The following is a 57,671-nucleotide window of genomic DNA, read 5'->3' as shown; positions in this document are numbered from 1 at the left end:
TCGCCCAGACCGGGACCGGCAAGACCGCCGCGTTCGCTCTCCCGATCCTGTCCAGGATCGACGCGCGCAGCGCCGCCACCCAGGCGCTGGTGCTCGCCCCGACCCGGGAACTGGTCCTGCAGGTCGCCGAGGCGTTCGGCCGGTATGCCCACCACATCACCGGCCTGCAGGTACTGCCCGTCTACGGAGGGCAGGCCTACGCTCCCCAGCTGGCCGGGATCCGCCGCGGCGCGCAGGTCGTCGTCGGTACTCCCGGGCGGGTCATCGATCACCTGGAACGCGGGACGCTCGACCTGGGCGGGCTGCGCACGCTGGTCCTCGACGAGGCCGACGAGATGCTCCGGATGGGCTTCCAGGAGGAGGTCGACCGGATCCTCGCCGACACCCCCGACACCAAGCAGGTCGCGCTGTTCTCCGCGACGATGCCCGCGCCGATCCGCCGCATTTCCCGGCAGTACCTGCGCGACCCGGCCGAGATCACCGTCAGGGCGCGGACCGTCACCGCCGCGAACACCCGGCAGCGGTTCCTGACCGTCGCCGGGCCGCGCAAGATGGACGCGCTCACGCGGGTCCTCGAAGTCGAGCCGTTCGAAGCAATGATCATTTTCGTGCGGACGAAGTCGGCGACCGAGGACGTCGCCGAGCGGCTGCGCAGCCGCGGGTTCGCCACGGAGGCGATCAACGGCGACCTCGGCCAGCCGCAGCGCGAGAAGCTCATCGCCCAGCTCCGCGACGGCACTCTCGACCTGCTCGTCGCCACGGACGTCGCCGCCCGCGGCCTCGACGTCGAACGGATCACCCACGTCGTCAACTACGACATCCCCACCGACCCGGAGTCGTACGTCCACCGCATCGGCCGTACCGGCCGCGCCGGGCGCAGCGGTGAGGCGCTGCTGCTCGTCACCCCCAGGGAAAAGGGCCTGCTCGCCGCGATCGAGAAGGCGACCCGCCAGCCGCTCGCCGAGATGGAGCTGCCCACCGCGGCGGAGGTGAACGCCCGTCGGGTCGCGAAGTTCCACGACGCGATCACCGCCGCGCTCGACGCGCCAGCCCACGCCGTTTTCAGGGACCTGGTCCTTGGCTACACCCACGAGCACGACGTTCCGCTCGCCGACCTCGCCGCGGCGCTGGCCGTGATGACCCGCCAGGAACCGGGGGAGTTCCTCCTCCCGCCGGACACCGCGCCGCCTGCCCGTGACAGGCCTGCCCGTGACAGGCCCGCCCGCGGCGCGGGCGGACCACGGCCGGTCCGGGCCACCTACCGGATCGGGGTCGGGCATCGCCAGCGGGTCACCCCGGGCCAGATCGTCGGGGCGCTCGCCAACGAGGGCGGCCTGGACCGGTCGGACTTCGGCCGGATCGACATCCGGGCCGACTACAGCCTCGTCGAACTTCCCACCGACCTGACCAAGGACACCAAGCAGGCGTTGACCCGCACCCGCATCGCCGGCCAGCCCCTCAACCTGCGCCCCGAACGGCCGAGCCGGGAATCCGGCGCGCGGCCCGGCGCCAGCCGCCGAGGAAAACCCGCCCCCTCCGCCCGCAGGACGCGCAGCCCAGCCTGACCTGGGCGTTTGTGAGGGCTAACTGGGCGTCGGCGGAGCAGGCCGACCCCGACGGCGAGCCACAGGAACGCGAACAGCCAGGGCGGCACGGCCCGGGTCGCGACATCCAACGCCAGGAACAGCGCGCCCAGCACGGCTACGACCAGGCCGGTGCGGCGCAGCAGTCCACTGGTGCGGCGCAGCAGTCCACTGGTACGCAGCGCGAGACCGGTCCCACCACTCTCTGTCACGGGCATCGCTCCCGGCCCGCGGCAGTAGGGAGTGTCCGCTCCGCTGAGCGGATCTGGGTGAGCGGGGCGGACCCGGTCATGTGCCGCACCGTAGCCGCGGCGGCTGCCGCTGTTGAGACCTGGAACCACCATCACCTCTGTCGAGCGGGCCGCCGTGCTGCGGTTCAACCCCCACCACCACAGCCGCCGCCACCACCGCCCTATCAGCCAGGCCGCCAGGCCGCTGCTTACACTGAGCTGGGCGGCCGATCACCAAGGCTGCCGGATTCGCGGAGTTTTCGCGGGAGTGAGCGAGTGCGGGGAGGCGTCGATGGCCGCGCGTCGCGTGCCGCCGGAGATGTTCCGCTTCGCGACCGAGCAGAACGCTGATCTGTACACCGCGATCCTGCACGTGTTCGGCGACGCCAACGAGCGACTGGAGACCGCCCTCGGGCTCGACGACATCGACGGGCGGCTGGCCTCCGTCGGGTTCTTCCGCGACCTCGACCCGGACGAGCTCGGCCGGGCGCTGGCGCAGCTGGGTAAGTGGCAGCTGCTCGACGTCATCCAGAACCACAGCGCGGACTACTCCACCGCCGCCGAGTACGAGCGCGGCAACCTGCATTACTCGCTGACCCGGCGCGGGGAGGCCGCGTTCGCCGGTGTCCAGCACGCTCTGGCGGTGCTCGCGTCGGCGGGAGCTCTGCAGACCGCCGTTCTGGACGCCATCACGGACCGGCTCGACGCCCTGTACGGCCTGCTGCTCGAGCCGACGTCCGCGGATCGCCGGGTTTTCACCACGCTCAGCGAGCTGGAGAGCCACCTGGAGGCACTGCGGTCGAACACCAAGCAGTTCAACGGCGAGCTGCAGCGGCTGCTGCGCGCGGAGAACGCCGACCTCGACACCTTCCATGAGGTGAAACGGGCGACGGTGACCTACCTGCAGGAGTTCGTGACCGACCTCGACCACCGGTCGCGGGCCATCCGGGACGCGATCCGGCGGGTCGAGTCGCTGGGCGTCGCCACCTTGCGGCGGCGGGCGCTGCTCGGCGCCGAGCTGTCGCCGATGGGCGCGCAGGACCCGGCGCCGGCCTGGCTGGAGCATCGCCGGCTGCGCTGGGAAGGGCTGCGGCTGTGGTTCGACCCGGGTGACGGCGCCCGGCCGCGGGCGGACGAGCTGCACACGGTGGCACGGCGCGCGATCGTCGCCCTGCTCGCGACCCTGGAACGCATCGGAGAGTCGCGGCGGCGTTCGTCGAGCGCGGCGCGTGACTTCCAGGTGCTCGCCCGCGTGTTCGCGGCCGCCCCCGCCGAGGACGACCTGCACCGGCTATGGGGCGCCGCCTTCGGGCTGACCCCGGCCCGCCACGCCCACCTGCGCCACACCGACCCGGAACTGATCCCCGCCGGGACGAGCTGGGCGGCGGCGCCGTCCGTCGAGGTGTCCACACTGCTGCGGCGCGGCGGCCGGGCCGAGCGTTTCAGCCGGACGGGCCGGGTCCGCGACGTCGCCGCGGTCCGCCGCGAGCGGGAGGAACGGGCTCGGCGCGAACGGGCCGAGCTGGAAGCCGTGTGGGCGCGGCTGCGTACTGACGGCCCGGTCCGGCTGTCGGCGTTGGGCACGCTGGATCATGAGGCGCTCGCCCGCCTGCTGGACCTGCTGGGCCAGGCGCTCGACGGGCCGGTCGACAGCTCGGGGGCGCGGCGCGCGACGACCTCCGACGGACAGGTGGAGATCGTGGCCCGGCCGACCGGCGACGGCCGGCTGGCGGTGATCCGCACGCCCCGCGGTGTCCTCACCGCGCCTGATCACACTGTCGACATCACGCTCCTCGGCCGGCCGGTGGCCCCCGGCATCCAGCCCTCGATCGTGAGTGTGCCCGCGCCGCCCATGCCGCCCGGGCCGCCGGCACGGAGCGCGCCGGCCGGATCTCCGATCCGGACTCCGGTCGCGCCCGGATCCAGCGCCGGCCGATGAGCTCGTCGGCGAACCAGCACGTCCGGGACGAGCGGGAGGACGTCGCGCGCGGAATCCGGCTGCTGCTCGGCGGTCCGCTGCTGACGTCCACCGGCAGCCCGGAGGGGTTCGATGTCGTGCGGCGCCGGCGCGGGCCGATCCGCGACTGGTTCGACTACTACTGCGGCTGGCAGGTCCTGGTCGAACCGCGGGCCGGCTACGCGCGGCTCGTGAAGATCCGTTCGGAGCCGGATCCGTCCCGCCCGGCACGGCGGGCCCGGTCGACGCGGGCGCCGTTCGACCGTCGCCGGTACGTGCTCTTCTGCGTCGTCGCCGCGGAGCTGATGGGCGGGCCTGTCACGACGATCGGGCTGCTGGCCGACCGGGTCTCCGCGGCCTGCGCGGCGGACGCGGCGCTGCCGCCGTTCGACCCGGCGGTCCGGGCGGAGCGGATGGCGTACGTCGACGCCCTGAAGCACCTGGAACAGCTCGGCATGGTGAGCGCGGTGGACGGTGTCACCGACGCCTACGTGCAGTCCGAGGACGCGAAGGTGCTGTACCGGGTCGACACCGCCCGCCTGGTGGGCCTGCTGGCCGCACCGACCGCGCCGTCACGGGTGACCCCGGCCGGGCCGGAGGCCACCGCCCCGACCCTGACGGAGACGGAGACGGAGACGGAGGCGGAAGCGGAGACGGAGGCGGGCAAGGAGACGGAGGACGGCATCGATGTCGACCGGTTCATCGCCGGGATGCTCGTCGAGCCGCGTTACGGGGACGCGGCGTCCGCGGCGCCGACGGTCTCCGACGCCCGCCGGAACCTGTGGCTGCGTCACTCCGTGATCCGGCGCCTGGTCGACGACCCGGTCGTGTACCGCGCGGAGCTCACGGAGGCGCAGCTGGCGTACCTCGCCACCACGACCGGCCGGGCGCAGGTCCGGCGGGCCGCCGAGCTGGCCGGGTTCGAGCTGGAGGAACGAGCCGAGGGCTACCTGCTCGTCGACCCGGACGGCCTCGCGACCGACAGCCGGTTCCCCGACGACACAAGTACCGCCAAGATAGCCGCGCTGACACTGCTCGACGCGCTGCGTGCCGCGCCGGCCGGTCTCACCGCCGAACAGCTCACGGTCGCGGCGGGACGACTGCTCGACCGGCTGCCGTCCTGGGGCAGGACGTATCGCTCGGACGACGGTGCCCGGCGGCTCGCCGGGGACGCGCTCGCCGAACTGCGCATGTTCGGCCTCGCCGCGGTGGACGCGAGCCACCCCGTGGGGTCGGCCCTGGTACGGGCGCTGCCCGCGGCGGAGCGCTACCGCGTCCATCACGAGGACCGTTCGCGGCTGGAGAACCTGCCGCCCCGCCCGGCGGGCGACGGGTCGGGCGAGGAGGACGAAGCGTGGAAGTGATCCACCCACCCCTCCGCCCGGTCCAGCTCACGCCGGCCGACCGAGCCGCACGCTGGCGGCCGCACCGCGCCGGGATCGTCAACGTCTGGCGGTACTACGACGAGATTTTCGGCTTCCACCGTGGCCGGCTGCTGCTGCGCGGACGCAACGGGACGGGCAAGTCCAAGGCGCTCGAACTGCTGCTGCCCTACCTGCTGGACGCCAACCTGCAGGCCCGGAGGCTGTCGACGTTCGGCGGTTCGGAACGCACCATGCACTGGAACCTGATGGGAGACGGCGCCAGCGGCCGGACCCGCGTCGGCTACGTCTGGATCGAGTTCCGCTTCGGCACCGGCACCGACACCGACACCCACGCCGACATGGACGTCGACGCGGGCGCGGGCGCGGACGCCGGGAAGGACCTGCGCGCCGCCGCGTCCGTCGGCGTGGGCGAGGCGTCCGACGGCGACGGTGGACGCTGGTTCACCTGCGGTGCACGGCTCCAGGCGTCCCAGCACACCACCACGGTGTCGGCGGACTACTTCACGACCAGCCGGCGGATCGGCCAGCCCGGTGGGCTGAGCGTGGTCGACGAGGCAAACGCCCCACTGACCCGCAAGCGGCTGGCGGCCGACCTCGGGGACACCGGCCAGGTGTACGACAGCGCGGCGGACTACCGGGCGGTCGTCCGCGCCGCGCTGTTCGGTGGACTGAACGAGCAGCGCTACAGCGCTCTGATCACCGCCATGCTGCAGCTGCGCACCCCCAAGTTGTCGGAGCGGCTCGACCCGTCCCTGCTGTCGACGCTGCTCTCCCGGGCGCTGCCGCCGCTGGGCACCGCCGAGATCGCCGAGCTCGCCGAGGGGTTCGAACGCCTGGACCGCCAGCGGGAGAACATCCGCCGCCTCGACGAGGAGGTGGAGGCCGCCCGGCTGCTCGCCGACCGCCAGCGGGCCTACGCGGGCCGGGTGCTGCGGGCGGCCGCCGGTGGGCTCATCTCCGCCACCAGCACTTTGGACGACATCACCCGTACGGCTCGGGAGAGCCAGGCGGAGTACGAACGCGTCGTGGCGGAACGTGACGCGCTCGACGAGCGCGTCACCGCCGCCGAAAGCGAGCGGGAGCGGCTCGAGGCGCGTATCGAGGGCCTGATACTCAGCGAGGCCTACCGGGCCGGCGGCCAGCTCGACGAGCTGCGCCGGGACGCCCGGGACGCGGCCGGGCGCGCCGAGGACGCCCGCCGGCAGGCCCGGCAGGCGCGGACCCGAGCGGATACCGATCAGGAGACCGCCGGGAGGAGCCAGGCGGCCGCCGCGCGGGCCGCGACCGAGAGCGCGGCGGCGCGCGACCACGCCCGCGGTGCCGCCGACCGGGCCGGCCTGGCCATCACCTACGACTCCATCGCCGCCATCGTGGCCGATCAGGCGGTCGGGGTGGCGCGGCCCGGGCCGGTCGGCGCCGGGGCGGGGCAGGCCGGCGCCGGGGTGGGGCAGGCCGGCATGGAGCGGGCTCGCATGGAGCGGGCTCGCGTGGAGCGGGCCGGCGCGGCGCGGCCGCGGGTCCTGGTCCGTGCGGCGGTCGACGCCCGGGTCCGGCAGCTTCGCGCCGTGCGCCGCGCGCTGGGCGACCGCGAGTCGGCGGTCACCGCGCGGACCGGTGCCGAGCGGCGCCTCGAACACGCCCGCGAGGCACTGGCCGCCGCCACGGCGGACCGCGACACCGCGGCCGCGGTGTACGCCGACGAGGTGACGGCGCTCGGCGAGGCACTGGCCCGGTGGGCCGCCGGCTGTGCCGAGCTGCGCTTCGACGACCTGGCCGCGCTGCTCGCCGCGGTGGAGAGCGAACCCGACGTGCTGCGGCTCGTCGAAGCGACCGCGGGCCCGCTGCTGGAGGCGATCGCGGCCCGGACCGCTGAGCTGACCCGGGACCAGGCCGAGCGGGCCACCGAACACGCCGGGCACACCGCCGAACGGGACGATCTCGCGACCGCCACCGAGCTGCCGCCGGCCGCCCCGCCCACCCGCACCGCCGACCGCACCGGACGTCCCGGCGCCCCGTTGTGGCGGCTGGTGTCCTTCCGGGACGGCGTCGACCCTGCCACGCAGGCAGGCGTCGAGGCGGCGCTGGAGGCTTCCGGTCTGCTCGACGCCTGGGTGTTCCCGACGGGCCGGCTGGTCGTCGCCGGGCATGACACCGATCTCGATGCCGATCTTCTCCCGTCGGCCCCGGGAGGTGGCCTGAGCACGGTACTCGAACCCGAGCCGGACGCCGCCGTGCCCGCCGACCGGGTACGGCGCCTGATCGCCACAATCGCCTTCGCCGCCGCAACGCCCGAGGCGGCCGCGCCCGCGGGAAGCGCGCCCGCGGGAAGCGCGCCCGCGGTGGCCGCCCCCGGCCCCGCCGGCGCGTCCGGTGTTTCCGGCGGGCATCCGATCGCGGTCGGTGCCGACGGCACCTGGCGGCTGGCCGCGCTGCGCGGCAGCTGGTCGAAGACCGAACCCGCCCACATTGGCGCGCTCGCCCGCGACCGGGCCCGGCGCCGCCGCCTCGCCGAGCTGACCGCACTGATCAGCACGCTGGACGACATCCTCGCCGACCTGGACCGGGAGCGCGGCGAGCTGCGCGCACGGCGGGAACGGATCGCGGCCGACCGTCGGGCCCAGCCCGCGCATCAGGCCGTCCACGACGCCCGTGCCGCCCTCGACACCGCGGAGGCGAACCTCGGCGCGCGTGCCGACCTGGTCAGCCGGTCCGTCGAAGGGCTGCGGGAGGCGGCTGCGGCCGTCAGCGTCGCGACCCGGGCCCTGACCGCCGTGGGCGCCGAGCACGGGCTGCCGACCGAACGGGCCGCCCTCGACACCGTCGAGGAGGCCGTCGACATCTTCCGCCGGCTCGCCGACGACTGGTTCGACCGTCACCAGCATGCCGTCGCGACCGGCGCGGCCGCGGTCGCCGCCGCCGAGGTGGCGGCCACCTCCCAGGAGGCCGCGCAGACGCTCGTGGAGTCGTCCGCGGACCGGGACGGTGAGGCCGAGCGGGTCGCCGCCAAGCTCGCCGGCGTCGAGGCGGCGATCGGTCCCGGGTACCGCCAGGTCCTCGACGAGATCACCGGCCTGCGTAACCGGATGGGGGAGCTGGCGACGGCACGGATGACGATGCGTGGGTCGCTGCGCACACTCGACGCCCGCGTCGGCGAGCTCAACACCCAGCGTGTCGTCGACCAGGAGCGGCGGCGCGACGCCGTCGAAAGCCGAGACGCCCAGGCCGGTGGATTCCGGCGGCTCGGCATCAGCACCCTGGCCGCCGACGCGCGGCTGGACCTGCGGCTGTCCCCGGCCGACGGGGTGCGCGCGACCCTCGACCAGGCGCGTTCCGCCGCGGCCACGCTCGGGTCCGTCCCGCACACCGTGCGCAACATCAAGGATGCCGAGACCCGGCTGACCGACGCCTTGCACCAGTGCCGGCAGATCCTCGCCGACCGGGCCGAGCTCGTCGTCGACCCCGACGAGGACATCCAGATCCTCACCGCGGCGGTCGACGGCATCCGGGTCGGCGTCGCCCATCTGCACGACGGCATCCGCGACGAACGCGACCGTGCCCGCACCGAGATCACCGAGGGTGAGCGCGACCTGTTCGACCGCACCCTGACCGGCAACACCCGCCGGCACCTCGCTGACCGGATCCGCCAGGCGAACGCGCTCGTCGCCGACATGAACAGCCGTCTGGAGAAGGTGCGCACCGCGTCGAAGATCGCCGTTCAGATCCTGTGGCGGGTCGACCCGGCGCTGCCCGTCGCGACCCGCCAGGCCCGTGACCTGCTCCTGCGTGACCCGACCCAGCTCGGCGCCGCCGACCGCGACGCCCTGCACACCTTCCTGCGCGGGCGTCTCGACGATGCCCGCGACAAGGATGACACCACGGGATGGGAGGAGCTGCTGCTGCAGGTCTTCGACTACACGGCGTGGCACCAGTTCATCGTCCGCATCGACCGGGGGACCGAGCAGGGCTGGCAGCCGCTGACCAAGAAGCTGCACGGCGCGCTGTCCGGCGGGGAGAAGGCCATCGCGCTGCATCTGCCGCTGTTCGCGGCCCTCGCCGCGCACTACCAGTCCGCACCGACCGCACCCCGCCTGATCCTTCTCGACGAGGTCTTCGTCGGTGTCGACAGCACGAACCGCGGCCAGGTCTTCGAGCTACTCGCCTCCCTCGACCTCGACTTGATGATCACTTCGGATCACGAGTGGTGCACGTACCGCGAGCTCGACGGGATCGCGATCCACACGCTCATCACCGGGGACGGCACTGACGACGCGGTCACCACCGCCCGCTTCACCTGGAATGGTCAGCGGCTCACCGACGCCGACGGCCGGGCCCTGTGACGTCGGCACAGTCGCCGGCACAGTCGTCGGGACGGCCGTCGGGACGGCCGTCGGGACGTGCCGCGATCATCGACGCCCTCGGTGGCCCGGCGCTCGCACCGCTGTGGGGCGCAGTGCACGACCGCCTTTCGACCGGACGTCCGGTCACCTCGGTGCGGGTCGGGCCCCTCGGCGAGGACCAGCAGTCCGCGCTCGCCGACCTGTTCGGCCTGGACCGGCTGCCCGGCCCGCGCACCACCATCCGTCTGGACCGCCTCGACGCCCTGCTGACCGCCACCTTCGGCGTCGACACCCGTGCCGTCGCCGAGGCACTGCTGGGCCCGATCGGTGACCGGGCCGGCTCCCGCGCCGCCGCCGCGCACGCCCGGAGCGAGCTGTGGGACTGGCTGACCGCGCACCCCGTCGTCGTCGCCGAGCCGGCGCTGCGCCCCTGGGCCGCCGACGCGCGGCGGGCCGGGCTCGTCGACGGTTCGGTGGACAACACCCGCGCCCTGCTCGGCGCCGCGCTCCGCGTCCTCGCGGCCTGCCCGGCGGACGGACGTCCGCTGCCTGCCCTCGCCGACGCGCTGCTCGGCCGCACCCACGCGCTCGACGACGGGACACGGCTGTCAACCCTGGTCCTGCGCGGTCTCGCCGCCCGGTACGGCGTGCCCGCGCCGACCGGCGCGGGGGAACGCCGCATGCTGTGGGAACGCGCCGGGGTCGCCTGCGACGCACTTTCCGCCCAGGCGCTCGTCGCGGGTCTGCGCCCCACCGGCGACGACGCGCTGAGCCGCGCGCTGCGGCTGTGGGCTGACGTGGGCCAGGCCAGCATCGTCACCCTGGCCCAGCTCCGGGCCTGCCCCGGCCTGCGGATGGCGAGAGCGGGAACGGCCCGAGCGGGCGGGGAGGCCGGGGAGGCCGGGGCCGGCCGGGAGGCCGAGGCCGGCCGGGGCCGCGGGGCCAACGGTGACGCCGGCACCGGCACCGGCACCGGCACCGGCACCGGTGCGGGCGAGGAGCGTGGGGGTGCGGTGACGGTGGGGGTCGTGGAGAACCCGTCGGTCATCGCGATGGCGATCGGGCGCTTCGGCGCGCGCTGCCCACCGCTGGTGTGTACCTCGGGCTGGCCGTCCAGCGCCGCCGTTCTGCTCCTGCACCAGCTCGCGCAGGCAGGTCTGCGCCTGCGCTACCACGGCGACTTCGACGGCGACGGGCTGCGCATCGCCGCCCACGTCATGGCCCGCTCCGGCGCCGTGCCGTGGCGCATGAGCACCGCCGACTACGTCGCCGCGCTCCCGGGTGCGGCGACGCCCGGGTCCGGCACCGAGGACGGACGGACAGCGCGGCCCGGGCAGGTCAGTGAAGCGCCCTGGGACGCCGATCTGGCCCAGGCCGTCCGCGCGCACAACATCGCGATCTACGAGGAGCGCCTCGTGCCGATCCTGCTGGCTGATCTGGCTGAACCGGCGGAAAAGGCGGAAAAGGCGGGCTTGGCCGGACGGCCCGGCTGACTCGGCGGCGTCTACGGCCGCAGGCCGATCAGCCGCCGGGTCAGCCGCTCGTAGGCCGGCCAGGGGAGCAGGGCGTGCAGCGCGAGCTTGATCCAGGCGTCGGTGCCGACCGGATGGCGCAGGCGCCGGCGCGGCCGGGCGGCCAGGGTCGCGACCAGTTCCGCGACCTCGTCGGGATCGCGCAGGTGGTGGGCGATGTACTCGCCGTAGAAGGCGCGCAGCCGGACGAAGTCGTCCGCGTAGGGCGACTCGACCGGGACGGGGGCGTCCAGCAGCGGCGTGTCGTAGATCGCCGTCCGGTAGGAGCCCGGTTCGACCAGCGCCACGTCGATGCCCGAGTGCCGCAGTTCCAGCCGCAGGGTCTCGGCGTACCCCTCGAGGGCGAACTTCGAGGCGCAGTAGACGCCGAGCATGGGAGTCGGCACCCGCCCGCCCACGCTGGAGACCATCACCACCCGGCCCCGGCCCCGGGCCCGCATCGCGGGCAGGACGGCGTTGGTCATCGCGACCTGGCCGAACAGGTTGGTCTCGAACACCGATCGCCACTGCGCCAGCGGTGCCTCCTCGACGAAGTTCGGCGGCGCCGTTCCCGCGTTGTTGACCAGTACGTCGATACGGCCGGTCGCGGCCAGGACGGCGGCGACGGTCTCGTCGATCGTCCGCTGGTCGGTGACGTCCACCCGGAGCACCGTGACGTGCTCGTCGGCGACCTTGTCGAGTGCCCCGCGGCGGTCCAGGTCGCGCAGGGTGGCGACGACGTGGAACCCCCGCCGGACCAGCGCCGGGACGCTGCGCAGGCCGATGCCGCTCGAACACCCGGTGACCAGGGCGACTGGCCGAGGTGCTGGCCGGGCGACCGACGGGGCGAGCGGCCGGGCGACCGACGCGGACGGTGACGCGGGATCTGGTGACTGGGAATCCATGGTGCCCCTCGCTCGGCCCGGCCCGGCCCGCGGCGGGCTGGGCGGTGTCAGAAGCCGTGGATCGTCCGGAGCTCGGCCAGCGTGTCGACGAAACCGTCGAGCTGCTCGTCGGACAGCCGGTCGTTCACGAGCAGGCGGATCACCGCCTCGTTTTTCCGGACCGCCGGATAGACGAAAATCGGCACCAGGTAGCCGCGCTCGAAAAAGTCCCGCCGCACCCGCACGGCGGTCTCGTTGGAACCGACGGCGATCGAGGTGACGAAGGTTGGCGTGGAATTAATGGAGCAACCGATCGCGATCAGACGTTCCCGCAGCCGGTCAATCCGGTCGAGATAGCGCTCCATCACCGACGGGTCGCGCCGCATCCGCTCGAGCACGTGCGTGACGGCCTGCGCGGTTGGTGGCTGGATGTTCGTCGTGAAAATCGACGTGCCTGACAGGAAACGGAACGCGTCGATGGCGTCCGCCGGCCCGACGATGGCGCCGCCGGACAGACCGACGGCCTTTCCGAACGACACCATCCGGAAGGTGGCGCGGCGCAGCGCCTCGTATTCCGCCGCGAACCGGTGGCCACCGTTGCCGTACGCCATGAACCCGTTGGCGTCGTCGACGAAACTGACCGCCCCGAACTCCTCGCAGGCATCAAGGATCTCACCCACCGGGGCGATCGAGCCGTCGGACGAGTAGACCGTCTCGAAACCGACCACGACCCGCCGGTCGCCCAGCTCGGCCAGCAGCGTCCGCAGCTCCGCGACGTCGTTGTGCCGGAAGGCGAACAGGTTGCGCCCGTACTTGAACCCGTCGGCGGCCTTCCACATGCTCCAGTGGCTGTCCCAGTCGAGCACCAGGACCATGTCGGCGTTGTCCACCCCGGGTTCGCCGGCGAACGAGAACCGGGCCTTCATCGCGTGGACGAAACCGAGGTTCGCCAGCAGGCCGGTGGCGAAGGTGAGTGCCTTATCCTGGCCGGTGATCTCGGCCACGAGCTTCTCGAGTTCCAGATGCGGCCGGGAGAGGCCCTGGACCAGCCGCGAACCGCCGACGACCAGGCCGTACTCGGCCGCCGCGGCGGCGAAGACCCCGCGGACCTCCGGGTCGTGCTGCCAGCCCAGGATGCCGATGCCGGAGAAGTTGACCATAGGGCGGCCGCCGACGCTGATGACCGCGTCGTTGACCCCGTCCAGCTCAGGGGTGTCGATGAACTCGCCGGTCCGTCGGGTCCGCGCGGTCCATTCGGAGAATCCCCACCGGGCCAGGGCCGCGTCCGCCGTCCGGGTGGGCGTCGTCGTGGTCATCATGTCCTCCGTTCGGTGCGGTGGGCGGTCAGACCACACCGGCGAGGCGGGCGTCGGCCTGCTCGGCGGTGACGCCGAACTCGGCCAGGTCATAACGGTGGGACCGCAGCCGGTCGTCCTCGGCGAGGACCTCGGCCATGGCGGCGCGGGCGGGCTCGGGCACCGGGCGGCCGAGCCGGTCGTAGATCCCGGCGATGACCCCGTGGGGGTCGGCGGTGAACTCGTCGAACTCCACGTCGTGGAAATGGGCCTGGTCGTGGCGGGCCCGGTCCGCCGCGAAGCGGGTCAGGGCGCGGTCGGCCAGCTCCAGCAGGGCCGGGCCGATCGCGTCGCCGTGGAAGCTGGTGGACTTGCCCGCCGCGAGCCGGCTCACCATGCTGCAGGCCGAGCCGAGCACGGTGCTGGCCGGCCGGCGGTGGGTGTGCACGATCAACGCGTCCGGATAGGTGGCCAGCAGAGCGTCCAGGCACAGCATGTGGCCGGAGTACTTGAGCACCCAGGTCCGGTCGGGTGTGGGCAGTCCGATCAGCTGCAGGTTGCGGCGGTGGCGCTCGTAGGCGGCGGTCCAGTCCTGCCCGGCCAGCCAGCTCGAGTAGGTCGGCACGTGCCCGGTGAACTCGAAGAAGGCCGACAGCATCGACTGGCGGGTGAGCAGCCAGCATTCCTCGACCTTCGCCGCGTCCCGGTTGTGGATACCGAGATAGCCCGGGTTCCGATCCAGAAATGCCTGGATCGCCCCCTGGGCGAGCTGGAAGATCGGATCGTCGGTCCAGCTCGGGCGTGGCGGACGGGGACGCGGAGCCGCGCCCAGCCACAGTTCCAGGCCCTGGTGGGCCGGATCGGCGGTCAGCAGCCGGTGCAGCGTGGTCGTGCCGGTGCGGGGCATTCCGACGATGAACAGCGGCCGTTCGATCGGAACCTCGGCGTACTCGGGATAGCGCCGCCAGCCGGCCTCGCTGAACAGACGGGCCACCAGAATGTCGCGCAACTCGTCGCGGGCCGTCGCGACGCCGAGCGGCGTAAGGTCGGCCTCGTCCTGGTAGGCGGCCAGGATGATCTCAAGCCCCTCGTGATAGTCGGGTGGGCCGAAATCGGTGAGGCCGGTCAGGGCCGTGGCGGCGGCGTGAATATCGTCAACTGTTCCGATCTTGTTCACTGCGGACGCTCCCGTGATTCGCCGGTCGCCGTTTCTCGAGAAGCGGGATACCTTCCAGCGCATGTTCGCAGGCGCTGAAAACCCCTGGCAAGCAATGCGTCGAACCGATTCGTATCCGCAATCGGCCCATCGCCTCGTGCTCCAGCGCGGCCGGACGGCTCGCGTCTCGTACCACCGGGGGGAGGCTCCGGGTTCCGGCTCCGGCTCATTTATTTCCGAACCCGAAGAGGAAGGCCGACGCGACCACCACGCCGACGACGGTCACGATGCGGGCCGAAGTGCCCGGAACCGCCAGGTGTACGGAACACCAGTTCGATTCGGGAGATGATATTACGGTCGGCGTGGTCGCTGGGATCGGAGCGGGGCACGTCGTCGGACACTCCCGACGGATCTGGTGCCTGGTCGACGACGCGAATCGGACGGACGGTACCGCCGGGGCCAGCTCGAGGTCGGCCGGCGCCGGCGGGTCGGCGTACCGACCCTCCGAAACCCACCTGACCGGTAACGCGAACCTTCATCCTGTCAACGGACGCGCTATGGCACATCTGGCGCGGGGTGTTCTGCGATAGTGGAGTGCTGGGCTTTCGTGGGCCTTCCGGCCGCGGCGCACTGCACTGTGCCTGGGGGGGCGGCTTCTTGACCGGCAAGCACGACCTGCTCATGGCTGCATTGCCGGGATATGAGATCCGCGGAGAGATCGGCCATGGAGCTTTCGGTGTGGTTTTATCAGGCCAGGACAGGCTGCGCCGGGAAGTAGCCATCAAAATTGTGCACGGGTTGGATGGCGCTGCCGACAATGCCGAAACGGAGGCGCTCACTCTCGCCAGGCTTGACCATCCGCATGTCGTGCGGGTGTATGACTACATCCCGCGGGACGGCCTCGCGCTGATCGTCATGGAGCTGCTCGACGGTGGCACGCTGCGCGCGCGGGCCGTGCGTGGGCTGTCCACGGAGCAGGTGTGTGCGATCGGCCTGGCCACCGCGGCGGCGCTCGGCTATGCCCACGAGCGGGGCGTGCTGCATCGGGATGTGAAGCCGGCGAACGTGCTGTTCACGAGAAGCGGGCGGCTGAAGGTCGCCGACTTCGGGATCGCGCGGGAATACACGGGCTCCGCCCTGCAGACCGCGACGGCGGTCGGCACCCCGCGGTACATGGCACCGGAACAGTTCCTGGCCGGGCGGCTGGGCCCGTTCACCGATCTGTACGCGCTTGGCGTGATTCTCTACGAACTGCTCGCCGGCCGGCCGCCGTTCCGGGCGGCGCCGACGGACGCGCAGTCGTTCGAGGGGCTCCGCCGCAGCCATCTCGGCGCGCCGCCGCCGCCCCTGCGCGGGTCACCCGCACCGCTCGGTGCCGTCGTGCTGCGGGCGCTGGAGAAGCGCCCCGACGACCGGTACCGGACAGCGCGGGACTTCTCCGCCGCGCTGGCCCGCGCCAGCTACGAGTCGCTCGGCCCGGGCTGGCTGGAGCGCGCGGGCCTGGTCCTGGACCTCGATGACGACATCCGCGCTCTCGCGGCGGGCGAGGACATCACGCTCCGGATCCCGGCCCGCGACTCCGCCGCGGGTCGGGACGTCAGTGTGGTCGGGCGGATGCCGGAGGACCCGGAGCGTACAGCTCTGGCGAACCGCGTCGAGCCGCCCGCGCCGCCACAGCCGCCACAGCCGTCCGCGCCGCCACGGCCGCCGACAGCACCACGGCCGCCGTCGCCGCCGGTACCGCGAGCGCTCGCGCGGCCGGGCGGTGCGGTCCGGGCTCCGTCCGTGCTGCAGCAGGTTGTCGGCGATGAACCGCGGGTCGTGATCCGCACCGGATCCGACGCCGAGTACCGCAGGTTCGGGTACCGGACGGCGGTCGTCGCGGTGGTGCTCCTGGGCGCGCTCTGCCTGCTGGTGGCCATGGTGCTGGCTCTGACCTGACAGCGGCTTCGACCTGATGACGGCTCTGGCTGGATGACGGCTCTGGCCTGGTGATGGTGTGCGGCGGCGGGACAACGTCCGCCGCGTTCGATTCGGGGGGAAAAACCAATGACGGAATCTCTGCTGGACGCGAGCGAGGCGGCCTGGTTCGCCGAACGCGGCGCGGCGCTCGTCCGCAACGTGGAGACGCTGATCCGGGGCAAGACCGAGATCGTGCGGCTCGTCGCCGTGTGCATGGCGGCCGAGGGCCACGTGCTGATCGACGACGTCCCCGGGACGGGCAAGACGTCGCTCGCGAAGGCGGTGGCGAACTCGGTCGCCGGCACGATGCGACGCATCCAGTTCACGCCGGACCTGCTGCCCACCGACGTCACCGGCGTGCAGGTGTGGAACGCCGGGACGAGCGCGTTCGAGTTCCAGCCGGGCCCGGTGTTTGGCAACGTCATCCTGGCCGACGAGGTGAACCGTGCCTCGCCGAAGACGCAGTCGGCACTGCTGGAGGTGATGGAGGAACAGCAGGTCACGGTGGATGGCGAGCCGGTCCCGGTGCCGCGCCCGTTCGTCGTCGTGGCCACCCAGAACCCGGTCGAGCACGGCGGGACGTACGACCTTCCCGAGGCGCAGATCGACCGGTTCATGATGCGGCTGACGATCGGCTACCCCGACCACGCCGCCGAGGTGGAGGTGCTGGCGAACCGCCGTGGCGGCCAGTCCGCCGCGACCGTGCCATCCGTGCTGACCCTCGCCGACCTCGAGCGAATGATCGGGATCGCCCGCCGGGTGCATCTGTCCACCCAGCTGCTGGGGTACATTGTGACCCTCGCCGCCGCGACCCGGCACCGACCTGAGGTGCGTCTCGGGGTGAGCACCCGGGGCGCGCTGGCGCTCGCCGCAGCCGCGCAGGCGTACGCGGCCGCCGACGGCCGCACCTACGCGACCCCGGACGACATCAGGGAGCTGGCGCCGTACGTGCTGGCGCACCGGGTGCTGCTGCGCCCCGAGGCCGAGATGTCGGGCCTGCGCGCGGCCGATCTGCTGGGCGAGGCGATCGCCTCGATCCCGGTCCCGAACCAGCGGCTGGCCAGCCGGTGATCACGAGATCCGGCGCCACGATGATCGTGGCCGCGGGGGTGCTCGTCGTCTCCGGGATCCTGCTCGACTACCCGGAGCTGGTCGTTCTCGGTCTGGGCGCGGCGGCGGTCGTGGTCGCGGCCGCCGGCTGGATGCTCGCCCGGCCCGACGTCACCATCGAGCGGGAGATCCGTCCGGACCGGGTTGCCGAGGGCGAGGTGGCCCGTGGCGTCCTGGTGGTGACCAACACGGCGCGGCGGCGATCGCCGCCGATCGTCGCCGGCGAGTCCGTGGGCGGGCAGCGGGTCGGGATCGCGGTGGCGAGCCTGCCACCGGGAGGCCGCCAGCAGGCCGAGTACCCGCTGCCGACGACGCGGCGCGGGGTGTTCGAGGTGGGGCCGCTGACCCTCGGGCACGCCGACCCGCTGCGGCTGATGCATGTGCGGCGGGGGTTCCCGTCCCGCTCGGTGCTGCGGGTGTACCCGAAGCTGCTGCCGGTCGTGCCCCTGCCGACCGGCGGCTCGCCGGACCTGGACGGGCCGACGACGGCCGTCGCCGCACCCGGCGGGGTGGCCTTCCACGGCCTGCGCGACTATGTTCGCGGCGACGACCTGCGGCTCGTCCACTGGCGCTCGACCGCGCGGACCGGCACCCTCATGGTCCGCCACAACGTGGTGCCGCGGGAGCCGCGGATGCTGGTCGTGCTCGACACCAGCGCCGCGCCCTACTCTGACGGACCCCGCTTCCGGGACGGCTGCTTCGAGGACGCGGTGCGCATCGCCGCCTCACTGGCCGCTGCCGCGGTGACGCACGGCTTCCCCATCGAGGTGCGCACCACCGGTGGCCTGCGCGCGGTCGCGGAACGCGGCGAGGCTGCGTCGATGGCGGTCCTCGACCTGCTTGCCGGCGTCGAGACCGACGCGGGCGACCCGGGCCTGACGACACTGACCGGGATGGTGCCCCGCGACAGCGGGGTGGTCCTCGGGGTCGTGACCGGTCAGACCTCCTCGGTGGCAGGCGCCGTGGTGTCGACTGTCCGCCCGCGGTTCGCGATGGTGAGCCTCATCCAGGTCGGTGCGGTGCCGGGACGACCCGGTCCGGTGGTGCGGGGCGCCCTGGTGCTCAACGTGCGCACCAGCGAGGACTTCGTGGCCGCGTGGAACACACAGGTGGCCCGGTGATTGGCCCGCCCCTGGAGGACATCTCCGACGAGGCCACCCTGCGACTGCCCCCGCTGCTTCCGGTCACCGGCGCGGACGTCCCCTCGAAGGCCACCTCGCGCCAGCGCACGCCCACCGTGCCCACGCCCACCACGCCCATGCGCGGCGCACCCGAATCCGACGGCGTGCCCGTGGTGCCGGCGGCATCGGCTGGGACGGCGCGGGGGCACCATCGCGTGCAGGCCGCGGTGATCGTTCTGTTGATGGTGCAGGTGGCGGTGGCCTACCGCGGCTTCTTCGCGGGCACCGGCTTCCTGCTGTCGCTCGGCGGTGCGGTGCTGCTGGCCGGTGTGCTGGCGGCGGCGACGTCCAGCCGGCTCCGGAAGATCGACCTGATCGTGCCGGCCGCCGCCGGCGGCTGGCTGGTGTATGCGCTGGCCGTGCTGTTCGGCGTCGGCGCCCAGGGTGGTGCCGGCCCGGCGGCGTTCGCCGGCGCACTGCGCGAAAGCTGGGCGGATCTGCTCACCGTCGGCCTGCCGGCGGACCCGACCGGCGAGCTGCTGCTCGTCCCGAGCCTGCTGCTGTGGGCGGCCACGTTCGCCGCCGTCGTACTCGCCGGCCGCACCGAGTCGGTGCTGCTCCCGCTCCTGCCGACGGTGCTCGCTCAGGTCGCCACCCTGGTCGTCACGGCCGCCGGTGGACGTTCGCAGGTGCTGCTCACCGGCTGCTTCACCTTCACCGCCCTCGTGCTGGTGCTGCTCAGGACGTCCCAGGCCAACGGAACGAGCGCGGGCGCGGGCACCGGCTGGTCGACGTTCGGGCTGCCCCTGGTCGCCGGCGCTGCCGTGGTCGCCACCGTGGGCGCGAGCGTTCTCCCACTCGCCGACGGCGACCAGCGGTTCGACCCGCGGGAGCACCGGACGCCACCGGTCGAGGCGGCGTCGCTGCTCGACCCGCTGGCCCAGGTCCAGGTCCAGCTGCGGGCGAACCCGCCGCGGTCGCTGTTCACCGCAAGCCTGTCCGCCACCGGCGGACGGCTGCCCGTCGACCGGCTACGGATCGCCGCGCTCGGCGACTTCGACGGGGCGACCTGGGCCGACGACGGACTCTTCCTGCGCGCGGGCGGCACGCTGCCCCAGGACGGCCCGGCCGTGACGGCCCCCACCGCTCGGGTGGGCCTGGATGTGTCCTTCGAGTCGTGGGGCCAGACGCTGCTGCCGGCGGTCGGTGTGCCGGTCGCGCTGCATGGGCGGGAGGTCTCCGTCCAGGCCGGATCGGGTGCTGTCGCGGCGACGTCCATCCCCCGCGCGGGGGATGGTTACCAGCTCCGCGCCGAGGTCTCCACCCCCGGCGCGGAGGATCTCCGCCTCGCCCGCGCGGCGGTCGGACCCGCGACGGACCACGTGATGGCGCTGCCGCCCGGGCTCGCCCCCGAGCTGACCCAGATCGCCGACGAGGTGACGGGCACGGCGGCGACGCCCTACGACAAGCTCGTCGCGCTGGAGCGGTACCTGCGTGATCCGCAACGCTTCCCCTACGACGGCGACGCCCGTCCGGGCCACTCCTACGGCGTCATCGCCCGGTTCCTCGGGGCCGGGGGCAGCCCGACGGGCACAGACACCGGCACCGGCACCGACGCGGACGTGGACGCGGACAGCCGCGGGTATGCCGAGCAGCACGCCGCCGCGTTCGCCGTCCTCGCCCGCACCCAGGGGTTCCCGACCCGGATCGCGGTCGGCTACCTGTTGGACCAGCAGTCCAGCGACGGCCACGGGGTGTTCCACGTGACGACCCGGCAGGCCCATGCCTGGCCGGAGGTCGCGCTGGAGGGGCTCGGCTGGGTTCCGTTCGAACCCACCGACATCAGCCGGCTCGGGCTCGCCCTACCGCCGGTCGACCGCCCGATCACCGATGACACCAGCCAGCAGGAGCGGAGCGTGGACGTGGTCACCCCCGTCGTCGTTCCCCAGCTCGACCCGGCCGGCGCGTCCACCCGGGGCGGGCCGGGAACCGGCCGGAGGTGGGCGTGGCTCCGCTACCCGGCGGCGGTCGCCGCGGTGGCGCTGCTCCTGCTCGCGCTGGTTCCGGCGGAGAAGCGCCGCCGCCGCCGGCGACGGCGCCGCGTCGGCACCCCGACCACCCGGACCGAAGCCGCCTGGCGGGAGGTCGGCGACCGGCTCGCCGAGCACGGTCTGACCGGCGCCACCGCGCTCACCCCACGGGAGGCCGTGGCCCGAGCCGATGCGCTGCCCGACTGCGCCCCGGCGGCGCACCATCTCGGCTCGCTGGCGCCACTGGTCACCAGGGCGCTGTTCGCCGCGGCCGAACCGAGCGAGGACGACGCCCGCCAGGCCTGGCAGCTGGCCGACCTCACCATCCGCGCTCTTGGACGTCGACCTGACCGCCGCTGGCGTGGGCACGGCACACGGATTCGGGCTGCCTTCGACCCCCGGCCGCTGCTGCCCCGCTCCGGCAGGTCGGCATCGCCCCCGGCAGCGTCGGCATCGTCCCCGGCGACACAGCGGAGATCTTCCCCCGGCACGGTCCGTCCACCGGCCCACACAGCCCACACAGCACACGCGGCACACACAGCACACGCGGCAACGAGACGACGGTGATCATGCGGAGCCTGAGACTGGCGGCGGCAGGGCGAGTCAGGGCCCGGCCGAGGGCCCGAGCCGGCGTGCGACCGAGGGCACAAGCGAGTGTGCGGCCGGCGAACCTGCTGCGGCTGACGGTCGCGGTGGCGTTGCTCGCCGGCGGGGTGGTGGTGCTCGTCGGCCAGGCCGGCGGGGTGCCGGGGCGGCTGCTCGCCGTCGAGAACGGCGCGGCCTGGCTGGTGTCGTCCGCGACCGGCCAGGCAGCGCTCGTCGACGGCGCGTCGTCCCAGGTGGTGACGAGGGTCGCCGTCGGCAGCGGAGAACTGACGTCCACGCAGTCAGGGCCGGACGCCTACATCGTCAACAGCACGGCGGGCAGCGTGCTGCGGGTCGACGGGGCGACGTTCGAACCCACCGACCCGGTGCGGTTCGGCACGGGCCAGCGGCGGCTGCGGGTGTTCCCGACCAGCGGCGCCACCTTCGTCGTCGACGAGGAGTCGGGGCTGGTCACGACGGCTGACCCGGGCACGCTGCAGGCACGGGGGCTGCAGTCCGTCGCGGCGCGGGCCGGGTTGGGCGGTGTGGTCACCGACGCCGCCGGCCGGCTGTGGCTGATCGACCGCGGCAACGGTGATGTCGTCCGGCTCGACGACCGTGGCGGGAAGGCCCGGGCATCCGCCGGTGTCACGGCCGGCGGCCGGCTGGTCCTGGCCGGTGGGCGGCTCACCGTCGTCGATCCGACCGCGCGCACCGTGCGGACACTCGGCGACGGCGGCGAGGCCGGTGCCGGCGCCTGCCTGGAGACGGCGCCCGCCGACAGGTCGGTCGTCGTCGGCGGCGGCCAGGGCAGGCCCGAGGTGTACGCGGTCAGCGGTCAGCGCGGGACGCTGGTGATCAGCGATCTGACGACGGGACGTTGCGACACCGTCGTCGACCTCGCCGCGGCCGGCCATGACCTCGGCGAGCCGCGGGAGGTCGCGGGCCGGTTGTTCCTCCCCGACTTCACCGACGGGCGGGTCGTCGTCGTCGACATCGGCCAGCACCGGGTCGTCGGCCGGCCGGAGGTGCTGCCGGCGGGCACCCGGTTCGAACTGGTCGTGCAGGGCCCGTTCGTGTTCTTCAACGACCCGTCCAGCTTCCGGGCCGGTGCGATCCGCCTCGACGGCAGTACGCGGGTCATCGAGAAGTACAACCCGGACCGGCCGGGCGCCGGCCTCACCAACGGCGCCGGCAGCGGAGACAACAGCAACGGTGAAAGCGTCGGTGACGGGGCCGACGGTGCGCGGTCCGAAGCGGCCCCGTTGCCGGACACCGCGGCAGCCCCGCCGATCACCCGGACGAAGACGGCACCGGACGCCGTCGCGGTCGACGATCCCGAGGTCACGATCCAGATGTCGGCGGCCCGGGCGCGGATCGGCCAACCGGTGACCCTGCGCCTCGCCGTCCGGGACGGAACCCGGGTCGCCGGCGCGACCTGGTCGTTCGGCGATGGGACGACCGGCAGCGGCGGGCAGACCAGCCATGCCTGGTCCCGGCTCGGCGAGTATCTGGTCGTCGCGCACGCCACCCTCGCCGACGGCCGGCACGCCACCCCCGCCGTGTACCTCACCGTCGACCGCACCGGCACGCCACCCGTCGAGGGCAGCGTCGAGCTCCCGCCCGGAGTGGCGCCGACCGACCCGGTACCGACGGACCTGCTGGTCGCGCGGCTGGCGGTGACGCCGGCCAGCGGCGAGGCTCCACTGCAGATCAGTGCGGACGCCTCCGCCTCCACCGCCGGTGCGTCCCCCGTCGCCGGCTACTCCTTCGACTTCGGCGACGGGGTCCGCACCGGCGGGCCGGGGGCCGCGGCGAGCGCCACCCACACCTACGAGGCCGCCGATCCCGGCGCCACGTTCGTCGTGTCGGTCACCGTGACCGACGAGGCCGGCAACACCAGCCGGGCCAGCCAGCAGATCACGATCATCGAGTCGGGGGCGCCACCCGTCCCGACGATGACGGTGACGCCCGCCGTGGACCGCTGGCGCGTCGAAGCCCAGGCCGGCACCGGTGCCGGCGCCCAGACGGCCCGGTTCGGTCTCACCGCCGACCTGGCGGACGTCGAGGTGACCCCGATGTCGGACACGACGTTCGATGTCATCCCACCGCACGACTGCGCGCCGTTCACGGTGACCCTCACCGCCTACGCCGCCGACGGCACCGCCACCGCAGCCTCCCCGCAGACGCTCGACCCGCAGACGCTCGACCCGCAGGCCGCGGGCCTGTGCCCCGTCGACAGACCGGTGCTCGTGAAAAACCCCCCCGACGGCTTCGGCTTCAGCATCGCCGTCAAGGACCCGGTGACAGACGGGTCGATCACCTACTCGTGGTCCTACACGGCCGCCGGCGGTGACGACGGCAGCTACAGCGCGCAGGAGCAGGCCAACCAGATCGGCTTCCGCACCACCGACTGCCGCCTGTTCGACGTCACGGTGACGGCGACCGGGCCGGGCGGCACCGCGACCTCGGACCCGGTCACCGGGATGGGCTGCACCGTGCCCGACCCGGTCGTCATCACCCGGTCGGTCATCGGCAACCAGATCACCTGGACCTGGACCCTTCCGTCCAACACCCCTGTCGAGGGCTACTTCATCTCGCATTCATACCCGAGCCCGCAGGGCGCGGATGGCGACGGCGGCTTCACCCCCGACCCGGGGACCTCCTACACCGTCAACGGCGAACCAGGAGGGACCTACGGGATCGGCCTCGAAGCAAGCAACGCGGCCGGCAGCTCGTCAGCCCAGGACGAGGTCATCTTGCCGGGAGACGGCGGCTCGTCACCCAGCCCGACTCCTTCGCCATCACCGACGGAGCCCACTGGTGATCCGTCGCCTACTCAGACCCCGGACGACGGTCCCACCACTCTGCCGTCGGATCCGATCACTCCGGATCCGACCACTCCGCCGCCGGTAGGAGACCAACCGGAGCCGGAGCCACCGCCGGAGACCACGCCACCGCCGCCACCACCACCGCCGCAACCCGCACCGACGACGGAGCCACCACCACCGACGACGGAGCCGCCCCCACCGGCCGAGGCAACCGGCTGACGCGTCCCGGCGCCGGTGGCGGCGATCCCACCACCGGCGCCGGGCGCGTGCTACGAACCACGCGGGCTGGTGTACCACCGGACCGGTTCGGCGAGAACCGCCTTCGCGCTGGACAGGTCGGCCAGGCGGGTGGCGAGGGTGGCTTCGGCCAGGCGTGGGGGCAGGGCCGCGTTGAACTTCAGGCCAGCAAGGGCCTGCTCGTCCACATGGGGCAGACAGAGCCGCTTTTCCAGATCCGGAACGGCGGTCTTCCACATGGCTGGGGTCAGGTCAGAACGTAGCCGGATGAATGCTTCGTCGGGGTTCTGGCGGGGGTCGGCGAGGTCGCCGAGGGAGGCGGTGAGGGTGCGGTTGGCGAGGTGGCCGGCCCAGGTCCACCAGCGGACGTCGGCTTCCGACTCGCGCACGATCACGGTGCCGGCGGGGTGAACGAGGTCGGTGTGCTTCTCACGGATCTCGGTCAGGCGGGCGGCGGCGCGTTTGGTCATGGCGACCTGGGGGTCGGCTCCGAGAAGGACTTCGCGTATGGCTCTGACCATGGTGAAGGACAGTGGGGGCAGGGTGCTGGTCCAGCGGGCGCGGCCCCCGCCGTCGGCGGGTTCGACGAAGCAGCGGCGGCGTTTCCAGTCGGTGTGGGTGACACGCCAGCTGCGGCCGGCGAGCAGGAGCAGCCGTGGGCCTTCGACCGGGTCGCACAGGAGCATCGGGTCGGTGCGGCCGATCTCGGTGCGGCCGGAGAGGACGGTGAACTCGGGTGCCGCGGTGAAGACGGCGGTCAGCTCGGAGAAGTGCCGGTGGCCGAAGCGGCGTTCGGCTTCCGGGCCGACGAACAGCATGCCGCCGTCGGAGTCGAGGAATCCCAGGCGGACGAGGTGACGGACGATCGGTTCGGCGGACCGGTCGAAGGGCGCGAGGCCATTCCATTCGTCGGCCCAGAGCCGGTCACCGACCTTGTTCTCCTGCAGGCAGTAGGCGAGCAGTTGCTGGGCGACGATGTGCCGTGGCTCGGGTGGGGCGACGACCGGTTCGACCCAGCCTCGTCCCCACAGCAGCAGCAGACCGGCGGCCTGGACGAGCGCGTCCTCGGTGAGGGTCAGGAACAGGCAGTTGCGGACGGTTCCTGGCCGGCGCCCGGTCCGGCCGAGGCGTTGGAGGAACGACGCGACCGAGCCGGGGGCGTTCAACTGGATCACGCGGTCGAGGTCGCCGACGTCGATGCCCAGTTCCAGCGTGCTGGTCGCGACGATCACGCAGTCGCGGGCCTGGGCGAACGCCTCCTCGGAGCGGCGCCGCTCGTCAACCGACAGGGACGCGTGCGAGAGGAACGTGGTCACGCCGCGGGCGCGCAGTTCGCTGCCGAGCTGTTCGACGAGCTGCTTCGAGTCGCAGAAGACGAGCCGTTTCTCTCCTGGGTGCAGCGTGGCGAGTATCTTCGCCGCGTTCGGCACCGAGCCGACGTAGTCAAGCTCGATCTCGCCCGGCGGCGGACCGGCCGCCGACGCGGTCGCGCCTGACGTGCCGGTCGTGACCGACGTGCCGGTCGCGAATGGCACGTCGGGCGCGACCACAAGTCCGGGCCGGCGGCCGACGCCGGAGCCCTGGAGCCAGTGGAGCAGGTCGGCCGGGTTACCGACGGTCGCGGACAGGCCCACGACCTGCAGCTCGGGCCGCTCCGCGCCTGAGTCGGCCGCTTCGGCGGTGATGATCCGTCGCAACCGTTCCAGCACGGCCAGCAGGTGCCAGCCCCGGTCGTCGCCGGCGAAGACGTGCACCTCGTCGACGATCACAGTCCGTACGCCGGCGAAGAAGCCGCGATGGTCGGTGCGGACGCTGACCAGCATCGCTTCGAGTGACTCGGGCGTGGTGAGCAGGATGTCCGGCCGTTCGCGGCGGATCCGCTCCCGCCTGCTGGTCGTCACGTCCCCGTGCCAGACGGCAGCCTGGCGCCCGAGCCAGCCGGCGTACGTCTCCAGCCGGGGAGCCAGGTTGTTCAGCAGCGCCTTGAGCGGACAGAGGTAGAGAACGGACGTGCCCTGCCAGTTCTCGAACGCCATCCGTGACAGCGTCGGGAACATCACCGCTTCGGTCTTCCCTCCGGCCGTCGGTGCCAGCAGCAACGCATCCGACCCGCCGAGCAGCGGCGCCACCGCGGCCTCCTGCAACGGCCGCAACCCGGGCCACTGCAACGAGTTCACGATGTGGTGCAGCACCACCGGATGCAGCAGGTCCGGCGCGTCCGACGGTGCGGCGTCCGGCGGCGCGGCGTCCGACAGGGCCGTTTCCGACGATGCCGGGTCCGGCCGGTCCGCCATTACAGGTCCAGGTCGATGTCGTCGGCGGACGAGGCGGCCCGTCCCGCGAGGTTGCGTTCCAGATCCGTCATCTCGGCCGTGTTGAGAGTCAGCGGGTAGTCCCGGCGCGGGTCGAAGTCTGCGTGCTGGTCGACGCGGTCGAGAACGTCGGCGACGAGCTTCTTCAGGAACAGCCGTGGCGCGACGCCGACCTTGCCGCCGAGCCGGCCCGCGACCGCGCCGGCCAGCTCGGCGAGGTATGCGTCATCGACCAGCCTTTCGATGCGGGCCGCGGCCTCGGGCGAGGCGCCACCGACGAACAGCCCCCGGACCCGCCCGCCGAGCTCGACGAGCGACGCCTCGGTGAAGCCGGTGAGCCGGAGCTGCACCGCCCGCGGATTGTCGAACCTTGAGTCGGTCGAGAAGTCGGTCGCCAGCCGCTGCGCGAGCGGCGCGAGCCGCTGCACCCCCTGCGGCCCCTCGTAGAACGCGGGTGTTCCCGTGATCACGAGGTGCAGCCCGGGGAACCGGCCGCCCTGCACCTCGTCAATGAGCTGGCGCAGCGAGTTCAGCGCCTTGTCGCGCGCGTCGGACCGGACCCGCTGCAGCGTCTCGACCTCGTCCAACACGACGAGCAGTCCCTTGTACCCGCTGTCGCGCAGCACGACGAGCAGCCCCTGCAGGAAGCCCAGTGCCCCGAAATGGTCCAGGTCGCCACGGACACCGCCGGCCCGGCGGGCACTGGCGGCGACGTGCGGCTGCCCGCCGAGCCAGGCAAGCAGCGCCGACGCGGTCGCCTCGTCACCGGCGACGAGCGCGGACCGGTAACCGCGCAGCGCGGCGGCGAACGCCGGCGCTGTCCGACCGACGTCGAGCAGCCGCCGGTCGAACAGCTCGCCCACTGCCTTCTCCAACGCGGCCGGGTCGTCGCCTGCCATGTCGTCGGCGGCGAGGACGTCCTCCTCCAGCGCGTAGAACCAGCCGTCGACGACGTTGCGCAGCGCGCTCGGCGGGAACGTCGACGTGGCGAGCCGCTCGGTGAGCCGCCGGTAGACCGTTTCCAGCTTGTGCAGCGGCGTCTCGTTCTCCGAGATCTGCACCTCGGCCGTCGCCAGCCCCGCCCGCTTCGCCCGCTCGGCCAGCCACCGGGTGAAGAACGTCTTCCCCGAGCCGTACTCGCCCCGCACCGCCTTGAACACCGACCCGCCCGACGCGACCGCGGCCAGGTCCTCGGCCACGGAACGCTCGAACCTGGCCAGCCCCACGGCCAGCAGATCCAGCCCCGCGGCCGGCACCGCCCCACGCCGCAGCGCGTCCAGGACGTCGCGCCGCCGCGCGGCGCTGACGGCGGCGCCGGTCACGCGGGCAGCCCGAACTGCTGGCGCAGCAGGTCCACGTTGAGCCGCAACGTGTGCCCGTCGTCGAGCGGCTCCAGCACCGGGTAGTTGTCGACGTTGAAGACGCGTTGCAGGTTGACGGCGAAGCCGGCGGCCCGATGCGGCAACTCCCCGGCCCGGTCGGCGACGACGGTGGTCGCCAGCGTGCCACCCGCGTCGAGCAGCGCTCGCACCGCCGCCTCGACCTTCTCGACCGGCACCCGCCGGGCCAGGCCGCTGAGCTGGGATGGGAACAGCTCGCTGGCCAGCAGCGCGGCGACGAGCATGTCGACGCCCGTCGCCGGCGCGGCCTCAGCAAGCACTGGCGACGCGGCCGGCGACATGGCCGGCGACGCGGCCGGCGCCGCCTCCTCCGGCAGGTCGAACAGCGCGGGGCCGGCCTGCGCCTCGGCTGCCCTGGGCCGCTTGCGCGGCTGCGCCGCCGGCGCGACGACGGGAGCGGCGTCGGCAGGGCGCCGACCGACGAGCACGGTGTCGCCGCCGCCGAGCCCACCGAGCAGGTCCCGCTGCTCCAGTGACCACCAGCGGGGCCGCTGGTCGGGCAGCAGCCGCCAGCCCGCCGGCACATCGCGGCTCGTCGACGCCGCCGACAGGCGGAACGGCAGGAACGCCAGCACGGGCACGGTCACCTCCGCGGCCGACGCGCCGCCGTGGTAGCCGCCCTTGCGGCCCCGGTAGTGCAGCTCCGGGTCCCAGAGCGCGACGATCCGCTCGCCGGGCACGAGCACCCGCGACCCGGTGAGTGCGACCTCGCCGTCACGAACATCCGGGGAGACACCGTCAACCGGGATGCGGTGCCGAGCCGAGATGGCGTCCTCGGCAGCCAGTGCCGACGCGCCGTGGTCGAGAACGTGGCCGTGGTCGCTGGTGAGGATCACGGCCCGGCCCGCGGTCCGCGCGTAGCGCAGGATGGTGCGCAGCCTGCCGACGTCGGCGAGGCTCCAGCCGCCGTCGTCGCGCTGCCGGCCGGAGTCCAGCAGGTCGTCGATGGTGTTGATGACGACGGCGACGAGCGGGGTGTTCGAGGTCAGCTCGTCGCCGAGCTCCCGGTCGAGCGCGGAGCCCGGCGTGCCGTCGAGGTCGGCGTGGTGGAACAGCCGGACCGCGCGCCGCCGCCAGCGCGGGTGAGCCTCGAACTCGCTCTTCTCCTTCGCCTTGTCGCCTATGAGGAGGCGCCCGGCGAGCAGCGAGGCACGCGACCTGTCCGTCACGGTCGGCAGGACGGCCAGCGCGGTCCGCCGCCGGGCGGCGCCGCTCGCGCTGTCGCCGAGCGGGTCGCATTCCTCCCACCGCTCGCGGCGCAGTCCGGCGGCGAGCTGGATGGCGACGGCGGCGCTCATCCCGTCGAGCACGACGAGCAGGGCCTTGCCCCGGGCCGTGACGACGGGGGCCACCACGCGGTCGAGGACCTCCTCGATGCCCAGCGGCGCGCCCTCGGCCTCGCTCGGCAGGCGGCCGGTCGTCGTCCAGTCCGCAAGCAGCCGGGCGAACCGGGCGTCGAGGGCATGCCGCCGCCGGACCGCGGCCCGGTACAGGTCGCCGTAGACGGCGCCGACCGCGGGCGACGGGTCACCGGCGGCCAGCTGCCCGAGCGCGACATCGGCCCAGGCCGCGTCGTCGAGATAGCCGTCGAGCGCGGCGGCGAGCGTGCCCGGGCCGTCCGCCGGCCGGCCGGCGAGCCAGCCGGTGACACGGGCCGCCATCTCGGCCCGCTCGAGCTGCCCGGCCTCGGGGCCGGCGAGCAGATGCGCCCCCAGGACGTCGACGGCGGCCGCGACCTCGCGGGCCGAGATCTGCAGGAACGTGTGGTGCACGCCGGAGTCGGCGGCAGCCAGAAAACCGCGCAGTGTCGCGGCGACGGCGGACAGCCGGTCGTCGAACCCGGCCCGCAGGATGTCGCTGGTCGCGCCGGCGGCCCGCGCGTCGAGCTCGTCGAGCAGCCGGTCGGCGGTGTCCAGTAGCCCTGCCAGGTCGTCCGGCGTGTTCATCCCGGTGCGGACGGCCTCACGGACCGCGTCGGCGAACCGGCGCATGGTCTGGTCGTCGAGCTGGGTGTCGCCGAAGTAGCGTTCCACCCGGCCCTTCGCCCGTTCGACGGCCGCGGCGTCCAGGCCGGCGCGGCGGCCGTCCCGCCCGGGCCACAGGCAGTCGCAGACCAGGCCGAGGGCCAGCGAACGCTCGCCGTTGCCGGCGGCGACCAGCGTCAGCAACGCGCGCCCCGCGTGCCCGGTCCGCTCCCGCAGGAACGCGGTGATGCCGGCGCGCTCGTCGTCACCCAGCCGACGGAACGCCTCGGCCGCCCCGGGGACCGTCGTCCAGCGCAGCAGCGTGGCGATGTCCAGGTCGGCGGCACCGAGGCCCAGCTCGGTCAGGCCGAGCCGGACGGCGGTCAGCTCCGCCAGCGCGTCCTCGAGGCTGAGGACACCGCCCGGCCGGCGCGGCCAGCCAGCCGCCGGGCGTGCCTCCAGCAGCGCCTGCGCCATCCACCGGTAGGCGTGGGCGTGCAGCCGCGGATCGAGCTGGGCGGCGCCGAAGTCCTCCAGGACCGCGTTCCACGGTTCGATCACGTCGACTTGCTGGCGGTGGACCTGGGCGAGCACGGTGTCGCCCAGAGTCTCCTCGTCGGCGTCGGTGAGCAGCACGAGCCAGCCCTCGGGCACCGGCTCCCGTCCCCAGCGCGCGATCTCCTCGAGCACGCCGAGCGGCGAGACGCAGGCGACGACCCGGACCGGCCGGCCGCCGACCAGCAGCTCCTTGGGACCGAACCACTCGGGCTGTGCCCGCACCAGCAGGATCCGCGCCAGCAGGATCCGCGCCCGCTCGCCGGTGCCGGCCGGCCCGCGCAGCAGCCGGGTGACCCGGTTGACCAGCATCGCGCTCGTGACCAGCGGCGCCGGTGTGCCGGAGCCCGCCGGGCCGGCCGCGGGTGACAGCACGCTCACCGTGCCGGCCGCCAGATGATCTCGATCTCGCCGGGCTGGTCAACGATGTGTGCCCGGACAGCGGCGACAGTCTGTTCCAGCTCGGCGGGCGGCACACGCCACCGCTGCTCGGCCCGGGTGACGGATCCCTTTTCAAGATCCTTCTTCTCGTTCCCGCCAGTTATCACTGGCGGCTCTATGGGCGGGGGCGGAGTCAGATCGGGGGGTGGCGTGCTGACGGCCCGGCGTATGAGCTGGGCCGCTTCGGCCCGGGCGCTGCTCAGCACGCCGGCGAGCGGGGTCGTCAGCTCGTCGGCGGCGCCCGCCTTCCGGATGCGCCCGAGGATCTCCTGGGCCTCCGTCCGGTAGGGCTCCGGCAAGGTGGCGATCATGCCGAACATCTCGCCCCACGGGGCGGACGTGACGGCGCCGGCGACGGCCGCGGCGCGGCTGATGCTGCGCGCGAGGCGCTCCGCCGGACCCGCGAGATCGGCGTGCGCCAGCCGCACGACGATCTCCGTGCCGGCCTTCGGCCCGTCCAGGGCCGTGACGAGGTCGTGGGCGGCCCGGGCGGTCCGAAGACGTCCCGTGGTGGCTCCGGCCGGCTCGAGGGCACACCCGGTCCGTGGATCGAGACCGAGCTCGGAGGCGTGTGCCTCCAGCGCGGTCACCAGGTCCCGTGTCGCCGTGACGTGCTCCCGGGCCGTCTTCGTCAGGGCCTCGGCGAACGTGCGGATCAGCCGGCCGCGCCGCAGCGGCGGCGGCTGCACCCCGAAGAGGACCTGCGCCCGCTGGCAGGCGGCGGCCCAGTCCTCGGGAGCGGGCAGCGGCTGCTCGCGCAGCGTCATGTCCTTGATCCCGGCCGTCAGCTCGGGCGGGGCGGGCAGGATCCCGCCGTACCGGTACCAGGCGCGGTCGGTCTGCTCGGCGAACGCGTTGACGATCAGCGCCGCGACCGGGCTGTCCAGGCCGCGGGGCTTCGGCTCGTCGATCCACGTCAGCAGGTCGGCCACCCGCAGCTCGCCGTCCGCACCGCCGGAGCCGCCGGTGCTACCGGAGCCGCTGGCCGCGGCCTGCGCCGCCTTCCGGGTGAAGTGGTCGACCCACTCCCGGCCGAGTTCGAAACGCGCCTCGTGCATGGTCCCGAGGCCGAGCGCCGGCGCGATCCGCCGCATCGGCAGCCGGTCGCTGCGGATGACCTCGACGGAGTTGCCGTCGGCCTCGGCCGCCTTCGCCACGTAGGAGAGGACGAGCTTGAAATCGGCCGGCCTGGCGGGCTGGCCGGTCTGGTCGGGGTCGAGGTCGGGGTGGCCGGGGAACTGGTCGGCCAGCAGATCCCCGGCGAGCCGCCGCGCGGCTTCCCGGAACGTCGCCCCGAAGGCCAGCGTCGGGGTGAGCCCCGGCCACAGGGCACGCAGCCAGTCCGAGTAGTCGGTGACGTCCTGCTCCTCGCGCTTCGCCAGCCCATAGGCCATGCGCAGCAGGGTGCGGGTCTTCGTCAGCAGCGCGTCGTACCGGCTTTTCAGCACGCCCCGGGCGCGCTGCCGGTCGTCGGCGCTCAGGTGCTGGGCGTGGCTGTCGAACCGGTTCCGGTTGAGCAGGTGGTCGAGCCGGACGAGCATCCCGAGATCGGCGAGCCGGGCGGCGGTCAGGTCCGCCGGGATCCAGCAGACCGTCCGGTGCGGCGTCCCACCGCCACGCAGCCGTTCGACCCGGGCCCGCGCGTCCACCGGCGGCCGGCCGGCGTCGTCGAACGGATAGTCGATCACCAGCCGCCACGACTCCGGATCGGCCGGTTCCAGCTGGTCGTCACGCAGCTCCGAGCCGCGCAGCGAGCCGAAGACGACCTCGGTGGAGCGCCTGGAGCCCCGCCACACCAGGTCGAGGCGGTCGCCGTAGGCGTCGTCGGTGACGGTGACGCCCAGCTCCTCGCCGAGCAGCCTCCTGACCAGGGCGCGGCGGTTGCCGCCGCCGTCGTAGGCGATCGTCTGGCTGAGGATGCCGTCGATCTCGACGTCGACCAGCTCCAGGCCGACGCCCGGATCGCCGCCCTCGACCGGCAGGAACTTGACCTCGCCGAACTGGCCGGCCCAGCGCTCGACCTTCTTCCCGACGACGCCGGCCTCGCCGCCCGGGATCGGGCTCGTGATGCTGCCGTGGTTGAGCGCGGAGAGCCGCCGCGGCGTCAGGTTGCGCAGCGCCGGCACGCTCGGCGCCAGCGCGGAGAGCAGCAGCGTCTTCACCAGCCGGTCGTCGGCGGTGAACCGGCGGACCTTGACGGCCAGCTCCCCGTCGACGGCGGCGCCGGTCGCCTGGCCGCGGCGCACCCGGGCGAGGACGTCCTCGTCGAGGCCCTCCGCGTCGAGCAGGTAGGGGCGCAGCTTGCGGTTGTAGAGGCGCTGCGCCGCCTCGAACTCGACCTTGAGCACGTCGGTGAACGGGGCGTCCCCGCCCCGGGTGATGACGTCCCACAGGTCGCCCAGCGGGATGACCTGGCCCAGGCGCAGCTCGTCCCGCTGCGCGACGAGCAGCTGGCGCATGAGCTTGAGCGCGGTCCGGTTGCGCTGCAGGGCGGAGGAGACGTGGACGAGCGTGTCCATGAACGCCGGGCTGAACGGGTAGGAGAGCCTGAACGCGTCCCGGTCGGCGCCGAGCTGGGCGCCGCCACCGAGCATCGTGTCCCACACCTCGGCGCGGACCTTCGCCGTCGTCTCGAACGCCTTCTCGATCCGGGCCGCCGCGGCGGTGTCCTTCGCGCGCAGCAGCCGCCGGTTGGCGATCAGCGGCAGGTTCCGGTCCTCCAGGACGATCTTGTCGAACCGGCCGTCGGCCAGCGTGAGCACGTCGAGGAAGCTCAGCCGGACGTCGCCGGCGATCGACTCGCCGACCAGTTCCCGCAGGTCACGCTGCCGGGCGATGAAGCTGACGACCGGGATGGCCCGGGCGCCGAGCCCACCCTCGACGAAGTTCGTGACCTTCTGGACCTCCCGGGAGACGAACGCCTGGTCACCCATGTTGTTCGCGAGCCAGAGGATCAGCTCGTCGAGGAACAGGACGACCGCGTCGTAGCCCAGGTCCTTCGCGTGCCGGGCGATCTCGCTCAGGCCCTGGTCGAGGGAGATGAAGCCCTCGGCGTCCTCGCGCAGGTCACGGTAGGTGTTCGGGAACCAGGTCGAGAGCAGGTCGGAGGTGAGCCGGCGCCGTGCCGCCGCGTCCGCGCCGGTCGGGGCCAGGGCCGCGTCCAGCTCGGCGGCCGTCCAGGAGGCGTCGTCGCCCCACTCGTCCTCCTCGGCCTCCTGGCCTCCGCCGGAGCCCGCGCGGTTCAGTTCCGTGAGGAAGGCCGCGTCGCCGACCTTCGCCCGCAGGCCGCGGGCCTCGTCGAGTAACGCCTCGGCCCGGTGCACCGCCGGGATCGGCGCCTCGGGGTGCAGCGCGCGCAGGCGGTCGGCGTAGCCGCCGAGGACCCGCTGCTCGATGGACTTCGCGCCCAGCATGTGGAACGGGACGAGCAGGAACTTCTTGCCGGCCAGGTCGCCGTCGTGCTTGCCGAGCACGGCGGCCAGGTCGTCGAGCGCCCGCGCGGCGGGCTCGCCGCGCAGCAGCGCGTGCAGCACCGCCATGAAGTGCGACTTGCCGGAGCCGAACGAGCCGTGCAGGTAGACGCCCTTGGACGCGCCGGTGCCCACCGCCTGCGCGATCAGCCCGAGCGCCTCGTCGAAGTTGTGCACCAGCCGGTCGGTCAGCACGTAGTCGCGCATCGTCGCGGCCGCGTCGGCCACACCCTCGGTGAGCTTGAGGACGAAGTCGCTGTCCGACGTCCGCTCCGGGATGTCGATGACGTCGCGCAGCAGCGGCTGAGACGACGGGCTGGTCATACGGCCCCCGGAGTCGGTCGTGCGAGTACTGGTCTGCGAGTGCGTCGGGCAGGAACGGCGCTCGCCGGATCCGCCCGCATACGGATCGTACGGACAGGGTGTGTCAGGTTGCACGAACCCGCCGAGTGCGGCGGGCACCTCGACCGCGGCGGCGTCCGGGCGTCGGAAGGAAGCGGTGGGCTCGGCTACTGATAGTGGTAGCGGCAGGAGATGATCGTGATCTGGCCGGGCTCGACCGCGTAGACCAGGCGGTGTTCGTCGTCGATCCGTCGTGAGCGCAGTCCCGCGAGGTTGTTGCGCAGCAGCTCGGGCTTGCCGATCCCCTGCCCTTCTGGATCGCGTTTGATGTCCGCGATCAGGGCGTTGATGCGTTTCAGTGTCCTGCGATCCTGACCCTGCCAGTAGAGGTAGTCCTCCCAGGCGTGGTCGGTCCAGGCCAGCTTCACTCGTCAGGGCCCAGCGGGCGTTCGATCGCGTCGCCTGCGCGCCACTGCTCGACGCTTTCCGCCAGCCGCCGCGCGTTCGCGGGCGTGCGCAGCAGGTAGTTGGTTTCCACGATGGCGTCCCAGTCTTCCTTGCTCACCAGGACCGCGTTGCCCCGTTTCGAAACGATCTCCACCGGTGTGTGATCGGTGTTGACCTGTTCGATCAGGGGAAAGAGCGTCTTGCGTGCCTCGCTGGCACTGATCGCCGCGACCATCTGGCCACCTCCCGAGGATCCAGTCGTACCGGATATGGTACCAGCTCGGGTGGCCTTCGTCGGCTGACCGCGTCCTCGGCGAGTCCACTCCCCGGCCTGGGGCGGGTCGGCCGCGGACCGGGAACGGTCCCCGAGCTGCACGTGGAGTACCGACGGGCGCTCGCCCCAGCCTGCCTCGCACTGTCTCGGCAGGTAGGGACACGCCTGGGGTTCCAGGCTCACGACTGGCTGCGGATCAGCCCGGGCGTCGGCGGGCTTCGGACAGTCCGCGGTTCGCGAGCCGGTCGGCGAGCTCGTTGCCGGGATGGCCGGCGTGCCCGCGTACCCACAGCCATTCGATGTCGTGCGCGCCCACGGCGGCGTCCAGGCGCTGCCAGAGATCCACGTTCTTGACGGGTTTCTTCTCTCCCGTCCGCCAGCCGTTCTTCTTCCAACGGGCCAGCCATCCGCTTATGCCGTTACGCAGGTACTGGCTGTCGGTATGGATACGCACAGTCGACGGGCGGGTGAGGGCTTCGATCGCCATGATGGCCGCGAGTAGCTCCATGCGGTTGTTCGTGGTGTCGGCAGGCTCACCACCACAGATGGTTCTCTCATGCCTGCCGTAACGCAGGACCGCACCCCATCCGCCGGGCCCTGGGTTGCCCCTGCAGGCGCCGTCGGTGAAGATCTCGACGACGGCTGCACCGTCGCCGTGCGGTTTGCCGTCTCCGCTGGCGGCTCCCGCCGATCGATCCACGGATGTGGGCGACCGGAGCACTACGGGTGGCTTCGGTTCGACACCTTCCGTGATCTGTTCGTGTTGATCGATCAAGCGCTGCCTCCAGCCCCTCGGTGGAGGCCAGGGCACACCCCACGACGCGAGTTGCTCGCGGGTCCAGCCTCCTGCCGGCGTTCGCGCGGCGTCGATGTCGTCTGGCGTCAGAGCCATCTGATGATCGTAGGCCGCAGCCACATCAGAGGCCTGCGTTCGCCCCGGCTCCCGTGCGCTACCCCTGGAACAGGGTGACCGGGCGGCCGGCTGGGCTGGTTGTGGCGGTGATGGTCGTGCGTTCGTGGATAGGGGGAGCTGTCGGCCGGCGGTCGAAGAGGAGCAGGGCGCCGGTGTCGAGGACGAGGCGGTCGAGGTAGCCGTCGAGCTGGACGAGCGCGGAGCCGAGGGGGTCGGCATCGCCCTCGGCGCGGACCTTCAACTCGATGGCCTGGCGCTGCACCGCCTGGGCGCCCTCGGGGCCGCGGTAGGGCCAGGTGACGAGGAGGTCGAGCCGGCCGCGGCCCACGCCGTACTCGCGGAGGACGGTGCCACCGCCGTTCACCACCCGCTGGAGGTACGCCTGGAGGACGAGATGGGGAGCGGCCTCGTGGTAGATCTGCTGCGGGACGAGGATGTCGCCGTTGGCCTTCCAGAAGGCGGCGAACTCGGCGAGGAGACGGGTGAAGTCCATCCGGCCGTCGGGAAGCACATAGGCGCGGGGCCGGGGGACGTCGGTGGCGTAGTCCAGGACGCCGTCGGTCAGGGCCCGGACGATGACCGCGTTGTAGATCGGGTTGGCCGGGCGGACAGGCGGGTCCGGGGCGAGCAGGCCGAGGTCGCGGACGTACTGGATGTCGTCGTTCTTCGGCCGCTGCGTCGGCGGGGTGCCGGTGATCAGCGGTTCGATGATGGCGCGGACCCGGGAGTCGTTGAGCTTGTCGACCAGCGAGTCGAGGTGAGTGGCCCGGGTCTGGATGAGGCGTTCCGCAGCCTTCTCCACGTGCTCGGCTGTGATCGGGGTGGGCGCCCGCACCGCCATCCCGACGATGATCTCGTTCGCGAGCGCGTTGACCAGCCAGGGCTGCCCGTCGGCGAGTTCAAACGCCCGTTCGACAGCCCGGTCGGTGAACGGCTGCCCGGTGTCGGACGTGTGCTGACCGTAGAGATCGCGGACCTCGTCGAGGGTGAAGTTCCCCAGCCGCAGCGACCTGACGATGATGTTGAACGGGCTGGGCCCGCCGAGCCGGTTCGGGTTGCCGCTGGCGGCTGTCCCGGGGACCCCCGGAATCGCGAAGCGATTTCGGGGGTGGCAGTCGCGGAGATCGCGCAGACCGCAGAGAGCGACTGGCATCGGGAAGTTCTCGGGCCGGCCGGTGGCGCCGCTGCGTAGTTGGCTGAGCACGCTGATCAGGGTGCGGCCTTCCAGGGCGTCGATCTCGTCGAGGACGAACACCACCGGCCGTGGGCAGGCCCTCGACCAGGCCGCGAGCGCGCTGCTCAGCAGCGCCCCCGCGGGTGCCTCCGGCCAGGCCGGCGGACGGAGCTCGGCGGGCAGGGCGTCGGCCGCCCTTCCTGGAGCGTCCTCAGGACGGCGCGTTCCGCCGCGCTGACGTCGTCGGACCAGGGCCGCCCAGGCTCGCAGGAGGTCAGCACCGCGGCGTACCGGCCGCTCGCGGTCAGTTCCCGGGCCAGCGCCCGCAGCGTCGTCGTCTTCCCCGTCTGCCGGGGAGCGTGCACGACGAAGTAGCCGTGCTGTGCCACGAGGCCGGCATATCTGAGAGCCGTGCCGCGGCCGGGATCATGTAATGAAGTTCGGGGACGCAGGGGCCAGCCGTGTTGAACCAGCGAGCCACCAGACGCCGCCCTTCCCAGCCGCCATCACGGACCGATCAGCGCAACTCTACGGACCGCCACCGACCGCTGAACCCCGGGCGGCGTGGCGGCTGCACGCGCGTGGCGATCATGCCGGGCGGGCTCTCGTTGACAGCTCCCGCTCCCGGCTGTGACCATGTGGCGAACGGTTCGCCAGATTTCTAGCAATGGAGGCACCCGTGCGCGCCCGGTTCCTAGGCAAAGATCCCCAGTCCCAGGTGGACAACTCGCCCACCCTGTTTGCCACCGACCGCGCCGACCGCGTGACCTACATCGCCCAGGGATGGAAGGTGACGGACCCCCAGGCGCTCGCGGACGTCGGCCCCGTCCCGGACCATGAGACCCTGATCGAGATCCCGGAAGACGTCCTGAAGTTCTACGCGCGCCGTTACCTGGAGCAGGAGGAGGAGCACTGATCCAGCTCATCCCGCCCGGCCCCGAGTTCCGGCGGCTCTTCCACTCCTTCGAGCACACCGCCTTCCGCCTGGAGGCCCGCGACACCTACGACGCGACCTACGAGCAGGAGTCGCTGCAACGGTTCCTCGCAGGCGAGCCGGACGATCTTCCGTGGATGCGCAGCTGGCTGGACATGCTCCACGAGGCCACAGCCGCCGGCCGGCGGTTCGCACGCGTCCGCGTCGTGAGCCTGCCCCTGACCGACTACAGCCGCTTCGGGGTGTACTGCGCGCAGTTCACGAACGGTGCCGGCGAGGACATCCGCTACCTGCCACGCGACCAGGCCGAAGCCGCCGGGCTGCCACACCACGACTACTGGCTGTTCGACTCGTCCAAGCTGGTCCGGATGCACTTCGACGAGGCCGACTGCTTTCTCGGCGGCCAGGTAATCGAGGACCCGGCCGAGATCGTGCGGCACAACCTCTGGCGTGATGCCGCCTGGCACCACGCCGTCAGACGGGACGACTTTGCCACCCAGCAGTACCTCGGACGCGTCTAACGTCCAGGAGGCGCGCAGCGCCCTCGGCAAACGGCTCCGCGAGCTTCGCGCCGCGGCCTCCCTGAGTGGCCGGCAGCTCGCGGAGTCGTTGTCGTGGCCGCCCTCGAAGGTCTCCAAGCTGGAGAACGGCCGGCAGACCCCGACGGACGATGACATCCGGGGTTGGACCGAGGCGACCGGCAGCCAGGCAGAGGCGCAGGCCCTGCTGGCCACCCTCCATACCCTGGAAGTCCAGCACGCCGAGTGGCAGCGCATCCTCCGTGCCGGCCTGAAGCCTCGGCAGCAGGAGCTGATCGAGTGGGACGCGCGAACCCGCCTCTTCCGGGCCTTCGAGGCCACGGTGATCCCAGGTCTGCTCCAGACCGCCGAGTATGCCCGCGCCCGCTTTGCCGAGAGCATCCGGCGCTTGAAGCTGCCGAACGACATCAACGACGCCGTGGCCGCCCGCGTGCGACGACAGGAGATCCTCTACCGCCCGGACAAGCGGTTCCACTTCGTGCTGACCGAGGCGGCGCTGCGGTTCCGGCTCTGCCCCTCCGAGGTCATGCTTGGGCAGCTCGACCGCCTGATCTCCTTCTCGCAACTGCCCAACGTCCGGCTCGGGATCATCGGCTTCGAGACGCAGTACGCCACCTCGCCGTGGCACGGCTTCTGGATCTACGACACGGAGCGGGTCCTCATCGAAACCTTCAGCGCGGCGCTTGACCTGCGGCAGCCGCCGGAGATCGAACTGTACGCGGGCGCCTTCGATCAGCTCGCCGCCGTCGCCAGCTACGGCCGGTCCGCGCGGGCGATCATCAACCGCACCATCAGCGATCTTGCCGGTGACGCGTCTCCGGATGGCTCGTAGTTTCACTCGTGCCACTGCTGTCTGCATGAATTCGAGAAATCCAAAGCAACTTTCTGGCTATCTGCCCCAGCTGCTCCTTACCCTCTGACTCAGACAGGTCACCGCCCCAACCCGACGGGGCACTTGGAGGGCACGAGTGAGCACCCTCGTCCCGCTGCTGGGCAGCGGACAGATCGAACAACTTCCCCCACGCGCACGTGAGGTCGTGGAGTACCGCAAGAGCGGCCTCTCCCTCAACCACATCCAGGGCTGCCCCCTCGATTGCGCCTACTGCATCCGCCACACCTACGGACTGTGGGACCAGCGCCAGCCGCGGGCGCTCATGTCCGACGCTCAGGCCGTCGCCTGCCTCGTGGCCCATCCGTACTTCCGGGCGGGCCGCACGCCGGTGCAGCTGTTCAACCGGGCCACCGAGCCGTTCCTCCCCGCGGTCAAGCCGCACACCTTCGCCGTGCTGGAGGACCTGGACCGCCGGGGCCTGACCAACCACGTCCTCGTCATCACCCGCCACCAGGTCAGCTCCGAGGACTGCGCGCGACTGAACCGGCTGCTGCACCTCAAGGTGACGCTCCTGTTCACCTACTCCGGCATCGGCGACCAGCGCATCGAGCCGTACCCGTCGGCCGTGGCCGCCGCCTCCCTGAAGGTGGCGACGACCACTCGTCCCCGGCGTTACCGCACGGTGCTGTACTGGCGTCCGCTGGTTCCCGGCCTCAACGACACGGACGAGCACCTCGCACGGGCCGCCGTCCTCAGCCGCCACGCCGACGCCACCGTCTTCACCGGCCTGTTCTACCGGGACCAGATCGCCGGCTACTACCAGGCGGCCGGTCTGCCGGAGCCCTACAGCGGCACCGCCCGCCGCAAGATCGTGCCGGAAACCCTGGAGCAGCGAGTACTGGAAGCACTGGCCGGCCGCGGGCCCGTGTTCCGCAAGACCTCCTGCGCGGTGTCCTACGTGCACGGCCTGCCCGACTACAACGGCCACTACGGCGTCCGGGAGCTGTGCGACATCTGCCCCCTGGCGCAGATCGGGCGCTGCGAGCAGGCCCATCACCGGCCAACACCAGAGCGGATCGCGTCCCTGGCCGCCGAGGTGCCGGACGCCGAAGGGCTGGAAATCGTCGACATCGACGACCGGGCCGTGGTGGTTGACGGCCTGCCGCACGAGCAGCCCCGCTACTTTCTCCAACACGCCCTGGGGTTCCAGGTGCACGACCGGCAGCATCCGCATCACGCCGGGCGGCATGGGCGCGCCGAGATCGGCTGGCAGCAGGAAGGGGCAGCTCGTGAGTGACTGGACCAGCCGCGACTTCGCCGTCGTCGACCTCGAAGGCAACGGCCAGCGGCCACCCGACCTGGTGGAGCTGGCCGTCGTCCCGGTCACCGCCGGCGTCATCGGGGAGCCGCTGACCTGGCTGGTGCGCCCCGAGACCCCCATCACCGGCTTCGCCCGCCGCATCCACGGCATCACCAGCGAGATGGTGGCCCACGCGCCCGTGTTCGCCGACATCGAGACGGACGTACGCACGGCTCTGGAGGGCGTGGCGGTCGTGGCCCACAACGCTCCCGTCGACCTGGGTGTACTGCGCCGCAAGCTCGCCGGTTGGGAACCGGCCGAGGCTTTCGACACGCTGCGCCTGGCCCGCCGCCTGCGGCCGGACCGCGTCAGTTACCGCCTCGGGGCGCTCGTCGAAGCCTTCGATCTGGCCAGCGGACTGTGCCCGAAGCTGCGCCCCCACCGGGCCGCCTACGACGCCCTCGTCACCGCCCGCCTGTTCACGCTGCTGGCCACCAGCCCGGAGGGCCGACCGCTCACCCTCGACGAACTCCGCGGTCAACCATCGGGAGACGGCGATGCCCCGCCTGCGGCCCTTTTCTGACCACCAGCGCGGCCTGTTCATCAGCATCGACGGCCCGAGCGGGGCGGGGAAGTCCACCCTGGTCAGCCACCTGGCGCAGCTGCTCGTGGCCGACGGCAAGGACGTCCACCTCACTCTGGAACCCTCCACCGGGCCCATCGGCGAGCTGGCCCGCGACCTGACCGAAACAGTCACCGGCCACGCCCTGGCCTGTCTCTACGCCGCCGACCGTTACCACCATCTCGAAACCGAGATCCGGCCCCAACTGGCCGCCGGCAAGACCGTCATCTCCGACCGCTACACCCCCTCCGGCCTGGTGATGCAGCGCTTCGACGGCATCGCCCCGGCCTTCCTCTGGGCACTCAACGCCGAGGCCGACCGGCCCGACCTGTGCGTCATCCTCGAAGCCGACCCCGACATCGTCGCCCGCCGCCTGGCCGACCGTGGCGCCCACAACCGCTTCCAGCTTGCCCCCGGCTCCAGCCACGCCGAGGCCCACTTCTATCGCCAGGCCACCGACCGTCTGGTCCAGGCCGGGTTCAACGTCCTGAACGTCGATTGCAGCCAGCGCCCGCCCGAGCGGGCGGCCGCCGTGATCCGGGACCGCCTCACACACCCGCCGTCGGTTCTGCCTGCTTTACATCAGCCCAATCGGAGGAACCGCCATGCCTCAAACCGTCTATGGATACGTCAGCCTGGAAGATGACGACGAGGTGGAAGTCGAACGGCTGCATGACGCGCTGACCGCCCACGCCAAGGCAGCGGGTCTGCCTCTGGCTGAAATTTTCGTCGATCGCAACACGCCTCCAGCGAGGATCGTCCGGGCCGGACTCACGGTCCTGCTCGACGCCATCCTGCGCCGGGAGGACTGCGGCGTACTGGTTGCCAGCCCCGATCAGCTGTCGGCCCTGCCGGCCGTGCGCCGGGCCATCGAGGTGGAGATCGAGGGCCTCGGAGGCAGCCTGCTGTACTTGTCGGCGGACAGCGAGCCCGGCTCGGTTCAGCCCTCCCAGCCCCCCGGGGCCGGGAAGTGGCCGGGACCAGGCTCAGCATGAGGACCGCGACCGCCCAGCAGCAGGAACCGCTCGCCGTGGCTCATCGTCCCCTCGTTCACCGAGGCCCCGGCATCCGGTCAAGCGCCGTAGCCTCAGCTGATCATTTGGTGGACCGGCGGCCGCGGGTGGGAGCGGGTGGGCGCCAGCTCGCCAGGGCGTCCTCGGTCAGGTTGAGCTGGCCCAGGGTGTCGGCGAGGAAGGCGTCGTAGACCTCGGCGGGGGAGCCGTCATAGAGCGGGTCGACCTCGTCGTGCCACTGGCGGACCCAGGGCATGACCTCGCGCAGACCGGCGACGAGCGGCGTGAGGCGGATGCCGTCCCAGCCGTCGTTGTCGCGGCGGTCGACGATCAGGGTGGCCAGTGCCTGCGCCTGCTCCCGATGGTCGAAGCCGGCCCAGCCGATCAGCAGCGTCGGGTCGTTGTCCCGGCCGGCCGGCCGGTAGGAGATAAACCGCTCCTTCGGCACGTCGAGCTTGCCCCGGGCCCGCCAGAACGACGTCTTCCGGAAGTCCTTCGGCGCGTACTTCGGTGGAACAGGAATCGCGTCGCGGATCTCCTTGGCCTTCGCCGGGGTCGGGGCGGCGTCCTCGGCGCGCTGCTGGTCCCAGACCGACTCCCAGTCGGCACGCTTCACCAGGCCGGAGTCGGCGTAGCGCAAGGCGGCAAGGAACGGGACGTGCTCGTCCTCGACGAGGGCGGCGACGACCTTGGCCAGTTCCTCGCCGGGCCGGTAGATCTCGGCGACGGACACGAAGTCCGCGTCGGCGGCCAGCTCGTCGGCGAGCTGGCCGGTCGTCCACAGCCGCGGCTGCACCATGCCGTCGACGTCGGCGAACCACAGGTCACGAGTCTCCAGCCGGTCGAGCAGCCAGCCCCGCAGAGCCGCGTCCTGCAGCTTGTCCCAGCCCTCGGTCGCCCACCGCCGCTTGTACTCCGGCCGCTCGATCAGCCCGATGTTCCGGTCGGCCTCGATGACCGCGATCCGCTTCTCCACGAGGGCGCGGTACTCAGCTGGCCAGTGCGCGGGAACCTCGGTGATCGGCGTGGAGCCGTGCCGGCTGAACCACTCGGACGTCTCGTCTCCGTCGGCGATCTTCCTGGCGAGGACGATCTCGAATGCCCGCTCGCCGAGCTTGATCTCGGGGACGTCAGCCATCGGCAGCGTCAGCTCGTCGACGAGCAGTCCGTACTGCCGGTAGACCTGCCAGTCCAACTCCTCTTGCAGCACGATCATCCGCGCCCGCGTTGACGCCCACTCCATCTGTGTGTCGGCGAGTCGGGCACGCGTAGGCACGTCGATGTCGGCCACCGACGCGGGACTGACCGTGGTCAGCCGCTGCGCGAGGACATCCAACTCCCGTGCCAGCGTCAGTGGATACTCCTCCGGCAATGGGAATTCCTGCAGCTTGGTCCCGGTGAACTCGTAGAAATCTTCCCACGGCAGCGAGGTTTGGCGGGCACCACGGGTGTCGACCGTACTGCCCTTGTTGTGGCTGACCTGCTTGAGCCAGAAGCACGCCGTCGAACTGTTCAACATTCCCAGCAGTCGCAGATGCTCGTCCTCTGAAGCCCCCATTGGCAGCTTGATCACTGGTGCGGTCTGCTTGAAGACCTTCCCGCTGCGCTCAAATACGAAGTGATTGTGAGTTCCGACGAAAGCGAAGCCAAGAGAGTAAGGCGAGCAATCGAGGTCGCGGGGAACCTGATGCCAAGAATGCCACGGGCGCCCTTCCGAAAAATATGTTCCCTTCCTGAAAGTGGTTCTGAGTCCGAGTTCTGTGCGGTGCGGCCAGAGCCATTGAGTAGCGTCGGAAGGGGGTGTTAGTACGCCTTGTTCGTAGGGGAACCATGCCAGTGAAGAGATGGTTGGCGTGTAGTCGCGTACGGAGGCGCCGTCGATCAGCGGGTACCACCGCGTATTCTTTCCGGGAAGGTTTCGGACCGCTGAAGCGGGTCGTAGCATTACGTCATCCGCATGACTCATCGCCATGAATCCAATTCTTGCAGTGCGGTCGCCAAGCTTGTTGCTAGCCGCGGCTTCAATCGCAGCCTGAAGAGTTGCCGCACCGCCGCCACTAAGACTCCACGGAAATCTTGCTATAGCGTTGCGCGCGCGCTCGGATACACTCACCAACTCGTTCTCGAAGCCTGGGTCGCCCAGATTGTCGACAATCGAGTTCCAGACGAGCCCGGCGCTAGGGTCGCTGGGGGCGGATGGCTCTCCTCGAATGCCGAGTACAACCCGTACCTCGCCTGGCCGGTTCCAGCGATTCCTTCGACCGGCGAGTATTACAGTCGGAGTCCCATGCCCCGGAATGTAGGCGCCCGACGTGTCGATGACGTGTGTTAGTTCGACTCGTCCCGCGAAGAATTCCGTGATGAGTCGACGTCCAAACTCGCGCTTCATGAACGAGTTAGCGGTAATTTGCCCGACACGGCCGGCATGGCGACCGTCGGTGCCCGCCATTATCGCGAGTTCGAAGAAACGCTGCGCAAAAGGGATGGTCAGTGAGTATAGGCCCGAGCAGGCACTATAAAGTTCGCGATAGAGTTCATTGAGATTCTTGTCTTTGACTGTGATATACGGCGGGTTTCCGACCACCGCATGATAGCTTCCGTCGTCGAGGATACCCGGGTAGTCAGCCAAATCCTCGGTGGCGTATGCAAACTCGGCGAGTTCGTCGCGTTCCTCGCCGAAAAGATCGAGTTGGCGGCCCTTCATCAGGGAGTCGCCTACGGCCACGTTCAAGGGGAACGTGTAACCCTCCGCCGTGCCGAACGTTGTCAGCTCGGCCGCGCGTAGTGCCGCGATGACCAGCCGAAAGCGGGCGACGGCCGTCGCGTACGGGTTGATGTCCACGCCATGGACCGCTTCTAGGGCAAGCGCGACCCGCTCGAAGACATCCTTCTCGGGTGCCTTCTGTTCCCACTCTGCCAGCAGCCGCCGGAATGCCCCCAGCAGGAAATGTCCCGACCCACACGTCGGATCGATCATCTTGAAGTTCTTGAGGTCTTCGACCTCCTGGCCGAATTCCTCCAGCGCCGGGGTCAGGGTCAGGTCGAGGATGAACTCCTCGACGAACTCGGGGGTCTGGAGCAGGGCGTACTTCTTGCGGACGTCCTCGGAGAGGTCCTGGTAGAGGTCGCCGAGGAAGCGGGTGTCCCAGGCCGGGTCGGTGAAGTCGTGGACGAGTTCCCCGGACTGGCGTACACGCCAGAAGGTGATCAGGTCCTTGGCGGCGTCGTGGGTCACCGGGATCTGGAACAGCGCGTTGTGCCGCTTGTCGAACAGGCCCGCCCCGACCGGCACCTTCGAGATCTCGCCGAAGGCGGCGAGCAGCCAGTCGCGGGCGGTCAGTTCCGGGTGCTGGACGTAGAACTCGTTCAGCCGCTCCTCGGCCAGCGTGAGCCGCGCCTCCGGCCCGGCGAGGTACGGGTCGCCGATCAGCCCGTTGTCCTCGCAGAACCGGACGAACACTGTCCCGAGTACCCAGGCGACTGCGGCCTGCGTGACCCGTTCGCTCAGCCATGCCGACCAGGTGGCCGCCGTCCGCCCGACCTTGCGCGCTTGGTCGTACTCGGCCCGCAGCCGCGTCCCGACCTCGGGCACCGCGTCGACCTGGGCCCGCAGGTCCTTCTCCAGCACCTTGACCTGCTGCTTGGCGTCTTTCAGCAACGCCACCCGGTCGATCACGCGTTACCCCCAGCTGCTCAGACCACCGGCGGTCCCGCCGTGTCGCCACTCCCGGAAGGAGAGCCATCCGATGCTATGGGCACTACGGTGCGTCATCGACGTGCCATGCCCGCGGCAGACCGTCCGCTATGACGATGCCAGGGGCTGCCGGCGGCCAGGTGGTAGGACCAGGCGGGCGATGGTGATCGAGTGACCGGACGGGCTGGTCTGGATGGTCAGGGGTTCGTCGGTGGCCGGAGTGGACTGCGGTCTCTGATCGAAGATCACGATGTAGCCCGAGGGCAGGCTCAGATGGTTCAGGTAATCGTCGAGCTGGACGATCGCGTCCTTGAGCGGGTCGGCTTTCCCGGGGCGCTGGGCTTTCACCTCGAACACCTCGTGCTGCTCGGCGCGGGTCCCGTCGCGGGTCGTGTAGCGCCAGCGCAGGTAGAGGTCGGCGCGTCCCCGGCCGCTGGCGTACTCCCGAAACACGTCGCCGTCACCGTTGACGGCCCGGTCGAGCCAGGCGAACAGGAGCGCATGCGGGAGGGCTTCCCGATACGGCTGACCGTCACCGAGCATCTTTCCGTGCGTGCGCCAGAACGCTGCGAGACCGGTCAGCGCGCCTGGGACGTCGAACCGGCCGTCCGACAGGACGAAGTCCCGTGCGGTGGGAAGCGCGGCCGGGCTGGGGACGACCTGCTCGGCGAGGGCTCGGGAGATGACCTCCGCGTAGATGGGGTTGGCGATCCGCGGGCCCTCCCCGCCCTCCTCGGCGATCAGCCCCAGGTCGCGGGCGTAGGACCGGTCGTCGGAGTACTCCAGGTCGACGGGCTGTTCGGCGCCGCCCAGAATCGGCAGGAGGACCCGCTGCACCTCCGGCTCGCGCAGGCGGCGAACCAGCGAGTCCAGGTGGCTGGGCCGGGCCTGGATGACCCGCTCCCGGGCGGTGTCGACCTGCTGGACTGTGACCGGCTCCGTCGCCGGGACCTTCATCCGGTCGACGATCTCCGCTGCCAGCGCGTTGACCAGCCAGGGCTGACCGCCGGTCAGCGCGTACACGTGCTCGACGGCCTCGTCGGTGAAGACCCGGCCGATCTCCGCGGTGTGCTGACCGTAGAGCTCGCGGATCTCGTCGAGCGTGAAGTCACCGAGCCGCAGCGACTCGACGATGATGTTGAAGGGGCTGGGACCGCCGGACCGCTCCGGGTTACCACCGGCGGCGATCCGGTAGTCACGCACGTCCCGAAGGCCGCACAGCGCGATCGAAGCGGGGAACGCCCCGGGACGGTCCTCGAAGCCTTCGCGGATCTGGCTGAGCACGGCGACCAGCGTCGCGCCCGTCAGGGAGTCGATCTCGTCGAGGAACAACGCGAGCGGCCGGGGACAGGACTCGGCCCAGGCGGCGAGCGCGCCGCCGAAGAGATCCCCGTCCGGGCCCTCGGGCCAGGCAGGGGGGCATAGCTCCGCCGGAAGGCCGAGCCGGGCCTCGCGGCTGGCCTTGGCGAGGATGGCGCGGGTGGCGCCGCCGATGTCGTCGCCGAAGGCCGCCCCGCTCTGCAGCGAGAGTTTCGCCGCCGCGTACTTCCCGCTGGCTGTCAGTTCGGCTGCGAGTGCCCGCAGCGTGGTCGTCTTTCCCGTCTGTCTCGGTGCGTGCACCACGAAGTAGTCCTCGCCCGCCACCAGACTTGGCGCCTCGGGCAGCCGCGCCGACGCGGCGATCATGTAATGTTTCCCCGGCACGCAGGGGCCAGCGATATTGAACCTGCGTGCCACCGCTTACCAGCCTCCTGCGCCGCGAAAACCATGTCCGGTCACCCGCAACTCTACGGTGGCGGGTGATCGTCTCCAGGGTGGCGGATGATCGTCAGGCTGCGCGCTACGACGCGGCGAGGCCGGGTTCGTCGCCGGTGGCGCGGTGCAGGTTGGCCACCCACGAGTCCGGTAGGGGCACCCAGTCGCTGCCGGTCACCAGTTGCACGAGCGCGCCGTCGAGCCGTGGTGGCAGGCTCGGCTCGGTCGTCGGGCAGAGCAGCCACAGCGGACGGCCGCCGGCCCGCGTCCGGGCCCGCTCGGCGAGGGTGAACAGCACGTCCAGCCCCCGGCCGTCGTAGCGGCCGAAGACGCCGGCGTCGTGCAGCAGCAGCGGGGCGGGCTGCCCGCCCGGCCCGACCCGGCCGGCGGGGGCGTCGAGCAATGCGGTGAGCAGCGGCGCGGCTCGTTCCCAGGCGAGCCGCACGTACTCGGCGAGGTTCGCGGCGGCGCGGCTGCCGGGCTCGGCGGTGTCGGCGCGCAGGATCGTCGCCCACGTCGGCCTGGGCTTCGGGTCGACCTCGGCGTGCAGGGCGTCGAGGAACACGGCGGCGACGTCGACCGGTTCGGCGGCGAACCGGTGTGGCTTCGCCAGCTCGGCGCGGGCTGTCAGGTAGTGGCTGCGCCGGACGGTGAGCGCCCGGAACCCGCCGGTCTCGGCGGCCGCGGTCAGGCGCTGCTCGGCCGTTGCGGCGGCGACCCGGCTGGGGCTGTCGTCGGCCAGTGCCGAGCGGCCGGCCCAGGCACCCAGGCCGGTGGGCTGCCGGACGACCGGTGTCGGCCAGGAGCCGAGGCCCGTCGAGGAGAGCAGGCCGTGCGGCTGCCGGTAGCCGCCGCGGGCGTGGTCCCAGTCGAGGGTGAACCCGGCGTCGCGCAGCGGGCCGTCGAGCCGCGGATGCGGTGGCAGCTCGGTGGCCAGCCCCGGGAACCGGGCCAGCACCCGCTCGTGGATCGTCTCCACGAGCAGTGGATCACGTTCGGTGCGCTCGTCGGACCCGGTGGGCTGCGCGGGGATGCCGCCGGGGCGGGGTGGGAGGAGGACGCCGGCCTGGGAGAGCCGCAGCGCCCGGACGAGGCCGAGGGCGCGCGGGTAGATCTCCAGGCGGGCGTTGGTCGCGGCGGTGCGGGACGCGGCCGCGGCCAGCCCGACGAGGCGCGGCGCGGCGAGCGCCGGCATCCCGTCCGGGCTGGCCGCGGCGAGCTCGCGCAGCACGGTCGCCGGGCTGGGGAGCTCCTCGGCCTTCGCCAGCCGGTCGGCGACCTTGCCGAGCGCCACCGCGTAGTCGAGCAGCGCCGGTGCCGACGGGGTGGCCGGGCCGTCGGCCTCGGTCACCTCCAGGGCGACCAGAACCCGGTCACTGTCCTTGTACTTCCGCCGGGCGATCCGCGGCTCGGAGTCCAGGTCGACGGTCTCCAGCGCGGCCCGGACGACCGCCGCCGCCCGCGCCCGCGGCGCGATCGTCCCCGGGGAGCTGCCCCGGCGGGCGAGCATCGCGGTGACCAGCTCGTCGAAACCCATCACCCGGCCGGCCTCGGCGAGGATCTCGACCAGCTCGCCGTGCACCGAGCGGACGGCGGCGTCGGCGTGCCAGGCCTTGCGCCGCGCGGTCAGCACCTGGGCGATCCGCCCCGGCGTCACGCCGACCCGCTCGGCGACCAGCTGCTGCCCCGGCCAGAGCGGCAGGTCCGGAACCGTGCCGGCGTCGTCCGGCAGGCCGAGCAGCAGGCGGGTCGCGTCGGCCTCGGTGGTGGCCCGCGCGGAGCGGGGCAGCAGCCGGTCGGCCACCAGCTCGACCGGCATCCGGGCGTAGTCCGTCGCCGTCGCGGGCTGGGCCGTCGGCGACGCACCAGGCGACGCGCCCGGCGGCCCGCCGGCCGGCGGGCTCTGCGGGGCCGGGGCGAGCGCGCGGCGCCACTGCCGGATCCGGCTCTGCAGCTCCTGGCGGGTCTTCCCGGCCAGGCCGGGCAGGCCGATGATGTCCTTCGAGCCGAGGTCGAGCAGGTCGCCGACGGTCGTCGAGTCCAGCCGGTGCGCCGCCGAGACCGCGCGCGGGGATAGACCAGCCTGCTCGAGCGGCGTGACCTCGGTCGCCGCGGCCGCGGCCTCGTCCGGAGTCAGCGGCTGCTCGCCGGCGGGCGGGTGGACGCTCGGCACCGGCGGTGTCGAGTCGGCGGCGCGGAAGACGGCGAGCCAGGCGTCGCGCATGTCCTTCAGCGAGCCGAACCGCCTGCCCGCGTCCCGGTCGAGCGCGCGCAGGAAGAAAGAGGTGAGGCCGGCTCGGATCGCCGGGTCGAACGCCTCCGTCGCCACCGTCGGCGGGCCCTCGGTGAACCGCGCCTCGGTGGAGCCGTCGCCCCACAGCGGCAGCTCGCCGGAGGCCATCTCGTGCAGCGTGACCGCCAGGGCGTACCGCTCGGCCTGGTCGTCGTAGGTGGTGCGGGTGCCGGCGCCGAGGAACGGGTCCAGGTAGCGGGGCGTGCCGGCGGCGGTGTCGCGCACGGAGTGGTTGGCCAGCGAGAAGTCGATGAGCACCAGCTGCCAGGTTCGGTTGGGCCGGCGGCGCAGCACGATGTTGTCCGGTTTGAGGTCGCGGTGCGCGACGCCCTCGCCGTCGAGGTAGTCGACGGCGACGAACAGGTCGCCCGCGAAGGTGTCCAGGTCGTCGACCGAGAGCCGGCCCTCGCGCAGCTTGCGGGCCATGGTCTGCTCGCCCGCGTGGTCGAGGACGAGCACGGTGCGCCCGCCGATGACTAGGGTGTCCTGCCGGGCCAGCCTGATCACCCGCGAGTCGCGCAGCCGGCCCAGCACGTCCGCCTCGTGCGCAAGCCGCGGCGCCCGCTCGTCGGAGAGCGCGACCTTCAGGACCTCGTCGCGGTTCGTCTTCTCGTTGCGCGCGAGGAACGCGCGGCTCGTCGAGCCGGTACCCAGCCGGCTCCTGATCCGCCACTCCCCGCCGACGAGGTCACCGCGCTCGGCCTCCAACGGGTCCAGCTCCGGCGCCGGCTCCGCAGGCAGGTCGATTGTCGGCGTGGTCGCGCTCTCCGGTGCCGCGCTCTCCGGTGCCGCGCCGGCCGGCCCTATGACGTCGTCGACGACGAGCTGCAGCCAGTCGAGGAACTCGCCGACGGTGGCGAAACGGTCCTCCGGCTTCGCCCGGGTGGCCAGCGCGACCAGGTCGTTCGCCGTCTCGGACAGCGAGTCGACGACCGCGGACGGGTGCAGCCCGCCGGCCTCGGCGAGCCGTGCCTTCAGCGCGTTGCGGGTCGGCGCGGGGGCCTCACCGGTCAGGATCAGGTAGGCCAGCGCGCCCAGGCCGAAGACGTCGATGCCGACCGGGTCCGGGTACGGGGCGTCCACCTCGGGGGCGAGGTAGCTCTCCGCGGCCCGTTCCAGCTGCGGCAGGAACCGGTGTGCGGGCTCGATGGCGAGCGCGACCGAGGTCGTCGTCATCGAGCCGGTCAGCTGCCCCGTCGACGCGTCGAGGTCGCGGGCCGCTGCCTGCCAGTCGCTGATGACCAGCCGGGGGGAGAGCCAGCGCCGCTCGCTCTCCGCCTGGTCGTCGCCGCGGCGGGCGGCCGGCACGACGAGGACGCTGCGGGCCGCGAGCGTCCGGTGGTAGAGGTGGCGGCCGTGCGCGTAGTCGAGCGTCTCGGCGAGCTCGCGGATCATCCGCAGCCGGGTGCCGGCGTCGAGCCGGTCGCCGTAGCGGGCGAGGTAGTGGTCGAGGCGCATCTCGTCGGGGTGGTGCCGGAAGATCAGCGCCGGGCCGGCCTCATGCTGCTCCAGGCCGTCGATCTGGACGATGCCCTGGTGGTCGATGCCGTTGAGGACGAGGAACTCGCGCTTGGCCGCCGCCTCCCGGGTTCGGCGCTCGGCCTCGGCCGCGCCCGTCTCCACCAGGTAGATCCGCACGCGACGGCGCGCGGAGCTCATCTGGGTGTGCCGGGCGTGGTAGTCCTGCCACGTCGGGCCGGACTCGAAGGCCGGGAACTCCAGTTCCCAGGCGCCGACGCGCTGGTGGCGCCGGCTGCGCGCGATCCCGGCGGCCGGGAGCAGCGTCGCGAGCCGCCTGGACGTCTCCGGGCTGATCCGGTGGCGTTCGTCGCGCAGCGGCGCGTCCAGCAGACCGGACCAGATCGACGGGAGCGCACCCGCGGTGCCCGCCCTGATCGGGGCGCCGCCAGTGGCGGGCTCCGGGCCGAAGATCCCGTGCAGCTGGAAGTCCGGCAGCTCGACCTTCAACGTCCCGTTCGAGAGGAAGACCGCCGGCTGGAAGAACGGCATCCGCAGCCTGCCGAGCCCCTGCGCGCGGGCCGCGGTCTCCAGGAGGTGCTTGAGCTCCTTGGACTTCTGGTTCGCGAGGATCAGCGGGTTGTCGAAGATCAGGTCGCCGCCGGACGGCCGGTGCTGGACCCAGTTCGACCCGGAGGCCGTCAGCCGGCCGGCCCAGCTCTTGATCTCGATGAGGTACACCCCGCCGCGGGCGACGACGAGCAGGTCGACCTCGCGCAGGTGCCCGGTCGACGCGACGAAGGTGAAGTTCGACCAGGCCCGGTACGGCTCGGCGTCCGGCAGCAGTCGCTGGACGTGCTCCAGTGCCTCCCGCTCATGCGGGAACTGCGACGCGGTGACCGTCGTCCAACGCCTGTCCTGCACCCCGTCTCCCCGCTGCTCCCGCCGCCACGCTCCGAACGACGACCCCCGCTGCCCCAGCCCGCGACACTAGCCCAACTGCACGAACCTACTTACACGGCGAGCTTCTTGAGCATTCCGTGGAGCTGCTTGATCTGACGGTTCTCCTCGGCGGTCAGCGGCTCCGTGCGGAAGTGCGCGACCGCGTTGCGGATCTTGCGGACATCGTCGAGGAGCTCGATGAAGGCCGTCTGGTCGACGAACGGCCAGCCGAGCTTCTGCCAGTTCGCTGGCACCTTCAGCAGGTACTTGTAGTTTCCGAACATCATCTCCGCGACCCGGTCGGTCTTCTTCCCGGTGGCCTTCAGGACGGCCGGGTCGTGGTCGAAGATAGGGGTGAGCAGGCCACGGATGAGCCGCTCGATCTCGCCGATCACGAAGAACGGCCGGGCGAGGTCACCGAAGCGGGTCGCGACGTCGGCCATCGTGACGATGCCGCAGATCTCCCCCTGCTGGTTGCGGACCAGGACGTAGTCGGACGCCGTGATGGTGGCCAGCGCCGCCAGCAGGCTGTCCGTGTCGTGGACGACCTGTACGTCGTTGTAGGTCGCCTTCGCGAGGGTGGGCGCGTGATCGTGCGCGTACAGCATCGCGACGGACTGCCAGGTCACGACCCCATGGAGATGGGACGCGCCTTCCAACACCGGGATCTGCGAGTACTCCCACTGGAGCATGCAGGTGATCGCCTTGTGGAGGCTGTCCCTGGGCCCGACGGTGCAGAGCTCCCGATGGTCCGACAGCAGGTCGCCGACCCGCAGCGTCCCGCCAGGGAGTTCCTCGTCGGGGTACTCGCCCGCCGCCTCCTGCCCGGCCGGTTCCTCCTGTCCGCTCGGTTCCTCCGTGCCGTCGTCCGCGGCCCGCTGCGGCGGGATCTCATCGGGTGATGCCGTGGTGTCGTCGGGTGAAGGTGATGGGTCGGGCACCTCGGTGGCCGGCGCGTCCTGGGGATTCGCGCTGGGTGGGCCGTCGTCCTGAGCTGGTCGCGAGACCGGAATAATCTTGATCTGGGTGTCGAGGGGGCCAGCCTCGAAAGTCGGCTCGGTCGCCAGCCGGGCCTGGGAGAGCTGAACGCGGATCGCGGAGATCGCCGCGGGGCTGCGGACGCCGTAGTCGAACCGTTCCAGCAGCTGCCGGATCGTCAGCTCGCTGTCGACCAGCGACGTGAGGATGTCGTCCATGCGGGTTGCCTGTGATCTCTGTGTTGGGCGGTCAGCCGGCCGCGACGACAGGCGAGGGCGTCTCCCGGCCCGCGGGCTTGCCCATCGCTTTCTCGATCAGAGCGAGCAACCGCTGGATCCTGTCCTCGTAGAAGGCGCCGAAGTCATTGGCTCGGAGTGTCTTCGGGTCGATCCGCTGCGAATCGACAAGATCATCGATCCAGTCGGCCGGCAGGCCTGACTCGCGGGCGAACATCTCGAGGTAGGTCGCCGGAGAGCGCCCGCCGATCGTCTTGGCCGCACGCAGCGAGAGAGGCGTCTTGTTGATCACGCTGGTCATGCGAGGGTCCTTGGTTCCGGCGCGCTCGAACCAGGCCTTCGGAAAGATTTGCCGGAAGTCGACTGCCTCGGTCACCAGCGTGTCGGCGTTGATCGGCGCGTCGGTCGCGTACCAGTCGTAACAGCCCTGCTGCAACAGCAGCGCGAAGACGCCCTTGTATGCGGCGCTGAGCTTCATCGTCATGGTGTGCAGCCGCTGCTCCTGGAACGCCGCCTCGGTGACGGTGTCCGGTTCCCTGCCGACGCCGTTCACCCAGTCGATCACCTGCTCGACGTCCTTCGGGAACCGGCTCTCGGTGGTACCGCCGTAGAGCTCGCCGAACACGCCGCACCAGTACCAGCGGACGATTTTCTCGTGGATCTCAGGCCGGTCGGTGACCGCCCCGAGGACGGTCCTGATCGCGGCCAGCGGCACGAGCTGCGTCCGGTACGGCAGTTCACCGCTACGGAAGACGCACTGGCCCTGGAGGAAATCGCCGGCCCATGCGAGCGCCTCCGTCACCGCGGGGGACCATTTCCGGTAGTCGGCCAGAGGGAGCGTCAGCAGGTCCCTGCGCTTGCACCGGATCGACGGCGCGTCCGCGGTCCGTCGCGGATGCTCGGCGAGGTAGCGGTGGCGCTTGTGGTAACTGATGACCAGCATGAGCGCCTGCAGAAAGTCGATGTTCTTCAGATCCTCCAGGACCGGGTACTTCTCGCTCAGTCCCTTCGAGATCCCCTCCCAGTCCTCCTGGAGGTTGAACTCAGACCCGTGCGTGGACGTGTACTCACGGCTGCCGGCGTAGGTCGCCGTGAGCAGTTCGAAGACGTTCAGGACGAGCCCGCCGGTGTTGACCTTCTCGAACACCGTGCAGACGGCCTCGTTGCTCGTCTCCTTCGGGAGCTTGACCCAGGGCACGCGGAACTGATTGATCCTCTTGAGTACCTCGCCGTTGAAGCGCCCCCAGGTGCGTCTCCGGTCGTCATCTACTGCGTAGATCCATCCCCAGTCATTCGTCTCCATCGAGTCCAGGCTGAGGTTGAGCGGGAACATCCCCGCCGCGCACTCCTTCTCCCGGCTGCTCAGGTCGATGACGTCGTCGGGCCCGGAGCCCCGGCGCAGCAGCCGGCTCGCCGGCACGGAGACGATGGCCTCCTCGCGCTCGTCCTCGCTGCCGATCGCCCGGACGATGTCGATGTAATACCAGACCGACAGCTCGTTGTGTCGCTCGTCCTCGGTCTGCACGGGCTCGCGGGAGACCAGCGCGTGGTAGAGCGAGGTGAGGCGCTGCTGCCCGTCCAGTAGCAGATGCGCGGGGACCTCTCCGTCGGGAACCTTCGTGCCCTCCAGCGGGCGCGCCTTGAACTGAGCCTCACCGCCGGTTTCCAGCGACATGATCACTCCGAGCGGAAACTCCCGGGTGACCGTCGCGAGCAGCGAACGGATCCGCTCGTCGTCCCACTTCCACGCCCGCTGGAAGTCCGGGAGCTGGATCTTGCCAGTGGACACGTCCTTGAGCAGCGTCTCGAGGAGGGTGTCGTGCACCGCCACTGTGCGTTCCCCCTGTCACCAGATGGTCGCCAACCGTTGGAGTGTCTCCACGCTCCGCGCTGGCGATCGAACTGTATCGACTCGACAGCGCACAACACGACACGTCAGATACGAAGGCGGACATGTCGGTAGCGGAGGTGAAGTCGGTGAGCGGGCGCCGAGTTGCCGACCCCGGACCGCGAGGTCCCAGAGGTGTCAGACCGCCGAGCAGACGCGGGCCTACCGCGACGCCGACGATCACCGTCACCGTACGGGCCGAAGTGCCCGAGACCCGCCAGGTTCACGGAGCGCCTGTTCGAGTCGGTAGATGATGTGGCGGTCGGCGTGGTCGCTGGGCATCGCCCCTGGCCAAAGCCCGCGTGGCGACCGGTCGGACAGTGATTTCAGGGTCAGCAACCAAGATCAATCGGTTCGGATGCTGGTGCGCAGGGTCGACCATGTTGCAGCCGTGCGAACCGCCTCCGCCTGGCCGAGGTGCTGGTGCGGGGGCCGGGCGGGCGGCGGCGACTTCGGAGGACACCCGCGGTCGCCACCGGGAGCCGCCGGGTCAGCGCCAAGAACGTGCAGGGAGGGGGAGGCCCTCCGTCTGCCGCTCATTCGACGGTGTCGCCCTGGTCGTCGGCGCGTACGGGCGGTTGGCCGGGCCGCCTCGATCTCGGCAGGGTCGATCGTCGGCTCCGCCGTGTGGTCAAGTGTCGTCAGGTGCCGGAATACGGCAGCCGCATGCCGATGGTCTGAGCGTCGCGCGCGGCGGCCAGGTCGAACTGTCGGGCTTCGTCATCATGCCCGGCGCGGCGTAGCGCCTGGGCGAGCCGCCGCCGGGTACGGATGACGAACGGCACCCCGCCGGTCTTTTCGGCGAGCGCCAGCGACGACCGCAGGGCGGCAATGGCTTCGTCCACCCGGCCCAGTGCCAGGGCGAGCCCGCCCCGGTACAGGGCGGCGGGGCCCATGCAGGTCAGGCCGAGAACAAAGGTCACCAACGTCTCGCCGTACCCCGCGATGCGGTCCGCGAGGCCGGTCGCCCAGTCGGCCATGTCCGGGACCGCGTCGACGACCTGTGCCACGATCTCGGCGAGAATCACGACGTAGACCGGTTCCATGGCACCCGGAGCGACGTCGGCCAGGTCCGGCCGGACGAGGCGGCGGACCTCACGTGCCGCGGCCTCCGGGCGTCCGGTCTCCGCGAGCGCGAGGGAGCGGATCAGCGCCCACTCGGCGATCATCTGTTCCTCCATGTCGTACACCTGCGGGAGGAAGTCGCCCATGGTGCCGCGGTCCCAGGCGGTGATGCCGTGAATTGTGGTGGCGGACTGGGTGAGCGCGTTGATCGCCCCGGGCGTCACGCCCGGTAGTGACCCGCCCAGTACGGCCGCGACCTCGGCGGCCTGGTCGTACCGTCCGGCGTAAAGGTGATGCATCGCCTGCCAGCAGCGGTCCAGAAGGTCGAAGTCAGGGTCACGCACCTGGCGCAGCCGCCGGCTGAAGGCGGCTGACTCGCCCTCCGCGGCTTCGACCTGGCCCAGCTCCCAAAGGACGGCCCGACGCAGGTGCCGGGCCACCAACTCGCCGCCGGGCGGGCCGTCGGCCGTCGCCAGCAGCGTGTCGGCAATCGCCAGCCGAAGGCCGGCGTGCTGCGGTGTCCAGGCCGCGAGCGCCCGCCCTACCTGCCAAGCTGGTTCGAGACAGAGGATGTCTGTTAACCAGTGACGAGGGCGAGTTGGGGAGCTTGATCTAG

Annotated in this window: 35 protein-coding genes (1 of these 35 running past the window's edge); 17 read left to right on the top strand and 18 right to left on the bottom strand. The window is 71.9% G+C overall.

Going from position 1 to position 57,671, the window contains the following annotated elements:
- The 5 genes from MXD62_RS13970 to MXD62_RS13950 form a co-directional block, all read left to right on the top strand.
- Positions 1–1,565, top strand: partial view of a DEAD/DEAH box helicase gene (locus MXD62_RS13970; RefSeq protein WP_248829695.1) — the 3' portion only. It extends 151 nt beyond the left edge of the window; the window shows 1,565 of its 1,716 coding nt (coding positions 152–1,716); the start codon falls outside the window, past its left edge; it ends in the stop codon at positions 1,563–1,565.
- A gap of 540 nt (positions 1,566–2,105) precedes the next feature.
- A complete protein-coding gene (locus MXD62_RS13965; protein WP_248829694.1) occupies positions 2,106–3,752 on the top strand; it encodes a TIGR02677 family protein in 1,647 nt (548 codons plus the stop codon).
- Positions 3,749–5,134 carry a TIGR02678 family protein gene (locus MXD62_RS13960; RefSeq protein WP_248829693.1) on the top strand — a complete coding sequence of 462 codons (1,386 nt, stop codon included), beginning with the start codon at positions 3,749–3,751 and terminating at the stop codon, positions 5,132–5,134. The genes MXD62_RS13965 and MXD62_RS13960 overlap by 4 nt, the downstream gene beginning before the upstream one ends.
- Positions 5,125–9,492, top strand: a complete 4,368-nt coding sequence (locus tag MXD62_RS13955; protein WP_248829692.1) for a TIGR02680 family protein — start codon at positions 5,125–5,127, stop codon at positions 9,490–9,492. Before MXD62_RS13960 ends, MXD62_RS13955 begins: the two co-directional genes overlap by 10 nt.
- Complete coding sequence (locus tag MXD62_RS13950) at positions 9,489–10,985, top strand: TIGR02679 domain-containing protein (protein ID WP_248829691.1); 1,497 nt, start codon at positions 9,489–9,491, stop codon at positions 10,983–10,985. Before MXD62_RS13955 ends, MXD62_RS13950 begins: the two co-directional genes overlap by 4 nt.
- Positions 10,986–10,996: 11 nt before the next feature.
- On the opposite strand, the gene MXD62_RS13945 is transcribed toward MXD62_RS13950, so the two are convergent.
- Genes MXD62_RS13945 through MXD62_RS13935 form a run of 3 tightly spaced genes read right to left on the bottom strand, consistent with a single transcriptional unit; the run spans position 10,997 to position 14,359 of the window.
- Positions 10,997–11,908, bottom strand: a complete 912-nt coding sequence (locus MXD62_RS13945; RefSeq protein ID WP_248829690.1) for an SDR family NAD(P)-dependent oxidoreductase — start codon at positions 11,906–11,908, stop codon at positions 10,997–10,999.
- Between the two features lie 47 nt (positions 11,909–11,955).
- Positions 11,956–13,203, bottom strand: coding sequence for a pyridoxal phosphate-dependent aminotransferase family protein (locus MXD62_RS13940; protein WP_248829689.1), 1,248 nt, complete (start codon positions 13,201–13,203; stop codon positions 11,956–11,958).
- A 28-nt stretch (positions 13,204–13,231) separates the two neighbouring features.
- Positions 13,232–14,359: a sulfotransferase gene (locus MXD62_RS13935; RefSeq protein WP_248829688.1), complete on the bottom strand. Its 1,128-nt coding sequence runs from the start codon at positions 14,357–14,359 to the stop codon at positions 13,232–13,234.
- A gap of 660 nt (positions 14,360–15,019) precedes the next feature.
- On the opposite strand from MXD62_RS13935, the gene MXD62_RS13930 reads away from it, so the two are divergent.
- The 5 genes from MXD62_RS13930 to MXD62_RS39735 all read left to right on the top strand — a co-directional run bounded on the left by MXD62_RS13930 (position 15,020) and on the right by MXD62_RS39735 (position 24,196).
- Positions 15,020–16,279: a serine/threonine-protein kinase gene (locus tag MXD62_RS13930; RefSeq protein ID WP_251081664.1), complete on the top strand. Its 1,260-nt coding sequence runs from the start codon at positions 15,020–15,022 to the stop codon at positions 16,277–16,279.
- A gap of 108 nt (positions 16,280–16,387) precedes the next feature.
- A complete protein-coding gene (locus MXD62_RS13925; RefSeq protein ID WP_248829686.1) occupies positions 16,388–17,371 on the top strand; it encodes a MoxR family ATPase in 984 nt (327 codons plus the stop codon).
- Positions 17,368–18,531 (top strand): DUF58 domain-containing protein, encoded by a 1,164-nt coding sequence (locus MXD62_RS13920; protein WP_248829685.1) that lies wholly within the window; start codon positions 17,368–17,370, stop codon positions 18,529–18,531. Before MXD62_RS13925 ends, MXD62_RS13920 begins: the two co-directional genes overlap by 4 nt.
- Positions 18,528–21,128, top strand: a complete 2,601-nt coding sequence (locus MXD62_RS13915; RefSeq protein ID WP_248829684.1) for a transglutaminase domain-containing protein — start codon at positions 18,528–18,530, stop codon at positions 21,126–21,128. The genes MXD62_RS13920 and MXD62_RS13915 overlap by 4 nt, the downstream gene beginning before the upstream one ends.
- 89 nt (positions 21,129–21,217) lie before the next feature.
- On the top strand, positions 21,218–24,196 hold the full coding sequence (locus tag MXD62_RS39735; protein WP_248829683.1) for a PKD domain-containing protein: 2,979 nt from the start codon (positions 21,218–21,220) through the stop codon (positions 24,194–24,196).
- Positions 24,197–24,246: 50 nt separating this feature from the next.
- Here MXD62_RS39735 and MXD62_RS13905 read toward each other — a convergent pair whose 3' ends face one another.
- The 9 genes from MXD62_RS13905 to MXD62_RS13865 form a co-directional block, all read right to left on the bottom strand.
- Positions 24,247–26,508: a DEAD/DEAH box helicase gene (locus MXD62_RS13905; RefSeq protein WP_248829682.1), complete on the bottom strand. Its 2,262-nt coding sequence runs from the start codon at positions 26,506–26,508 to the stop codon at positions 24,247–24,249.
- On the bottom strand, positions 26,508–27,848 hold the full coding sequence (brxD, locus tag MXD62_RS13900; protein ID WP_112106785.1) for a BREX system ATP-binding protein BrxD: 1,341 nt from the start codon (positions 27,846–27,848) through the stop codon (positions 26,508–26,510). Before brxD ends, MXD62_RS13905 begins: the two co-directional genes overlap by 1 nt.
- A complete protein-coding gene (gene pglZ, locus MXD62_RS13895) occupies positions 27,845–30,826 on the bottom strand; it encodes a BREX-2 system phosphatase PglZ (RefSeq protein WP_248829681.1) in 2,982 nt (993 codons plus the stop codon). Before pglZ ends, brxD begins: the two co-directional genes overlap by 4 nt.
- Entirely contained in the window at positions 30,823–34,680 is a 3,858-nt protein-coding gene (locus MXD62_RS13890; RefSeq protein ID WP_248829680.1) for a phage resistance protein, read from the bottom strand. The genes pglZ and MXD62_RS13890 overlap by 4 nt, the downstream gene beginning before the upstream one ends.
- A gap of 185 nt (positions 34,681–34,865) precedes the next feature.
- Positions 34,866–35,126, bottom strand: coding sequence for a Txe/YoeB family addiction module toxin (locus tag MXD62_RS13885; RefSeq protein ID WP_112106788.1), 261 nt, complete (start codon positions 35,124–35,126; stop codon positions 34,866–34,868).
- Positions 35,123–35,380, bottom strand: coding sequence for a type II toxin-antitoxin system Phd/YefM family antitoxin (locus tag MXD62_RS13880; protein WP_112106789.1), 258 nt, complete (start codon positions 35,378–35,380; stop codon positions 35,123–35,125). Before MXD62_RS13880 ends, MXD62_RS13885 begins: the two co-directional genes overlap by 4 nt.
- Before the next feature lie 235 nt (positions 35,381–35,615).
- Complete coding sequence (rnhA, locus tag MXD62_RS39730) at positions 35,616–36,050, bottom strand: ribonuclease HI (RefSeq protein WP_308301258.1); 435 nt, start codon at positions 36,048–36,050, stop codon at positions 35,616–35,618.
- A 319-nt stretch (positions 36,051–36,369) separates the two neighbouring features.
- A complete protein-coding gene (locus tag MXD62_RS13870; protein ID WP_248829678.1) occupies positions 36,370–37,590 on the bottom strand; it encodes an ATP-binding protein in 1,221 nt (406 codons plus the stop codon).
- Between the two features lie 41 nt (positions 37,591–37,631).
- Positions 37,632–37,895 carry a hypothetical protein gene (locus tag MXD62_RS13865; RefSeq protein WP_248829677.1) on the bottom strand — a complete coding sequence of 88 codons (264 nt, stop codon included), beginning with the start codon at positions 37,893–37,895 and terminating at the stop codon, positions 37,632–37,634.
- 290 nt (positions 37,896–38,185) lie between these two features.
- Between MXD62_RS13865 and MXD62_RS13860 the strand changes: the two genes are divergently transcribed.
- The 7 genes from MXD62_RS13860 to MXD62_RS13830 all read left to right on the top strand — a co-directional run bounded on the left by MXD62_RS13860 (position 38,186) and on the right by MXD62_RS13830 (position 42,728).
- Positions 38,186–38,422: a hypothetical protein gene (locus MXD62_RS13860; protein ID WP_368862400.1), complete on the top strand. Its 237-nt coding sequence runs from the start codon at positions 38,186–38,188 to the stop codon at positions 38,420–38,422.
- Positions 38,419–38,961: a DUF6879 family protein gene (locus MXD62_RS13855; RefSeq protein WP_368862399.1), complete on the top strand. Its 543-nt coding sequence runs from the start codon at positions 38,419–38,421 to the stop codon at positions 38,959–38,961. Before MXD62_RS13860 ends, MXD62_RS13855 begins: the two co-directional genes overlap by 4 nt.
- On the top strand, positions 38,930–39,811 hold the full coding sequence (locus tag MXD62_RS13850) for a helix-turn-helix domain-containing protein (protein WP_368862398.1): 882 nt from the start codon (positions 38,930–38,932) through the stop codon (positions 39,809–39,811). Before MXD62_RS13855 ends, MXD62_RS13850 begins: the two co-directional genes overlap by 32 nt.
- A 136-nt stretch (positions 39,812–39,947) precedes the next feature.
- Complete coding sequence (locus tag MXD62_RS13845) at positions 39,948–41,108, top strand: radical SAM protein (protein ID WP_248829674.1); 1,161 nt, start codon at positions 39,948–39,950, stop codon at positions 41,106–41,108.
- Positions 41,101–41,694, top strand: a complete 594-nt coding sequence (locus tag MXD62_RS13840; RefSeq protein WP_112106795.1) for a 3'-5' exonuclease — start codon at positions 41,101–41,103, stop codon at positions 41,692–41,694. The genes MXD62_RS13845 and MXD62_RS13840 overlap by 8 nt, the downstream gene beginning before the upstream one ends.
- Positions 41,669–42,379 carry a dTMP kinase gene (gene tmk, locus MXD62_RS13835; protein WP_248829673.1) on the top strand — a complete coding sequence of 237 codons (711 nt, stop codon included), beginning with the start codon at positions 41,669–41,671 and terminating at the stop codon, positions 42,377–42,379. The genes MXD62_RS13840 and tmk overlap by 26 nt, the downstream gene beginning before the upstream one ends.
- On the top strand, positions 42,339–42,728 hold the full coding sequence (locus tag MXD62_RS13830) for a recombinase family protein (RefSeq protein ID WP_112106797.1): 390 nt from the start codon (positions 42,339–42,341) through the stop codon (positions 42,726–42,728). The genes tmk and MXD62_RS13830 overlap by 41 nt, the downstream gene beginning before the upstream one ends.
- Before the next feature lie 100 nt (positions 42,729–42,828).
- Here the strand turns inward: MXD62_RS13830 and pglX are convergent, their stop codons facing one another.
- The 6 genes from pglX to MXD62_RS13800 form a co-directional block, all read right to left on the bottom strand.
- Positions 42,829–46,422 (bottom strand): BREX-2 system adenine-specific DNA-methyltransferase PglX, encoded by a 3,594-nt coding sequence (gene pglX, locus MXD62_RS13825; RefSeq protein ID WP_248829672.1) that lies wholly within the window; start codon positions 46,420–46,422, stop codon positions 42,829–42,831.
- A gap of 126 nt (positions 46,423–46,548) precedes the next feature.
- A complete protein-coding gene (locus MXD62_RS13820) occupies positions 46,549–48,126 on the bottom strand; it encodes an ATP-binding protein (protein WP_248829671.1) in 1,578 nt (525 codons plus the stop codon).
- A 154-nt stretch (positions 48,127–48,280) separates the two neighbouring features.
- Positions 48,281–52,870 (bottom strand): BREX system serine/threonine kinase PglW, encoded by a 4,590-nt coding sequence (pglW, locus tag MXD62_RS13815; RefSeq protein ID WP_248829670.1) that lies wholly within the window; start codon positions 52,868–52,870, stop codon positions 48,281–48,283.
- A gap of 89 nt (positions 52,871–52,959) precedes the next feature.
- On the bottom strand, positions 52,960–54,084 hold the full coding sequence (locus MXD62_RS13810) for a CBS domain-containing protein (protein ID WP_112106282.1): 1,125 nt from the start codon (positions 54,082–54,084) through the stop codon (positions 52,960–52,962).
- Positions 54,085–54,115: 31 nt separating this feature from the next.
- The gene (locus MXD62_RS13805) at positions 54,116–55,933 is read right to left on the bottom strand and encodes a DUF262 domain-containing protein (RefSeq protein WP_248829669.1); all 1,818 of its coding nucleotides are present in this window, start codon (positions 55,931–55,933) and stop codon (positions 54,116–54,118) included.
- Between the two features lie 698 nt (positions 55,934–56,631).
- Positions 56,632–57,671: tetratricopeptide repeat protein (locus MXD62_RS13800; RefSeq protein WP_248829668.1), on the bottom strand; the 1,040-nt coding region annotated here is incomplete at its 5' end.

Source organism: Frankia sp. Mgl5 (assembly GCF_023242985.1).
In the GTDB taxonomy this organism is placed as follows: domain Bacteria; phylum Actinomycetota; class Actinomycetes; order Frankiales; family Frankiaceae; genus Parafrankia; species Parafrankia soli.
This window is presented reverse-complemented; position numbering and strand designations above follow the sequence as displayed.

Coding starts and splice junctions, on each gene's coding strand:
- tmk (WP_248829673.1), top strand. CDS start 41,669: ATGCCCCGCCTGCGGCCCTTTTCTGACCACCAGCGCGGCCTGTTCATC.
- MXD62_RS13940 (WP_248829689.1), bottom strand. CDS start 13,203: ATGACCACGACGACGCCCACCCGGACGGCGGACGCGGCCCTGGCCCGG.
- MXD62_RS13965 (WP_248829694.1), top strand. CDS start 2,106: ATGGCCGCGCGTCGCGTGCCGCCGGAGATGTTCCGCTTCGCGACCGAG.
- MXD62_RS13930 (WP_251081664.1), top strand. CDS start 15,020: ATGGCTGCATTGCCGGGATATGAGATCCGCGGAGAGATCGGCCATGGA.
- MXD62_RS13945 (WP_248829690.1), bottom strand. CDS start 11,908: ATGGATTCCCAGTCACCAGATCCCGCGTCACCGTCCGCGTCGGTCGCC.
- MXD62_RS13890 (WP_248829680.1), bottom strand. CDS start 34,680: ATGACCAGCCCGTCGTCTCAGCCGCTGCTGCGCGACGTCATCGACATC.
- MXD62_RS13830 (WP_112106797.1), top strand. CDS start 42,339: ATGCCTCAAACCGTCTATGGATACGTCAGCCTGGAAGATGACGACGAG.
- MXD62_RS13905 (WP_248829682.1), bottom strand. CDS start 26,508: ATGGCGGACCGGCCGGACCCGGCATCGTCGGAAACGGCCCTGTCGGAC.
- MXD62_RS13810 (WP_112106282.1), bottom strand. CDS start 54,084: ATGGACGACATCCTCACGTCGCTGGTCGACAGCGAGCTGACGATCCGG.
- MXD62_RS13960 (WP_248829693.1), top strand. CDS start 3,749: ATGAGCTCGTCGGCGAACCAGCACGTCCGGGACGAGCGGGAGGACGTC.
- MXD62_RS13925 (WP_248829686.1), top strand. CDS start 16,388: ATGACGGAATCTCTGCTGGACGCGAGCGAGGCGGCCTGGTTCGCCGAA.
- MXD62_RS13880 (WP_112106789.1), bottom strand. CDS start 35,380: ATGGTCGCGGCGATCAGTGCCAGCGAGGCACGCAAGACGCTCTTTCCC.
- MXD62_RS13820 (WP_248829671.1), bottom strand. CDS start 48,126: ATGATCGCCGCGTCGGCGCGGCTGCCCGAGGCGCCAAGTCTGGTGGCG.